We start from the raw sequence: 57,671 nt of genomic DNA, 5'->3' as shown, positions 1-57,671 counted from the left end.
CCCCTCTCGGGAGACGTGACCTACGACGACCTTCACTGTACTATCGACCACATCGGCTATGCCAACCTGTGGCCCCATATAAACTGGCGAATATTCACGGTTGAGACGGCAATACCCCGACGAAGCTCGCGAAGACGGCAACATCCCGACCACGACATGGTCGTTCTGTCACTCTCCGGCCCTTGTGCCGAATCGCCCTGATACCCTCCCTCAGGAATTCATGAGCGAGGTACAGATAAACACGGGCACCCGTTTATAATTTTTCTCCTCAATGGACACAACGTCGTTGATGAAACGGAACTTCCGATCAATATGAAGGGTAAGTCCCTTATCTTCTACGGGAATGTAGGCATCAAGATAAGACAGAGGAGGACCCTGAACCAGGACCGACGGTCTCTCACATCAGGTCCCCTTATAGGTTCCCCACCTCAGATAGAGATCTCCCTTTTTTTGAGCTTCAAGCAAGCTTTTTCGTACTTCCGGCGACATGTCAAAGGTCAAAGCCAGTGCCGCCTGAGCCAAAAGAACACTTCCCAAAACAGCCACGAGTCCAAGAACCGTTTTTCTCATCAAGAACACCCCTTATCAGATCAATAACGACAGAGCGGTTGCCGATCATCGCCAAATCGGCCAGATCGACACACATATTCTCTTCTGAACATTTATTTCTCCACTAAACACGAGTCATAGTAATACAAATAGGCAGAAGCGACAACTCAAACAGTTCACTCGTAGCCTTCGATCAGATGTGAGAATCGAGTTCGTCTGTACATGACCTCGAAGACAGTTTACAATAAAGAGAAATTGGGAACATGCGAGGTGACGACCATGACGCTGACTCCTTTGCTGGCAAATGGTATAGCTATCCCAGCGCAACCGCCTTTTTTTGACCGAACGAGAGCATTCCGCCGCGACTATCGCCCAAGTAGTTTGAAAAACGGGACCGTTCGAGGCGAGCAGAGCAGCGTAAAATTGAAACAATCAGAGGAGACCATCCGCTCTATGGAACGGATGCTTCGAGCCCGAGGAGGTCGATACGTCTCGTCAGTCTCATATCAATACGTGATCGGTCCCGACGGAAAACGCTACATCGTCGGCGCAGATGTATCGATCTCGGCCCCCGAGGATATTATGAAGGATCTGGGGCTCTACGCCGGATCGGTCCCAAGCCGTCTGATGGTTAAGAAGGCCGAGCGATCCTACGAAGACCTTCAGGAGATTTACAAGGGGGCGCATTCTCGAAAAAACGCCCGGGATCAGGTTATAGATCGTCTGGATGCTCGTGATCGAGAGGTCAAAACCCACGAAGCAGCTCACCAACGAGCAGGAGCTCCCTTCACCGGGATAGTCACATACGACTACGTCAAGGGCCCTAACGGTCAGCAGTACGCCGTAGCCGGTCGGCTACCTATCTCTGTCCCAAATGGCTCAACACCTGAGGAAACCATCCGCCTCATGCAGCGGGTACAATCTGCAGCCCTGGCGCCTCATTCGCCTTCGGGCAAGGATCTCGCCGTAGCGGCAGAGGCAAACAGTAAGGCCGTTCAGGCCAGACAAGAGTTGGCTCAGCGCCAAGCGACAAAAGCCTATTCGAGCATACCATCTTTTCGAGAGGAAACCCTCTCCTTGGCAGCTTAGGGGGAACTTATGATTTTTGTCCGATGGGTTGCCCCAGTCATTCTCACGCTGTGTGGCCTGTTCATGATTCGTATGGGCATTCAGTGGCACAGGAGTGGCCGAGCCTTCAAGGCTCTGCTCGATATCGTGGCGGGAATTAGTTTTTTGATCATGGCTTGGATCATCCCCTCTATGGGAGGCAACTAGAAAAAAGTTTGATTTTGCCCTGGACCCCACCCTTGTTATGGTGTACTATAAATGGAGATGCGCTTGATATAGCGCTTTCTCCATTTTTTATCGACATACCCTCTGTAAAGGACGTGACGTAATGGTCAGGCACATTCGAAAACGAGACGGCAGGGAGGTCCCTTTTGAAGCTGATCGGATCACCAAGGCGGTCATGAAAGCCGCAGCTGCTGTTGATATCCATGACCATCAGATTGGAGAGGCCGTGACCCGTCAGGCCGAGTCATACTTGGGAATCTTCTTCAGCCGGGATGGTTCTCCCTCGGTCGAACAAGTCCAGGATCTGGTGGAAAAAATCCTTATCGAAAAGGGCTACGCCGACATCGCCAAAGCCTATATTCTCTATCGTCAACAACACGCCAGGCTTCGGGACACCCGACAGCTTCTGGGCGGTGCCGTGGAGATGGTCGGCCAATACCTGAACAAACTGGACTGGAAGGTCAATGAGAACAGTAACATGAGCTACTCCCTTCAGGGACTGAACAACTACATCGCATCGGAAATCACGGCCCAATACTGGTTAAGCGAGATATATCCCCCGTCCATCCGGGAACACCATATGTCCGGTGACTTCCACATTCACGACCTGAGTAACCTGTCGGTATACTGCTGCGGATGGGATCTCCAGGACCTTCTTCTCAGTGGATTCACCGGAGTTAGTACCAAGATCGGGAGTCGTCCGCCCAAACACTTTCGCAGTGCCCTGGGGCAGATCGTCAACTTCTTCTATACCCTCCAGGGCGAGGCAGCAGGAGCTCAGGCCTTTTCCAACTTCGACACCTACCTGGCTCCCTTTGTCCACTTTGACAGCCTGTCCTACCCAGAGGTTCGGCAAGCCATCCAGGAATTCGTGTTCAACTTAAATGTTCCGACTCGGGTGGGCTTTCAAACACCCTTTACCAACATCACCATGGATTTAACGCCACCTCACTCCTTCCGGGGCTGGCCTGCTGTGATTGGTGGCCAATTCATAGATAAGACCTTCGGTGAATTTCAGACTGAGATGGACATGATCAACAGGGCCTTCGCCGAGGTCATGATCGAGGGCGACGCTCGAGGGAAGGTCTTTACTTTTCCCATCCCGACCTACAACGTGACCAGCGATTTCGACTGGGAAAACACCACCCTGGAACCTCTTTGGGAGATGACGGCCAAATACGGCATACCCTACTTCTCCAACTTCATCAACTCGGACATGGATCCCGACGATGCCCGCTCCATGTGCTGCCGGCTTCGGCTGGACAACAGAGAACTCCGAAAGAGGGGCGGTGCTCTTTTCGGTTCCAACCCCATGACGGGCTCCATCGGAGTGGTGACCCTGAACATGGCCCGAATCGGTTTTCTGGCTAAAGACGAAGACGAGTTTGTCCAGCGGACCTTCGACCTCATGGACTCGGCCCAAGAAAGCCTGAGCATCAAGAGAAAAATCCTGGAAAAACTCACCGACGCCAATCTCTACCCGTATTCCAAGTTCTATCTCAGAGCTGTAAAGGACGATTCGGGGAGATACTGGAACAACCATTTCAACACCATCGGTCTCAACGGGATGAATGAGGCCATGCTCAACTTTTTGGGAGAAGACCTGACGTCCTCACGAGCCATCGCCTTTTCCCAAAAGGTAATGGAAGCCATGAAAAACCGGATGGCCGACTATCAGGAGGAAAGCGGTTCTCTCTACAACTTAGAGGCTACACCCGCAGAGGGAGTTACCTACCGTTTCGCCAAAGCCGACAAGGACCTCTTTGGCGACCGAATTATGTGCGCAAATCAGGATTCAGTCTCCCAAGGGGCCGATCCCTACTACACCAACTCTTCTCAGCTTCCGGTAACGGCTACCGATGACATCTTCGACGCTCTGGATCTTCAGGAGGGTCTCCAGACGGTGTATACTGGTGGAACGGTTTTTCACGGCTTCTTAGGTGAGCGTCTTCCCAACGGAGCCAGCACGAAAAAGCTCGTCCGCCGAATTGCCGAGAACTATCGGATACCCTATTTCACCATCACGCCGACCTTCAGTATCTGTCCTATTCATGGCTATCTGTCGGGAGAACACCACTATTGCCCCATCTGCGCAGCCGAGTCCCAAGCCGACGATGAGGTCAAGGTCTCTGCGACTCCCCAGGAGGAAGTGGCTCTCTCGTGATCCTGGGAGGGCTCCGAAAGACCACCCTGATCGACTATCCAGGGCAAATCGCTTCAATGGTCTTCACCAGGGGGTGCACATTTGCCTGCCCCTGGTGTCATAACGGCGGCCTTCTCGACCAAGGAGAACCTCTGGATCAGGAGATGGTCTTGAGCTTTCTCAAAAAAAGGCGCAAAGTCATCGATGGCGTCGTGGTCTCAGGAGGAGAACCAACCATGCACAAAGACCTTCCTCAGTTTCTGGCTCTCATCAGGGATATGGGGCTTCTCATCAAGTTGGACACCAACGGAAGCTTTCCTGATCGGCTTGAGGCTATCTTCGACAGATCTTTGGTAGACTACGTGGCTATGGACGTGAAAGCTCCCCTGAATGAACTCCCATCCGTAGCGGGCGTCTCAGGATACGAGGAGCAGGTGAAACAGAGCATCCACCTTATCATGAACAGAGCCCCCGAATACGAATTTCGAACCACCTTCGTCCCGGGACTTCACGATGTTCAATCAGCCGAGGGGATCGGGCGGTTGGTCTCCGGAGCTAAGATACACTATCTTCAGTACTTCCGACCGGTAGGGACCGTCCTGGATCCCTCGTATCAGAAAACCCGCCGATGCACAAAGGAAGAACTGGAGACCTACGCCGCTGCTATCCGTCCCTACGTTGGACAGGTGATATGCAGGATATAGAGACACACGAAAGGATGTGACGGACATGGGAACGAAATGTGAGGTATACTCTCGAGTGGTCGGTTTTCTCTCGCCGGTATCCCAGTGGAACAAGGGAAAAAAAGAGGAGTTCAAAGACAGAACAACATTTGACAAAGTTCTTCGGCACAACGATAAGAACGTTTAGTTGAAAGCAGGGGAGTTCGCTTCAGCGAGCTCCCCTGCTTTACAGATATCGGTTAGATCAACGATGACTCATCAGAGCCGGTTGCGTAACCTCTCGAATTCGAAGACACCATTTCCAGGTTCTCCACGCCCGAATCAGACTAATCACCGAGTACGACTCATCGAGGGAGCTATTACATGCATCAGCAACCAACGCTCGTGCATAAGCATCCTTGGAAATCTTAAAAACCATCTCCCCGTCGTGAAGCACTGTACGCCCATTCCCCCGACACCTAAAGGCTACAGAGTCTTCAGCACCTTCATAGACAGTCACCACGTAGCTCAACTCGCCTATCTGGGATGCCGGAATATCGAAACGCCGCTTTCTGCTGTAGCCCTCTCCCTTCAGAACGTTGTCCGAATCGTAATGTTCTTTATAATCCATGTCCCGAACATACGGCCAATGACGAACCAGAGAGACCAGCGAGTAGGCCAAACAGGCTGCCTGGGTTTTAGCTTGCCCCTCTAAGTCATCAGCTTTCCGAACGAGACGCCCTTCGGTAACACCTCCCCAAAGGGCGTCGGAAAAATCGATACCGTCCTTGCCCGCCAGAGAAAAACCCAGTATAGAGCCAATTGCAGCCACTTGAAAGGGCATATACCAGCGAACCGGCACCATCGACACGAGTCGTGAGACAATACCAGTACGCCGGATATCCCGAAAATCGCCCCCTTTGGGAAGATCGATATACCGCTCGTTGCCGTTTCTGAGAAAAAGCTCCTGCTCCTCGTCAGAGATCGAAAAACAGGGCAAAAAGGCTCCCATCTCCTTGCCAGCGGAGATGTCGGTAAGCCACAGAGAACGTCGTTTTGTCTCGGGCAACAAGGCAAAATCCTTTTTATTCATGATAACCTTCGGATCGATCGCCAGATCCTGAAGTAAGACCGTGGCCCTAAGACAGAGGGTACGAAACTGCAGCTCACGAGAAAGTTGAGCGACCAGATCCCTAACGGCATCGTCAATGACGTCCATGCGATACTCAGCTGACTGCCCTCGACCATTCTGCATCTTAAGAATTCTGGATGAATCCTCAAGCCAGGAAAAACGGATGGGCTTCAGTTTCTCTTTCGCCTTGTTGAAAATACCAAGACGAGGAGCACCGCTCCCGCGCCAAACCTGAAGAGTCACTAAATCATCCAAATCCTGAGAACAGAGGATCGCCCCACCATCCCGTCTGTTCATTCACCGATACCTCCTTGTTGTCGTTGCTATCATGTCCTAAAAAAAACATCCCTGGACGCAAAGGCCGTTTCCCGACAGACGCCTCCAGAGGGGTGTTACTCATGTATAGCACATATCATTATACATGGAATGTACAAAAAAACGGTCGATCCATGTAAGGCTCGGAGACTAACAACGACAATCAAACATAATAATTCATGAACAGAACACAACAACCTTGACGATATCACCTTTCATGCATAGGTATAGATCATGTTTGAAGCACTCCACAACTATTCATACCCTCACTTCGTAATTTGTATAAATCGAAGAGCTCCTCTCCGAGAATCCGATCTATGCTGTACGAACATGTGCCAAAGGCGAGGAGTTTGCCGTAAACAGCAGTGGGGCATCTTGTCTGCCTTTGACTTTAACTGATTCTTTGGCCCAACAACTTTCTAGGCCCACTATAACGCACTGAATTTTATGGACTCCGATTTCATGTAGGACAGGGAGAGAGATCACTCGAAGAGAGGCCTATTCTCCAGCATCGACGCACTCTGCATACCCCATTAGGGTTCGACCAAAGCCACGGCCCGGACCGGAGCACCATCAGCATCTGCAATTTTGAGGGGAAGGCACCACAGAATCACCGATCTCGGAAGCCTTTCCAGGTTGGTGAGGTTTTCCACGATTACCATTTTGGCGTTCAGGATGGTCTTGTGGTTCGGCAAATCCAGAGACTCCACAGGGTCCACTGAGATAGCATCAAGAGCGACGCCCTTGAGTCCCAGGGACGCTACCCAAACACATGCTTGGGGCGAGAGCACAGGGAAACCTTGGGTGTAGCCCTGTTGTCCCCAAAAAGAAGCCCATCCCGTGTGACACACAAGATACTCGCTTTGGCGCAGCCGCTCCTCATAGGGTTTCAGATCTTTCAGTTCAACTACCGGACCTACTCTCCGAAGATCGACCACCACGGCCGAACCCATAAATTGATCCACTGGCAAGGCATCCAAGGTGGCTCCATCGGGAAGGATATGAGCCGGAGCATCCATATGGGTCCCGGTGTGACTCGTAAAAGCCAACTTTTTCTCCGAGAATCCGTCTCTCTCCAACGTGGCAACATTTCGAAATATGGGAGGCTCGGTTCCGGGATAGACGGGCATTCCCTCCGCCATCTCATGGGTGAGATCGATTATCCTCGTGATATTTCCTCCGTTCTGCGTCTTTTCAATATCCCAACACATACCAACGTTTTAAAAAATTGAAGTCCAAATATAATCTCGAAACAAGGCGATTACAAATGTACGATACCATAAATGACGACGGGGAGACACAAAACAGCTTCCATAAAATCATAAGGATCAAAGAACAGGAGATCCATTCCCATCTGGATTTTAGTTAGTAAAGGAAGCCGTCAAGGAGACACTACACTCCTTTCTGGATTCTGAAACAGACGCAATCTGCTAGACAGGACGTTACCAACGTATTCTTGATCGTATGGACACCTCACATACTGGCTCTTACAACAGGAAGCTTCAGATCAAAGCCAGTAAGGTCTACCTTGAAGATACCCAATCTGCCATTTGATACGACTATCATAGAACGGTATCGCCTCCGTGTAAGTTCGCGGGAAGATTCCCTGTTGGGGAAAGCCTCAGTCCGTAGAGCTGAGGATATCACCAAAGAACTATTGGGAACCTGTATAAGCTCTTTCATCGTAAGCCATCTGAACAGAAAGAAGACTCTGCGCGGTCAACAGCCTCATAATATAAAAACAGAGGAGTCCCCTATCCATAAAGTATCGAGGACTCCCCATAAAAACGACAGATCTAGCCCTATATTCCCTGATGTAACAACCAATACAGCAAATAAACAAAAATCGTAAACAAGCTGACTCTGGGAGCCACCTATATCCCAACAAACATTGCCTACGGCCCCAAGACAGCGAGGGCCCCAACAAAACAAACACCAGAATAGACCAAACGTAGCGCAGGGTACCTTATTCTTCCTTCTCGTATTCCTTTAGCATGGCCGCATACTCGACCTCGCAGCCCTTACGGATGTGGTACACATAATCGTCGTTCGGAAACTTCCCCGACCTCACGTCTTCTGCATACGCCTTGAAGGCGTTTGTGATCACCTCTGCCACATTTGCATACTTCTTTACAAACTTCGGTGTAAATGCCTGGAACTGCCCCAGCATGTCCCCGCAGATGATCAGTTGTCCATCACATGGCCATCCTGCTCCTATCGAGTATACTGGAATTGAAAGCCGATGAGTGATGAATTCAGTTAGTTCTGGAGGGATACCCTCCACTAACAGTGCATACGCACCCGCCCGCTCAACCGCAAGAGCATCCTCAATCACGTAACTGCAGAATCTGGTGTTACGCCCTGTGCCTTAAATCCGCCCATCGGCCCAGAACTCTGCGGCGTCAATCCGATATGTCCGCAAACTAACACACCACTGTCAGCGAGAGCTTTGATTCGACTTTCCACACGCACACCGCCTTCAAGCTTCACCGCGTCTACGTCAGATTCCTTAAAAAAACGTACCGCGTTCTCTACGGCGGCTTCATCCGAGACTTGATAGGAGCCGAACGGCATATCCCCCATCACAAAGGTATTCGGTGCACCCCGACGAACGGCCTTACAGTGACTGATACAGTAGTCGTCCATCGTCACGGGAATCGTGCCTTGATATCCTAGAACAACCATACCTAGTGAGTCACCTACTAAGATCATGTCTAACCCCGCAGCCTCCGCAAACATAGCCGTTGGGAAGTCATATGCGGTGATCCACGTTACCTTCTCCCCTTTCTTCTTCATTTCCAAAAAATCCAGGCGCTCTTTTTTCCTTGGCATTTTCAAATCACATCCTTCACGAATTTTATAAAAAAACTACAAGGGATTTATCATCAAAACTCAGCGACAAAGTTCGGGACAACAATACCTCTATGCACTAAAAGCCTCATCATTCCATAGAACCCAAAAAGGCTACCAATTTATTGATATCCGATTTATTGTTGTAATAATGGACCGCAAGCCTAATACTGGTAGGACTTGCAACATGTGCCCTTATCCCATTTTCTCTCAAAATCCTATCGTCGAGCATCCATTCTTTCGGAAACGTAATATACGTGATACCCGAACGATTTTTTTTAGGGAAGGGACCAACTAAGCTCACATCCCGAAACTCTTCTATTTTTTCATAGAGGTAATCTGTCAATCCCAAAATGTACTCTTCTACATCCTCCTTATTCAGTTCAAGATACAATTTCATAGACTCAAGCAAGCCTTGGAGCCCTATCCAATTTAAGCTCCCCGTTTCAAAACGGTTTGCCCCATCAGCTAGATCTAACTTATATCTACTATGATTATGTCTGTCTTTATTGCCGGTCCAGCCAACAAACTTAGGCCGAACCTGATCAATAATTCTCTTCGATACATACGCAAACGATATACCGAAAGCTCCACTGAGCCACTTGTAGCTGGTTGCAACTAAGAAGTCAACATGAGTCTTCTTGACATCAATTTTCATCGCTCCAACACACTGGGTAATATCAAGAACTAAATATATTCCCCGTGCCTTACAAAACTCTCCTATTTCTTGAATGTCATGATAAAAACCAGAGGTGTTTTCCACCAAGCATAGAGCGATAACAGCTGTTTTTTCATCTACGAGCTCTAGTAATTTTTCGCTAGGCAGTTGTCCATTCTCCGAAATGGCAATCCTCACATTATCTCTTCCTATGCGATTAAACCAATTATACGGTGTAGAGGGGAATGACAAATCCGACGTGACAATATTGGCGCCCTTTTTAAGCTCAATGCCCTGAGAGAACACATTCAACATATCCGACCCAGACCCAGAAAAAAATATTTCGTCACTGTCTGAATTTATAACTTTCGCAGCAATATCCCTGACATTCTCCACGCTCTTCCAATGGTTCAAAAAAGTCTCAATATCCATTCCATCGGAATACCTTTGCTCTATAAAATTGATCATGGCCTTCGTACTTCTTGTTGAAAACATCCCTGTCGTAGCTGTATCCAAATAGGCGCAACTGCTTGTCAATGGGAATTGCTTTCTTCTGACCTCTTCAAATTTTTCAATACTCACTTATATCCCCCCCCTGTCATTTTCCTACACATAACAAGACCTAGTCTCTTTCGCCTAGCTCTTTCCATAAGCCTGGCTCTGTACCCTTTATCCCCAGTGCCTCTGGGTCAAATGTAAATTTGGCGACACCTTCCTCTTTTTGCCTCTCATAATCTTTTAATGTAATCAAAGAATACTTGCCAAGAATTAAAACAACAGGAACATTGATAAATGCCATCAAACCTAAGGACAAATCCCCAATAGCCCAAGCAAAATCAGAGTAACTAAGCCCTCCTACAAAAATCGCAATCACGGATACAACTCTCGCAAATAAAGCTGCTGCATTGGGCTTGCTGCTGAATATTTTAACTATATTAACTTCTCCGTAATAATGCATAGCAACTATTGAGGTGAAACAGAAGAACCACACACAAACCGTCAACAAAAAACCGCCTACGCTGCCGACATTATTTGTAAAAGCAGTTTGCATGTACAATACACCGGATTCAATTTCAGGGATATTCGCCACTACCATATTACCGGCTCCGTCTATTACGTTGAAACTGTTCGTAGCCAAAACCGTGACCGATCCAATAAGACAAATCAACAAAGTATCAAAGTACACTGCTAGAGCTTGAGTGAGGCCTTCTTGAGCAGGATGGGCAACATCAGAAGAACCGGCTGCACAAGTAGCACTCCCGAGCCCAGCTTCGTTTGAGTATAATCCACGTTTTACACCCCAAGTTATTGCACTACCCAACATACCCCCTAAAAATGATTTTGGATTGAGCGCAGAACTCAAGATCAAATTTATCGCCCCTGGGACTTTTGATATATTCATTATTAAAATAATAAAGCATAAAACTATATACAGACCAGCCATAAAGGGGACGGCTTTATCAGAAAAAATACCTATTCTTTTAACACCACCAAAAACTATCAAAGCAAATATAATAGCTGTAAAAACAGTTGGTATAATTGGATTCATTCCAAAAGCCATTTTTGCAGACGATACTATTGATGCCATATTGGGTAGATGGAAACCAAACCCCTGTGCAAAATAAGCAAACACACTAAAAATTATAGCCAACCAAGGAAGCCCAAGCCCCTTATCAATGTAGAACGTTGTGCCACCACGAAACTCGCCATCTCCAAAACGGACCTTGTATATCTGAGCCAACGTACTCTCAATAAAAGAAGTAGCCGCTCCTACAATCGCAGCTAGACACATCCAAAAAACCGCTCCCGGACCACCGAAACAAATCGCACCTGCCACTCCTGCCACATTGCCTGTCCCCACACGTCCAGCGACAGAAATCATAAAAGACTGAATCCCAGGGATACCTTCTCTCGTCTTTGCACTATTACGGAATAAAAGCAGAAACATTTCTTTTATTCTTCTTATTTGCACAAATCTTGTCCGTATAGTGAAATATATAGCTACGGCTACTATTACTGTAGGTGTTAGCGGACTCCACACCAAACCCAACAAAAAATCAACAAGATCCATGACTAATCCTCCAATCTAAAAGATATAAAATTAAAAAATGCCACACTCTCACCCCTGACACTATATTATTTTTTACCAACATAGTCTTTTTAGAGTAAAGCCAGCCAAAGGCTAAAACGTGAGATCACATACTTCGCGAGAATTGAGTATTCCTTTAACAGGATACAGAAAATATGATAACATGTCAATCTGGGCATATGATACCATCTCACTCAGAGTGTGGATTTCTCAAATATTCGTTACATCCTGAGTCCGAGAGAGAAGTAGCCCTTGCTTGAAAACGCCCTTGGAGAAGTCCACTCATATATCAAGGGGGAAAGAAGCGTCCTGTGCCTGTCGGAGGTGAAAAAGGGAAATACACCACACACCTCCTCCAGATCACCACTGGAGGAAAGACTACAACAAAGATCTCAAGCAGGAGTTTGCTGGAAAGAGGATGGGAAATGATCTTTATGGAGGCTTAGCGTAACAAAATAATACAGGATAGGGACGACGGTTTCCCTGTCTCTTGACAGGTTCTAATGATGAGGCCGACGGGGATACCCGTCGGCCTCATCATTAGAATTTAGTCATTATCTCTTCTTCTTTCTCCTTCATGACCGCGTCTACTTTACCGATATGGTCATCAGTGATCTTCTGGATTTTATCCAGAAAGTCGTGGTACTGATCCTCACTTATGTCTCCTGCCCCCTGCTGTTTTTTGTAGAAATCGTTGCAGTCTCGGCGAAGGTTACGGACGGCTACTCGGGCCTCTTCCGAGAGCTTATGGACCATCTTGGAAAGCTCTTTCCGGCGCTCCCCGGTAAGCTCGGGCAGGTTCAAGCGGATTACCTGTCCATCGTTCTGGGGTGTCACTCCCAGGTCTGAGGCCAGGATAGCCTTTTCAACGTCCTTCATAGCCGTCTTGTCAAAGGGCGTCACCACCAAGGTTCGCCCTTCAGGGACGCTGATAGTAGCCATCTGTTTAAGCGGGGTCGACGACCCATAGTAGTCCACCTTGATGTCGCTGATCAGGCCGGGATGGGCCCGCCCGGTTCGTATACCGACGAACTCGCCTTTCAGGTGTTCGACCGCTTTCTCCATCTTTTTCTCAAGATTGAACGTGGTGATATCGCTCATGGGAAAGACCCTCCTTATTCGGTACGTATCTGATATGTCACTCTCCTGAGACAATGGTACCAATCTTCTTCCCCCGAATCAAGAAATCACCCAGTCGCCCCTCCTCTAGGACGTTCATGACGACGATGGGAATTCGATTTTCCATGCACAGGGAGAAGGCCGCAGCGTCCATGACCTCAATCCTCTGTCGCAGGGCCTCCATGTAGGTGAGGGACGAGTAGAGAACGGCGTCGGGATTCTTCATGGGATCCGAGTCGTAGATCCCGTTCACCTTTGTGGCCTTCACCAGGCAGCTGGCCCCGATCTCGGCGGCACGAAGAGCGGCAGCCGTATCGGTGGAAAAGTAGGGCGAACCGGTTCCGGCGGAGAAGATGAGCACTCGCCCTTTGTCCATGTGTCTCAACGCTCGACGACGAATGTAGGGCTCGGCAATCTCCTGCATCTGGATAGCTGTCTGAACCCTGGTAGGGATGCCCTGCTTCTCCAAAACATCCTGAAGAGCTAGAGAGTTGATCACCGTGCCCAACATCCCCATGTAGTCAGCTTGAGAGCGTTCGATCCCTTCGTCGACGGCCTGCTTTCCCCGAAAAAAGTTGCCACCGCCAACGACGAGACCGATCTCGATCCCCGAATGAGAGACCTCGGCTATCTGGACTCCGATGTTCCTTATGGCGTCAAAATCCAGTCCAAAGCCCTCCTGCCCCGCTAAGACCTCTCCGGAAAGTTTCAAAAGAACCCGCTTATACGCCAGTGCCATCCTGTACCTCCTTCTTCAATATCGCCCTTAAATATTGTAAAAAAAAAGAGGCCGGGGGAATCCCCGTGCCTCTCTATATGTGTCGTTATTCCCCGATTGTGAATCGGGCAAAGCGACGGACGACCATGTTTTCGCCAATCTTGGCGATGGTCTCGATAAGCAGATCTTTGATCTTCTTGTCTCCGTCCCGAATCCAGGGCTGTTCCATGAGACACACGGTCTCGTAGAATTTTCGAACCCGCCCCTCGGCGATTTTCTCCAGAATATTCTCTGGTTTACCCTCCTGAAGAGCCTGCTGGCGATAGACCTCTTTCTCCCGATCAAGCTCCTCTACGGGGACATCCTCAGGAAGAAGATACTGAGGAGCAGCGGCAGCGATGTGCATGGCGATCTCGTGCCCCAGACTCTGGAACTCGTCGGTCTTGGCAACGAAGTCGGTCTCGCAGTCGAGCTCAAGCAAAACGCCAATCTTGCCGTTGGTGTGGATGTAGGAGAACACCCGCCCCTCCTTGGCGGCACGGTCGGCCTTCCTGGCAGCCTTGGCCAGGCCCTTTTCACGAAGAAAATCGACAGCCTTCTCCATGTCACCGCCGCATTCCTCCAGTGCCTTTTTACAGTCCAGCATCCCGCAGCTGGTTCGCTCTCTGAGCACCTTCACGTCAGAAGCGCTGATTGCCATGATATATGATCCTCCTTACTCTTGCCCCTCGGCGGTCTCTTCGCCGTAGGCCTCGATCAGTTTTTCCTTGACTTCAATGATATTATGTCCGTCTTCGTTACCATCGTCATCCCCATCGGATTCAGCATCAACTCCCTGACGTCCCTCAATAACCGCGTTGGCCATGAGGCTGGTAATGAGTCTGATGGCTCGAATGGCATCATCGTTGCCGGGGATAGGGAAATCGATCATCTCAGGATCGCAGTTGGTATCCACGATCGATATTACCGGAATACCGATCTTCTTGGCTTCTTTGACAGCGATCTCCTCTCGACGAGGGTCGATGATGAACAAGGCATCGGGCAGAGCCTTCATGTTCTTGATACCCAGAAGGTACTTCTCCAGCTTCGCCTTCTGCTTCTTGAGAAGGACGACCTCCTTCTTGATCAGTTTATCCCATGATCCGTCGGATTCCATCCGTTCCAGTTCCTGCATGCGGAGAACTCTCTTCCTGATCGTCTGGAAGTTGGTGAGCAATCCACCAAGCCACCTCTGGTTGATGTAATGCTGACCGCACCGAATCGCCTCTTCTCTGATGGTATCCTGAGCCTGGTGCTTAGTCCCGACAAAGAGGACACTCCCACCCTCTTTGGAAACCTCTCTCAGAAAGGAATAGGCCTTTTCGAGCCCTTTCACGGTTTTTTGGAGATCAATGATATAGACCCCGTTTCTCTCCGTGAAGATGAAGGGTTTCATCTTGGGGTTCCAGCGACGAGTCTGATGACCAAAATGAACGCCGCACTCCAGAAGCTGTTTCATGCTGACAACGGACATAGAGTTTCCTCCTCAAAATATGTGGTTGTGTCCTCCACCGGGAGATACGACCGGAACCTCCGAAGAGGCACCACCCCGAACGCCAACCCGATGTGTGATCTATGGACCAACGGAGAGTATAACATAGCACCTCTTGACCATCAAGACCGTTCATATTACCATAACTCGAAAGATTTTTTCGTGCTGTGGATATATGATTTTCGTATGTTCCGTCGCACTAGGGGGAAGAGCTATGCCACAACCAAAAATGAAACTGGACCATCTCAGCCCAGAGCGAAAGGCCATGATAAACCGCCTTCGTCGAGTTGAAGGACAGCTGCGGGGCATACAGAGAATGATCGTTGAGGAAAAGGATTGTTGCGACATACTGCTCCAGATGTCCGCTGCCAGAAAAGCCCTTCAGAACACCTGCGTGGAGATCCTCAAAAACGACATATCTACATGCATGAACAGCAGCATTCACCATAACGACAGTGAAGCTCCCGACCTTGTCCACCTGCATAAGCTGATTGAAGCATTGGTCGACATAGCCCCTATGAAATAACGAAGGCCCTTCTTGGGAGGCCCAGGGCTCCGTGGCACCCAAAAGACACCGTTTACCGCTGCTTCCTCTCGGACCTGACGGGGTTCACGGGCTTTCGCCGCACGGGACTGGGCCCCCCAAGAAGGGCCTTCAAACAACGCATATTGTATCAGAGCCACCCCATACACACAACCAAAAGGCTCCCTCTTAGTTCAAGGCAGATTGGATCGAACCAAGCCAACGCACCTCTAACCACAGACACTCCCCTTATGTCAATCGGCGAACGACAATCTGGGCCAGCAACCCCGTACAGGCTCCGGCAAGAATTCCGGAGATGACGAGGACAGGCAGATAGGCCAAGAGGCCTGGGGTTCGGGTGATGATCACGGCAACACCCAGCTGTCCTACATTGTGAGCCACGGCAGACAAGGCACTTGCAATCCAGATCCTATGATTACTCAGAAGGGGTCGAAAACACAGCAGGACTCCCAAGCTCACAAGTCCGCCAGCCATAGAGAAAACCACGGCCATAACCTGTCCCGACAGAAAGCCTCCCAGAAGGACTCGAAGAACGACCACGGCAAACGCATCTCCGAAACCCAGAACAAAGACAGCAAAGACAGTCACCACGTTCGCAAGCCCCAGTTTAACTCCGGGAACCGGCACCACCACAGGAAACTGAAGCTCCACGATAAACAGGAGCAAAGCTAGGACAGTAAGGAGAGAGATCCTGGTCAGACAGTGCCCCTTTCGGAGAGGTTGGACGCTCGCTCGATATTTATTGAGAGACATTATCGACGGACACAGTGGTGGCTCCCTCCACAGAGATCACCAACCTGTGAGGAAGACAGATCAACGGGAGCCCTCCGGGAGAGAGCCATCCTTGGCGGACACAGAGCTTTGTCGGACAATCAGCACTGGATATCCGTATACGACCTGGCTCCACGGAGACGGTATTGCTGCCCTCACCGGATACCGTAAATGAGTATGCTTTCGTAACCTGATCAAGGTTTATAGTCCGAAGACAGCGTCCATCCAGAAATACCGTGGCCACAACTCCAGTTTTTCGAACAGCGAACTGATTCCAAGACACGACCGCGCTTCCTCCCAGGAATAAGGCCACGACGACAATCCAAAAGTTCACTCTTCTCATCGGATCTTATCCACGGATACCCCACCGGCTTCGTCGAGGACGTGATACCGCCTTGCATATGTTCTCGAAGGGGTGAATCTGGAGGCCAGACTGGCTGTGACGTACAGGTTGCCTTCCTGGGTAACGAGTATCACGTCAATCCCACCGTGTTTTCGCCAATAGGTGACCGTCCTATCAAGCCCCATGACAAAAAACGCCGTGGAGAGAGCATCGCAGTGAGCGCCCCCTTTCCCAACGACTGTGACGGAGGTTAAGCCGCTTTCGGCTGGCATTCCCGTGGCGGAATCAAGTATATGCCACCGCCGATGCCCCTGAGAATCAACAAAGTATCTCCTGTACCCCCCAGAGGTTACGACAGCCTCATCCGCCGCCGCCACAACTCCAACGTACCCGTCCCCGAAGGGGTTCTGAACAGCTACCCTCCAAGGGCCACCGTCGGGCTTTCGTCCCAGGCACTGGACATTTCCTCCCAGGTTGAGCAGAGCGGACGTAGCCCCGTTGCTCCTCAGAAGCTGTATCAAAAGATCGCCGGCGTATCCTTTGGCGATTCCACCAAGATCCAAGGCCATGTCCTTGGATAAAAGGACACGTTCCCCGTCACATTGGATGTTTTTGTAAGAGACCTTTTCGAGTGATGAACAAAGAAGCATCTCATCGGGAACCGTTTGATCGTCGGAGGTAAAGCCCCACAACCGAACGACGGGGTATATGGATATATCTAAAGCACCGTCGGTGAGTTCTCCATATTCACATCCCAGACGTATGACTTCAGCCGTATCGCCTGAGACAGCGCCTTTTCCATCTCGGTTCAATGCCGTGATCTCTCCGGCCGGATTCGTGACAGACCACCGCCAATCCAGATCGGTGATGACTTCGACACATCTATTTATCACGGCTTCGGGCACTCCATAGGCCTGTATTGTCATGACGGTATCCATAGCAAAGAACGTGCTCTTTGTTTCGCTTCTCCGAGGAGAGAGAGGACCAAACAAACGAAAAAGCAGCGAGAGCAGAATCAGAACAAAACACCCCAGCAGGAAACGCCGTATGAACCCCACCCTTTTCCCCCTCTTGAAAAAGACCGTACTGTATCAAATTGTACACCGTCAGCACCCAAATAACAAAAAGCCCCTTCCCGAAGTTGTCCGAGAGGGGATCAATTGTACAGACATTCACCCCCTGAGAACACCATAGAGGCTAAAACCATTGTTTTTCGATTCGTAGCGATCTGTCACGACGACAGTTTTTCTGAAACAGGTTACCCGACACCAGCTCCCCCGAAACCATAGTATACACGGTCTTTCCGTATTCTACGGCATCCAGGTCGTGGGAGACCAAAAGAAGGGTAACGCCATCCTCGTTCAATTCGGAAAAGACATCCATGATTCGCTTGGTGGACTCCACATCAAGATCCGACGTTGGTTCATCAGCAATCAGGATCTTTGGAGAATTAATCAAGGATCGGGCGATAAGCACCCGACGCAGCTCCCCGCCAGAAAGCTCCTGAGGATAGGAGTTGATCAAGGGTTCAATTCCAAGTTTTTTCAGAATGAAGTGAGCAATCTCCTCTCCTTCTCCTTCCCGAGGGTACAGATAGAACGGGAGAAGAATGTTCTCTAGAACAGTAAGGTTAGGAAGCGTAGCCATTCCCTGGGGGATAAACCCTATCAGGTCGTTCCTCAAAAAGGAGATTTGATTGTCATCCTTTCCCTTGAGGCTCTGACCGTCAAGCTCAACATCGCCTGACGTGGGGGTGAGCATACCAGCAGCCATGTTCAGCAAGGTAGATTTCCCGCTTCCTGATCGACCAACGATGTTTACGTAATCTCCTGCTTCAACCTCAAGGTTCACGTCCTTCACGGCCTGGAAGGTGACGCCTCCCCGGGCATATTTTTTACACAGATCACTCAGCCGTAGAATCATGTCTATTAGCCCCTCACGTTATCATAGATATCGGCATAACCAGCCTTAATTGCCGAACCAGCTGCCGAGAGAATGCTCGTGATTACAGCAACGAGCACACTGATTCCTCCCAGCGCAAGAAGATCGACAATGCTCGGGAGCAAAAAGGGTATGCTTAACAGGGCCACCACCATGGGGCCGGTGACAGCAACGGTGGCTCCCGCCAAGAGGACGCCTAGCACCGATCCGTAAAGACTGATCAGGAGGACCTCGGCCAAAGCGAGGCGAACAAGCTTGCCTTTAGTAGCTCCCATGACTCGTAGGATACCCATTTCTTTTTTCCGTTCACCCAAGGTCATTGCAAAGAGCAGTGCAATAACTACAACAGCCAAAATCCAGACGATGACGATGATAATTTTGATCAGCCCAGAGACTACCGTCAGATTTGACGATATTTCGTTGACAAATTTTTTACTGAACAGAGCATAAATCCCCTGATCGTTCAATTTTTTGTTGATCTCCTTCGCAACCTTGACCGAGTTGTACCCCGGAGCAAGCTTGATCATAACGGTGGATATAAGGCTTCCGTCCTCAGCGAGAGGATGTTGGATGATGCGCTCGGCAGCAACGGCCAGATCCGCAATGGTCTCACGGGTCATAAAGACAGTGGCGTCAAAACCCATCCCCGTCTGTTCCAGTCGCCCAGCCACGTCATGGTGGTTTTTGAAGAACATGATGTCGTCACCCAAAGCTCCCGCTACATGATATCCCAGGATGACCTCGCCACGCTTCAACTTTCTGTGTATCGTTTTATCCAACCACGGTTTGATAAGAAAATCCGTATCGTAGTCGATGCCGACGAGCTGAACCGGATAGGAGCAACACGAGGCGTTCAACGTGGCGAGGAAAGTTTGAGGGGTCATCTTGTCGATGCCCTCAACGCCGATTTCTCGAATCCGATCCAATACATCTGCGGGAAGATAGAAAGTTGACGGCTTTCCCGAGAGAAGAATGCTGTCGATGTGAGGATCATACCCTTCCGGAACGACGATGATATCAGCCCCCAGACGGTCCGACATACTGGAAACACCGTTGGACAGGCTGATGGAGAGAACGGCACCGGCAAACAGGGAAAAAGCAAAGAGCATGATCATGAGGACAAGACAAAAGCTCCTCTGTGGTTTTCTTCGAATGTTTTTTTTGGCGATCCTGAAGGTGGTCAACCTTGAGGCCATGTCAACGCTCCTCAGCAACAAATCGATAGATCAAAGCAGCGATGTTCACCAAAACGATCACGATAATAAGCTTCGTCAGCGCCGGCATGGTTACAGCAAAACAACTGTGGTGCGCGTTAGCGCACAGTCCGCATTCCCATCCGTTGACCGATTTGTTCCCGATGGGGATGATCCTGTGAGGAACCATGTAGCACACGAGAGCGATGACAGCCGTCAAAATATACGACCAGGATCGAAGCCAGCCTTTTTTTTGCGCCATAAAAACAAGGAGCGCGATAGCCACGACAAGACACCCCATGATCACGGTAAAAATACCGGTGTAGTAGCATTTCATGGGATTGCCGTCGGGAGCCATCTTAGTGCAGACGGGGAATAGTACAAAGGGAAGTAGGGCGAGAACGACTCCTAAAACCACATTCAAAAGAACAAAAAAGTTTTTGCGATTTATTTTCATAATTTACTTAGCCTCCTTAAGGGCTCTACGCACTGCCGCCTGGAATTCCTTGAACGTCACGGTGGCTCCAGAGACGGCGTCCATCGTATCAACATCCTGCATCTTTAAAAGCATCTCTGGATATTGTTGCATACCCTCTACAGCAAGTTGAGCTCGTCGATAGTTTTCCGCGCCACTGTTTTTTCCGTAGTTCTCGTCCTTGACATGCCCTTCGGCATCAAGAGCTGTCATCTGACAATCAACGATCTTTCCACCTCTCATCTTGAGAGTCACCCTGGTGCTGCTCCCCTTCTCCTCGTTATGGAATTCTCCTTGATACACGCCATCCTTTCGGGACTGAGGAGTGGATGCTTTGCGAAACACGACAATCCCAACAACAGCGACAGCAACCAAAGCCACAAGAGCTATTCCCAAACGATTTTTCACGACTTCCGCCGCCCTTCTACAGTTTGGTCTATATCCTGAACGATCTTTCCATACTCCAGGACAATCTTTCGTTCTGCCACGTCACCCACTGCAGGATCGTGGGTCACGACGACGATGGTTGCCCCTTCTTTATGGAGATTTTTCAGGATATCGATGACCATACCCTCGTTTTCCTCGTCCAGGTTCCCCGTTGGCTCGTCAGCCAACAGAATATCCGGCGAGTTGATCAGCGCTCTGGCGATACAGACTCGTTGCTGCTCTCCTCCCGAAAGCTGCCTCGGAAGATGACGGGCCCTCTCCTTCAGCCCGACCTTTTCCAGAGCTTCCATCGCCTCCGCCGCGTCTGGCATGCTGTGATAGTACTGGGCAACCATCACATTCTCGAGAGCGTTCAAATAGCCGATAAGATGAAACTGCTGAAAGATAAGCCCAATTTTATCCCGACGGATCTTCGTCAAATTTTTGGCGTTCTCCCGACTGATGTCCTGCCCATCCAGGATGACACTGCCTACCGATGGACGGTCCATACAGCCGATGATATTGATCATCGTGGTTTTGCCCGACCCGGAGGGGCCCATTATCGCCAGCCAATTGCCAGCATCCACGGCCAGGTCGATTTCCGACAATGCGTGCAGTGCACCATAGATCTTCGATACTTTCGACAGTTCCAATATCCTGCTCAATTTATTCACCCCTCAGCACTATGGCCGGATGGATGTCCATCACCCTGCGAACGGGCAGAATGGAAGCTACGATGGTAATGACGATGAACACCGTAATAGTTATAGGAACAAGGGACCACTGAAAATTGATGGCCCGACCGAAGACGCTGAGACTGACCCTCTGGGCGAACTCAAATCCCAAAGCGACGCCGATAAGCCCTCCGATACAGCCAAGAAAAACGCCCTCTCCTAAAAATTCGCGTATGATAAGGCAATTATCGGCCCCCAAAGCTTTTTTCAGACCGATCTCCTTCTTCCGCTCGGCAACCATCGCCATCATCGTCGTGGACACTGAAACCATCGTGATGATCAACACCACGATGGTGACGAGATAGACCAGAGCCTGCAGCTTGCCGAGAACGATATCCTGTGACTGGGTAAGACGACGGACTGCCCGAGGCTGAATTCCAGGGAGCTCCGCTGCCACCTGTTTCGTAATGGATTTGAGCTTGGCAGCATCGGCCACCACACTGCACTCAACCACGTCACTTTTAAAGCTGTCGCCGACGAGAGTGTCCAACATGCCTATGTCCACAAAGATAAACCCTTCCTCGGCTCCTCCCGTGGTGACGATGCCCTTCACAAACAGCTTTTTGCTGAAATACTGGGCTCCAATGTCCTTCTGTATATTTTCCTCAGCACTGAACGTTTGCTTGGAGGCTACCGCCTGTTCTCCGTATTTCACGCCTTTGACGACGAAGGGATCTCCCAGGGTGAGGTTTAACGTTCGGGCGATCTCCCTGCCCACCATAACCTGATCAGGGGTGGCCTTCGTTCCCCATTCTCCTTCCACAAACCAGAAGGGACTGTTCTCTTTTGCCTGAGCGAGATCGGTTCCGGCCATGATGTACGGCTGTTCGTTGATCTTGACCGTCTGATACCGGTAAGGAGCCATCCCGACGATTTGCCCCTCACCGATAATCTTCTTGACCTTCTCAATGTCAGCCCGGGATATTTTCCTGTCTCCCTCGGGCAAAAGGATCAAATTTGCCCCATAGGAGCGAAACTCCCGTCCAAGCTGTCTGGGAATGTCGTAATAGATGGTCACCAACCCCGAAAGGATGGTCGCCCCTATAGCGATGGCCAGGATAGCCACCATGAGACGGGAACTCCGCCTGATCAGGGAGCTCAACACCATCTTCAGATACATTTTTTTTCTGCTTCCGACTCTATTTCCCATGAAGGACCTCCGTGGGTTTCAGGTTCAACAGATATCGGATAGCCGGGATGCTTCCCAAGAGGACAACAAAGAAGAGGATGACTGAAATGATTGGTATCACCATACGGGAGAGTTCAATATAGGAGCCAAAGACGGTCAACCCTATGATCTGAGCAAACCCAATGCCAACGAAATACCCCAACAGACCTCCGACAAAACCGATGATCATGACCTCAGCCAGAACGAGAAGGATAATTTGCGAGTTCAACGCTCCCAGAGCCTTCAGGAGCCCCAACTCCTGGCTCCGCTCGATGACACCGGCGGTGATAAGGTTGGAGATTGCAAGGGCCGACCCTATGGAACTCAGAATCGTGATCAACGTCATGAGAAAGGTCGTTTTGTTCAAAATAGTTCCCTCCGACTCTGCCACCTGTCGCACCGGCTTGGCCACCCCATCACGGACGACTTCCTGAATCTGGTGACAAATAGCGCTGACGTAGGCCGTGCAGTACCATGTCTCGTAATCGGTAGGACTCAAGCTCTGAGGATCCTGCGCAGCGCGCCGGGCCAGGTCATTATCCGGCGTAGTGATAGCCGACACCTCAATCCGGGAGACTTTCCCCTGAAAGCCCACAAGCTCCTGAACCATCTTGAGGCTTCCTACAACATGCTCATCTCCGGCACCACCATCGATGTAGATGCCCTTGACCGTCACCTGTCGGGAGGCATCACCGTGCCTGAGAGTGATCACATCCCCCACGGAGATACCATTGCGCCCGGCGAGAAGACTCCCCAACATGACATAATCGTCGTCATCCTGACACAGCCACTGGCCTACAAGATCTATGTGCCACCAGGTTCTGAGGTTTTGCAACCCCGTATCCAACGACTCCCCGGTAGGGAGATCCGCACGTTTTTGAACCCACGTCCCAAGAATCGGGACCTCTCCCTTTATTCCGTCGATCGTCGCTCTGGCTGCAAGGAGAGGCGCAAAGTCAATGATGTTGAAACCCCAGAAGATAGTCTTGAGCTTCAACATATCCTCCTCCAACAGGAACTTATCCGTCACGCCGCGTCCCTCATCCAAACCGTAGAGGTCATTCATGAGAGCTGCGTCCTTGTGACGAACGACGATGTTAGCTCCATATACCTTCAGTTCCCGGTTCACCTTATCCCCAATACCCAGCATGACATTCATCATGGCCGTAGAGAGAGAGACCCCCAAGGTTACGGTGAAAGCGATCATAAACATCTTGCTTTTCTGGCGAGCGACAGTCCGCCCAATCATTCTCCAAAACACTGGGCCCTCCTACTTGAAACGCTTTTCATGACGTTCAAGTTCCCTCACATCGATGTATATTTTTGAGTCCTTGACCTCGTAGGCAAAGGGAATCGGGTTGCAGCCGCCCTTAAAACCTATGGTGTTCTTGTTCATGACCACGTCGCAACGTCGACAAACGACATCTTCCTCTCCTCGCTCAAAATAACCGGCAATACCGCAGATTTCACAGGCATCCAACCCCACTCCATAGGCTGTCCCCACGGGTTTCTTCACCACCAGGAACCTCACATCGTACCCAGCAGGCGTGACATAAGAAAACTTATGAAGATGACCATCAGCAACCTGATCGAGATTGATGGTAATGATCCCCTCTTGTATTTCGTACCCTTCCGGCTGAATCTCAGCAGGCGGTTTTGTATCAAAGTAATGAAGGACAACGACGATAACGACCGTGATAACTGACCATGTCAAAAGGCTATACGACCACCGACGAAAGCCCCGAAGGCGCGCTTTTTCCTTACGTCGTCGAGCCTTATTCGGGAACTCACCTTGAACAGACCAATGAGTCACCACGACATAGGAGAGCAGAATGCCCCCTAAAAGAAGCTGTGCAAAGAGAAACACGTTGGAAAAATTATCCCCAAAAATCATGATCTCAAAAACGAAGTCCGACAGGCCGATGATTTTCAGTCTCTGAAGGGCCGCAACAGCTTTAACACTGTATTCCAAAAAGAAGAAAAGAAGCGAACAGTTCAGAACCAGAAGACTGCCCCTATACCCAAGAGCCTGAGAAACGCGAAGAACGCTCAAGGACAAGAACGAACAAACGATCAATCCGAGACAAAAACCAATGCCCCTCAAGAGAGCCATCGTACTGACCCCGATCTCGCCGAAATACACAAATTCTTGCGTGTACTGGAAGACCTGGGGCATGAGATACATCAGGGACAGGACAAGCAGGCCCGTCAAAGAGAGGACATACCCACAAATCCAACAACGGCCTTGACGACGAAGAAGGGCACACCCTCCCCTCCAGATGAGAGCAATCAGGGCCACAGTCGCAACGGCCACTACAGCCCAACGATTGAACTTCATGAGAGGCACGTTCATTCCCTTTGGGTCAAATAGCCGGACAGCAAAAACAACGGCCCCCAGCAAGACACCTATGACCGTTCCAATCGAAATTATGAACCTCTCTATCCTTTCCCCGGCACGAACGACAAAGTTCAGAACCAGACCGATCATGAAGAACAAAGATGCAAGATGATCAGTGACAGCTACAAGAAATTTGAGAATTGCGCAACCTCTCCTACCATTAAAATGGTGCAGGGCACCGCATCATCTCGGCGAAAAAACCGACCAGTGATGAGCAGGCGCCCTGCGACTATTTGTACGTTATTGCTATCTTACACGGTCGCCTCTACTTGTTCTGCAGTTGCTCAGCCGTGTAGTTCCAGTCGAACTCAGTGGTATAGGTTTTGAAGTAGTCTTTGGCACCCTCTTTGGCGGGGACGCCGGTCTCGGGGTCAGTGTGAAGAAGGTAATCCGTCGGAGGCTCGATGATGAGCTTCAGCTTATAGCGTCCAACCGTCATACCTTTCTTGATGTTTGCCCCGTAGTGAGGACCATCGTCGGCATTCATGGGCATGAAGCTACCCTCTTTGACGACCTTGCCGCTCTTGATATCCCGAACTTCGTACTTAACCGTCAGATATGCTGGCCAGATATTCTCACCAGAGCCGAAGCCATACAGCACAGCGTAGGAAGGCTGAAGATGGATATCCGCCTCAAGGTGCATGTCAGACTCTTCCTTAGAGGGATTCTTCCCCGGAGGATACATATCCACTGCCTGGAAATACACAGCAGCCACGTTGTAAGGGCCAACCTGGACTTCTTCACCAATAGGAATCTCGACAAACCCGCTTTCACCAGGTTTTTCTGCCTGGACCCCTGCCATAGCCACAGAAACCATGGCTAAGAGGGCTACCACAAAAAGAACTGTTACCGCACATTTCTTAAACATAAACTACCTCCTGAGTAAAAGATTTTGTATAAAAAGCCCACCAGGGACCTCTTATCAAAATATGTAAAGGACCTACTGTTTTGCCTTCTTTGAATTTCCCAAGGAATGAGAAAGAATGATCCACACCGCAGCGATGATGAGCATAACCTGAGGGATCAGAGTCTCAGCCCTATCGTATATATTCAGGAACTCGATGGAAAATCCGTGCATAGACGGGATAACAGTACTCCCCATAATAACGTCGGCTTCGGTAAGCTCAACAACCCCCTTACCCATGAATGATACACAGAGAACAAAGAGTAAAATACTGGTAAACAGGAAGAAGGGTTTAAGAGGGAGTTTAACGCTGAAGTATCGGAAAGCCACGTAGACCGCAATCAAGACGATCACACCAGCTAAAATCCCGTATACGATGTGAGGGGTACTGCTCATACCACCCGAGAAGGCAGCCTTATAGAACAGGATTAACTCAGCCCCCTCCCTCATCACGGCGATGAAGGCCGCAAAAACGAGAGTCATCTGGCTTCGCCGATCAATGGATTGTTGAACTTTATCGCTAATATACTCGGTCCAAGCCTCGGTCTCGGACTTGGAGAGCATCCAATTACTGACGTAGAAGAGGACGGCCACAGCCAAAAACATGGTCCAACCCTCCAGAAGCTCCCGAGCCACACCGCTTGCCTCACCCATGAAGAACTCCAAAACGACAGCCAACACTACGCTTGCACCAATGGCCGCAATGGAACCATAATAGACACTTCGCACCATTCGTCCGTTGCCCGTCTTGATCAGGTAGGCGACTATAGCCACGATAACGAGGATAGCCTCAAGCCCCTCGCGAACCAAAAGGCCAAAAGCTGTCAAAAAGGAAAACCATCCCCTACCTGGAGCCACACCTGAGGGAGAACGGGGCTTTTCTTCTGAAGCGCTTTCAGCCTGAGGCTCGGACGTATAGGCTTCCGCCTCTTTCTTAGATGAAGCACCCGCCAAAGCAGGTTTGCCCACATCTCCATATACAGCCTCGCCGAGGCTATCGGGATCATCCGCATTGACCACACCGTCTAAAACCATCGCATCCTTGTACACCTTCACCCTGAGAGCCTCCAGAGAGTTCAGGATGGTAGCCTTGGGCATCTCCGTGTTGCCTAACAACGCATGTTTTATGCTGGCAAACAAAGCCTCAATATGCCCCACACGAGCAGAGGAGATTACAACCATGACGTTTTTTTCAAACCCTTGAACCTCGTAAAAGCCAAAGTAGGCTTTGTTCATGTGTTTGTAGGCATCCCGGTACTTGTCATTCTCGATATCGTGTCTGGCAGCGTTAAATTCCAGAGACATATCGGCGGCAACCTCTCGCCAGGTGTCGTACTTCTTCTTGGCCGCCAATGCATCTCTGACGGAGAGGGCGACAAAAATCAAGGCCATCATACTAATAAAACCAAGGTAGAGTCTCGATTTTGCAGATAGAGTCATATCCTCTTCTCTCCTGAATAGTTAGATTGAAAAAACAAGAAGGCTTGGAATATTGTAGCTATATCCCACTACATTTGTCAAGATAGATGTCATTGCTCAGTGATACTGTCACCCCTCCTCCAGGAGATACCCAGTCTGTATACGAACAAGTATCACGACTTCTTTTCGTTCTCCCAAAGTTTTGTCTTCGGTACAGGTAAGGTCTTCGTCCTCTCTTCTGAAGCCAAGGGATGTGTTGAACGTTTGTGGAAAACTCTGCAAGGCAAACTGTCTGGAGAGCTGAGGCTCCCTGGTGTTTCTGATATTGAGGATGCCAACAAAGTCCTGCCCAGACTGCTGTCGAAATCAGGGATACTCTCCGGGAAGATATGGACTGCGCACAAGAAGCGGAGAATCGAGATGAGGGAAGTCGATAAGCAGGAGCGCGCTTCTCAAAACAAAGTACCGGCAAAAAAAGGCGAACCTGTGATCCTTCACAGGCCCACCCCAAACTACCCCTGAGATGTACTTTCAAACAACCCTGCGACAACACTTAGAGCATGGAGACTCTACTGGGACTTTTTCTCTGAACACTTAGGGGTAACTCTTCCTCTGGATATTGAACGAAAAATCGCATGACAGATAGAACTACTCAAAATAAGTACTCTGATACGATAAAAGAAGACGACGTGGAGAACTCTCGCGTCACCTTCAAATCACAAACTCAAACATGGCAAGATTCTGTTAAATTGAATAATAATTAAAAATCATAAGAAAAGGAATAAGCCTCCGAGATTCTTCTCCTGCAGGGGACTACGAAGGGGGCTTTTAACAGCAACCCCTTTTTAAAGAGAATGCCCATGATGTTCTATAGTCAGACAAATGTCTCGTTGAGTTGCAATTTGTTTTTTTCGTAGAGAGAAGCTATCGTGGCATCGATCCCGATTTATCAGGAAGAGGAGCGACAAAGCTGCCCCTGACCAAAGGCAACCACATTGGACTAAGCAGAGAATCAACGATGTGAAAGAGATACGAATTTCAGGCTCTGCAAGATCAAGCCCCTCGTCGAGGGACCCCAAGGGTTCGAACGACCTTACCCAGAATTTGAAACAACCCTTCTTCGATATCCTCATCGGAAAAGAACCTTGGTGGATATTTCAAAGAGGATGACCGGATCTCCACTCCTCCCGTTCGACACCAATACACCCATTTAACAGCCCAGTCTCCGTTCCGCCCAAAACTCACCAGAGCGGGATCACCATCGTAAACTTCCTCCCCGGGGTTAACCACCACCTGAGAGCCATCCAGTATTCCCGCTTCCTCCATGCTGTCTCCTTCGACGGTCACGATGAAGGGATATCGGTCGGGCTCCCGAGAGACGGTTCGAAAGAACTCTCCCGGAAGACGTAAAAACTCATCGGCGTCAGCGTAGACCTCGGCCATTCCCCCAGCACCGTATCCTGCACAGGCAATCATGGACTTTCCTAAAACCGGAACATCAACCCACCGACCAGAGGCAAAGGAGCTGCTTGCTCCCGAAAGCATTCCCTCGGGGGGCTCCCCCTCTCCGCTGATCAAGAAACCCGCAGAGCATCCCAACGCCGACGCAAGGCTCTCCCACGTATCGATGGACAACCCTATTCGGTCATTTTCGGCCTGACTGATGGTATTCTGACGCACTCCAGAGAGCTGCGCCAGTTCAGTTTGTGTCAGATTCTGTCCTTTTCTCGCTCGACGAAGCCTTTCTCCCCGAGTCATGGACGATCACCTCCATATATCACTCCTAGTATCCACTAAAAAGATATTTTTTGCAAGTATCACGAAAAAATCTATTGAAATGATACACTATTCGGCATAATATCTGTATATATAATATATCGGAGGTGTTCTCGATGGATACAAAAACGATGCAGATGATCGTGAGAAACGGGCATTTCGCAGGATACGACATTCGCCATAAAAAGCAGGTTCATCGCACGATCCTGCTCGCCCAAACAATGGCAGACAAGCTGTCGCAGAAGCGATCCCAACCCATCAAGCTGGGCTGCCCCGCCCCTAAAAACCTTACACCAACGCCAAGTATGTGAATATCAATGAGGAGGTCGAAGAACGTGGGTGCCGGGGACCACTCGTTTTTCTCGAGAGATGCCCAAGAGGCACAACGAGGAGATGAGTTGGTCCCCACAGGCGAAGGCTTGGGCCAAAACAGACCCATCGGGTGAAACGATCAGACTCTCCCCTTCATTCACCGGTCGGGCTGTCGCCACAAAGACCCTGTTCTCAGCCACCCGGCTTTGGGTGACGATATCAGCCTTGGGATGCCCCCCGAGCCAAAAAATCATGGAAGCCCCCTGTTCGGCAAGCCCTCTGGTTCTCTCGTGCTTCACTCCCTCCTCAGCGACTATGACGCCCAGACGACCGATACCAGCGATATTCTGCACATCGGGAACAAGAGGAAGCTCTCTGTGGCTTCGCAAAAGCTTAAAAGCGGAAAGCCCTCCCTGAGCACCACCTTCATGTCCCAAAACAAAAACGGTGTTTGGGACTCTGTGGGAAAGTGTAAAGAGACGCTCTTTGACGATCTCAACCTCTCGTCAAAATGCCAAAGAAATCGCTTACCTTCCTCAAGAAGCACCGATCCATCAGGACGGCCCCGCTGAGCCAATCCCCCCCTCGAAAAAGAGGGAGCCCAAGAGCGATATAGACACCACAGATCCTCGCCTTCTCCTGAAAAAGGGCGAGAACTTGTTTTGCCTCATCGGGAGAAGCAGAATCCCTGGCCCACCGATCCAACACATACCCAGGATAGACGGCTTCCGGCAAAACAACGATCTCACCGCCAGAGGAAGACGCTCTCTGGACAGCCTCAAGGGCCTCTTTCAAACTTCGTTCCCTATCATTCACGTCACGAGCAAAAAGCTGGACACAGCAAACTCGAACACGAGGCATAGACTTACCTCCTTATTGTGATAAATATTTCAAAAACTACGAAAGATGATCAATATCACGTCCATGAGCTCTCGTTATCCGAATGAATTTATACCCTTTCAATACTCTATACAAAAAAACACTCTCCAAAAGGCTTTGCTCTTTAATATTTAACCCCTCGGACCCCCAGAGGAGTATATCTGGCTTTTAAAAATCGCTGTAACAACCCATACGGCAGATTAAACTCCTCTTTTTACTCTTGCATCTGTTCTCTAAGATTCTCCATGTTTATCAGACTCGTTCTCCCCCACTGGTAGATGCTACATTCCTAACTCTGGGTAACCCTCTGTCACGATCTTAAGAGATTTTTTACGTTTCACATGTCTTTGATTTTTCAACCACGGTTTTTGCAGGCTGTTTTGACCTCTCCACGGCTATGGATCACGTTAAACATCAGACGTATGGGAACTGCTCTATAGGAGCTTCATGAAGCTATCCTGAAATATTTTGGAGAATTTTTTGTTGCTCTGAAACTTTTTTGACGTAGCGCAATTTTTTTCTTTATCCCTGGAGGTACAATAATTGTTAAGTAAATCAAACTCAACCTCTCCCGCATGTTGCGTCAAAAGAGGCAAAGGAGGATCTTCATATGAGAAAGTCTCTCTCCGTTTTGTTGTTTATTGCGCTTCTGACCGTGGCTTTGGCTTGTACCGATGTGTCATCGGCCAACTCTGTTACTCTGAAAGTGGGAGTACCTAAAGCTCCCCCGGCTCTTCCTTTTTTGTACATGATCGAGAACGATTCCCTGGATGGTCACGCCAAGATAGAGCTGGAGCTCTGGGACAGTGCCGAAATGCTCATCGCTATGGTGCAAGACCGCCATCACCATTTATTTGCTTTCCCCATGACCGTTATATCCAAGTTGTACAACAAGGGACTGGATATCCAATTGTTGAACGTCAACACCTGGGGGGTCTCCTACCTTCTCACCTCCGATCCTGACCTCAAAAACTGGACAGACCTTAAGGGGCAAACGATCTACGTAAACCTACAGTCCTCTCCTCCAGACGCTCTTACCCAGTATTTTCTCGACGCTGCGAGCATGAAGCCTGGAAAAGATGTGATTTTAATTTATGCTTCTATTCCTGAGGTGGGCGCCATGGCAGCTTCGGGAAAAGCTCGATACGCTGTGCTCCTAGAGCCTATGGCAACCAAGGCGTTGATGAACAACCCCAAGCTTCGGGTGGCTTTCGATTTCGAGAAAGAATGGCAGAAAGTGAACGGAGGAAATGACCGGACCCCTACTGCCGGTATCGGCGCCACAGGAGTTTTCCTGACTGATCATCCCGAACTGATCGAGCCCTTTCAAGAGGCTTACAGGGAAGGAGTAGAGTGGACTCGTTCTCATCCCCAGGAGATAGGAGCACTGGCAGAAAAATATCTGGGGCTGAATGCTGAGCTCGTTTCCCGAGCGATTCCTACCATGGGGCTCCAATTTAAAACTGCTCTGGAGGCTCGGGACGAGGTTAACGCATTTTATAAACTGCTCATGGAGTTCAATCCCAAAATGATCGGAGGTACGATTCCTGACAAAGGAATGTTCTACCATGCTCGGTAGGAGCGGGGCGGAGCGCCTGATCGACGGTGCCGCTACAGCTACGATTGTTTTTGGGAGTTGGTTCCTTTTGAACCTTTTTTTCTCCCCCCTTGTGGTTCCAACCATGGGAAGTGTCTGGAGCGAACTGTGTCGAATTGCCACGACCCCCGATTTGTATGGCATGATCGTCGTGACAGCCATTCGGCTCGGTATCGGTCTTGTCATAGGATTGATTATCGGCGTAATCCTGGGAATCGCAATGGGATTCTCCCGGCACCTCGGTGGAATACTGTCTCCCATCGTAGGGCTGTTTCAGACGGTTCCGCCAGTGGCATGGGTGGTTTTAGCTCTAGTATGGTTCGGGTTCAACGGTAAACCAGCCATCTTTATTGTGCTGACCGCTACGGTTCCGGTAATATCCATCAATGTTCGTCAGGGCATCGATCAGATAGACCACGGTCTTTTGGAGATGGCCCAACTCTACGCTTTTTCCAGGAGGAAGATCCTTCGCCACGTGGTCTTACCATCGGTAGCTCCGTACTTCTCCTCGGGGTTTCGAATCGCTTTAGGAACCGGCTGGAAGATTGCTGTAATGGGAGAAGTACTGACCACCAACGACGGCATCGGTGGGATGATCAAGAACGCCCGATTAAACGTGGAGCCTGAGGCCATCGTAGCCTGGTCTGTGGTTGTCGTCGGACTGTATTACCTATCCGATTGGAGTAGCCATTTTATCCTTCCTCGGAGGCCTCATGCTCCGCATTTGTGATGTCTCAGTCTCCCTAGGCAATCTGTCGGTGCTGGACCGGGTATCTTTTCACGTGAACGAGAGAGAAATCGTGGTTCTCATTGGTCCCTCGGGATGTGGGAAGTCCACCATCCTTCGGGCTATCTCAGGCCTCGTGCCAATGGAGTCTGGACAAATCAATCGTAATGAAGGCAGGCTGGCCTTTGTTTTTCAGGATAACCGGTTGCTTCCCTGGAGGACAGTATACGATAATGTGAGATTGGTGAATGAAGAAGAGGCCCCTGGAGAGATCGACGAACTCCTGGCAGCTGTAGGTCTTCGAGGATTCGAGGGCTACTACCCGTCCCAGCTTTCCGGAGGAATGCTCAAGCGATGCGGCATTGCCAGGGCTTTTTTTCGCCACGGGCAGCTCCTCCTTATGGACGAACCATTTCAGGGGCTTGACTATCCCTTGCGGCGGGAGATGTTGTCGATGCTCCTCCAGGTTTGGCGCTCTCGACCTCAAGGAGTTGTGTTTGTCACTCATGAGATTGATGAAGCCCTATCAGTAGCCAGCCGTATTCTAGTGATGTCCAAGCGACCGACCAGAGTAATCCGAGAGTTTCTCCTCCCGGGGAGTGAGGGAAGGGATCCCACCCGGGAGGATCTCTCTAGCATCCGACGGGAGATAATCGAAGTCATTACAAAATGAAAAATTATATTTAAAAATTAAGATCTCACCCAATCGATGGGCCTAGAAACTTGATGAATCTTATGGAGAGACATACGGGGCAGGTTATGAGGGCAGCTCATTCTGAGACAGAAGGATTGTGAATGACTATCTCTCCTTCCTCAGCAGAGAGATGGTGCATGCACCGGCTTTTTCGGGGAGAGGAACGCGTTCAACCAAATGAGGTAGACGATTCTCCGACTGGAGGGGGATGTGTTGATGGTTCCAGCCGAGGTGCTTCACGAGATTGAAGCCTTCAGCTAAGGAAATACGACATTACGGATCGACTTATCAAAAACGTGGAAAAAGGGAAGCTTCTATCAGTTTACCCAATTTTGTGGGGTACAGCCCTGGCAAGGAGACCAGTCTGACGATGGTGCGGAGATCCGGGATGAACATCACTGTTCTAGCTCTGGACAGAGGAGAGGTCCCGGGAAACCATTCGGTTCAGGAAGATACATTGGACTGCCTCCTGGAGAACGAGACCCACATCCCCCTCGGTGATGATACGGTGATCGTCAAAGACAATCAGACTGTGCTTATGCCTGGCGGAAAGCCCGATTCTCTGAAAGCCGAGAGGAGTTTCGAGAACTAACGGAGCGGCTCGCATAAGACGACTCTCGCAAAGGGACACATTCCCTGGTTCTTATAAAAAAGAGCCTTGAAGGGAAGACAGCTTCACCTTCAAGGCTTTCTGTAAGGCACACTGTGCTTCGGTTCGCACAGAATTTGTCTGGCTCCCCGGGCAGGACTCGAACCTGCGAATGGAGCGGAAGACGGGATTTGAACCCGCGACCCCAACCTTGGCAAGGTTGTGCTCTACCCCTGAGCTACTTCCGCAATAAAAGTGGTGGCGAGACCCAGAATCGAACTGGGGACACGCGGATTTTCAGTCCGCTGCTCTACCAACTGAGCTATCTCGCCAACATGGCGGGGCCGACGAGACTTGAACTCGCGACCTCCGGCGTGACAGGCCGGCACTCTAACCAGCTGAGCTACGACCCCGCTCTGCGACGATGCTTGGTGGGCGGTACAGGGTTCGAACCTGTGACCCTCTGCGTGTAAGGCAGATGCTCTCCCGCTGAGCTAACCGCCCGGCGGCTCCAGCGCACCAACGCAAAAGGTAGTATATAGTGGGAAGCAGGCCTTGTCAACGCCCATTGAGACAACTCGATCCAGCGACCTTATCCGCCATTCTTCGATACAGGCCAGCGACTCAAAATTATCAGCGACCAAAATATTTTTAACAAAAAGCGTCAACCTTCCGAAACCCCGAGCTTTCGGTACTCGTCGGCTACGCTCTCTCCAAAAGCCACCAGGTACACGGTTTCCAGAGAATTGTCGTCTCTGAGAAAGTCTCCGATGGTCTCCAGCGCTATAGAACAAGCTTTATGGACGGGATAACCGTAGACACCGCAGCTGATGGCCGGAAAAGCCACCGTGCGGCACCCGTGATCTCGAGCCAGGATGAGACTTCGCCTGTAGCACGAGGCAAGAAGCTCAGGCTCCCCTGAGTGTCCTCCGTGCCATACGGGGCCCGGCGTGTGAATAACGTAGCGAGCGGGGAGATCGAACCCCTGAGTGATCTTGGCATCGCCGGTGACACATCCGCCCAGGGCTCGACAGGAAACCAGAAGTTGGGGACCGGCAGCTCGATGGATAGCACCATCGACACCGCCACCGCCTAACAGAGTAGTGTTGGCCGCGTTGACGATAGCGTCAACGGCCATAGCCGTTATATCCCCCCGGGTCAAAATAATTCGGCTATCGACGCTCATGGAACCCCTCCTCTACAAGAGCACGGAGTGCCCGGGCAGAAGCCCGGACGTCATCTTGAGCCACCACAGCTGAGACCACCGCCACTCCGGATACTCCGACGTTCATGATCTCAGGCACACCAGATATCCCAATGCCACCGATGGCCACCACCGGAACAGTGGCAACCTCTAAAACTCTCTGTAGCCCATCCAACCCTATCACCAAGGTATCGTCCTTCGTCCCCGTGGGGAAGACAGCCCCCACTCCCAGATAGTCAGCACCGCACTTTTGAGCCTCTCTGGCCTGATCAACCGTTCTGGCGGAACGACCGATCAGAAAAGGACTGGGAGCAATCCGTCGGGCAGCCTCAAGGGGCAGATCGGATTGACCGAGATGGCAGCCATCCGCTCCAACTGCAAGAGCTACGTCCAGCCGGTCGTTGATAAACAACAACGCCTCGTGATCCTGACAGAGTTTTTGAAGGGCCGTAGCTACCTCGACCAGTTCCCTGCCGGACAGCTCCTTATCTCGAAGCTGTATGGCCGTGGCACCTCCATGAAGCGCTTCCGAAGCTTGCTCCATGATGGATCGTGGTGCCCCCAAACGCTGATCCGGAATGACATACAGTCGAAGAAACGACGCATCCATGGTTCAGACAATTCTGTCCTGAAGGGAGAGACGCTCTTCAATCGACCCCAGACCGGTTTGAGCTAAGCCGTACAGCTGATCCAACAAGGAGGCTCTGAAGGTTCCTGGTCCGGCTCCCACCGCCATCTCCGATGCCTGTCCCATGGCTATCAAGCCAGCCAGGACGGAGGCCAAAGAGTCGCCACTCGCTCCAAGAATTGCGGCGATTAACGACCCGACACCGCAGCCTCCGGCGGTGATACGTCCGATCATCGCGTTTCCCCCACGGATCTCAAAGACCCGTTTGCCGTCGCTCACGTAGTCCGCCTCTCCGGTAACTGCCACGACCGTCTCATACTTCCGGGCCAGCCAGAAGGCTGCATCGTTTGATCGACCGACACTTTCGGAAGCATCAACCCCACGGGGGGGCTCAGTTCGGTCGGCCATAAAGGCTATCTCAGCAGCGTTGCCTTTGATCACCGCAACGGGATAGAGACGAAGGAGTTCGTCCACCAAAGCCACCCGTTTGGCCGTAGCACCGTACCCCACGGGATCCAAGAGAATCGGCGTTCCGAACTGCGTTGCCGAGCGCATGGCAGCATGGATCGTATCTATGGACGAATCTGTAGGGGTACCTATGTTCACCAAAACAGCATCTGCAACTTTGGCCAACTCGGCAGCCTCGTCAGCAGCAGGAGACATGATAGGAGAACCTCCCACAGCCAAAGTCAGATCAGCCTGAAACTGCGCCGCCACACTGTTTGTCACATGATAGACCAGAGGACGGCGCTCTCCCACATTGTGCCAGCATTCGCTCAATTTTTCCGGGACGTTCACGATCTAGTCTCCTCTCTGGATCCATTCAGGAGAGACGAGATGGCCGACCGGACCATGCCCGCCTCCCGGCCTAAATCCGTGCTTCAGAGCCAATTGAAGATAGGAGTGCCCCCGCTTCACAGCCTCCTGAAGTTCGCACCCAGCCGCCAATTCAGCGGCAATGGCTGCACTCAGGGTACACCCCGTCCCATGGGTATTGCCCGTGTCGATTTTGGGCGAATCAAACCGAACAGCCTTGCCAGAAATCCACAGGACATCGGTCACAACATTGCCTTCCAGATGCCCTCCCTTGACGAGAACGGCTTGGGGCCCCATCCCGGCGATAGTCGATGCTGCAGCGGTCATGGAATCAACGTCGGTGACGGACAGCCCACTGAGACGTTCCGCTTCTGGAACGTTGGGGGTTACCAAAGACGCCAGTGGGAGAAGCTCCTCTTTGATGGCCATAACAGCCTGATCGGCGATGAGAGGATCCCCGCTTTGAGCCACCATGACAGGATCGACAACCAAGGAATGGACTGAGAGTTCCCGAATTCCCTCGCACACGGACGTCACGATTTGGGCTCCGCTGAGCATACCGGTCTTGACGGCCCCGACGGAAAAATCGGAGAGTACCGAACGCATCTGCTCCAAAACCATCCCCGGTGGGATATTGTGAATAGCCTGAACTCCCAGGCTGTTCTGAGCGGTAACCGCCGCCACGGCGGATGTCCCGAAGACCCGAAGGGCCGCAAAAGTCTTGAGATCGGCCTGAATGCCAGCACCTCCGCCCGAGTCGCTGCCGGCGACGGTCATGGCAATTCCTCTGTATTTCACGAACATACACCTCCTGAGAGTTTCACTAACCATAACGATACCCCTTTGAGGCCTTTTTTTCCAGGTCTGATATCATATGTAGTGACATAGAACCAAATCGAAAAAGCGGAGGTCTTAAAATACAATGCCCCTTCACTGCGAACTTCTGTCACGAGAACTTGGACTCCCCCAGTTCAAAGTCGCCGCCACAGCCACCCTTTTGGACGAAGGATGTACGGTCCCCTTCATCGCCCGATACCGCAAGGAAGTCACGGGCAGCCTGGACGAGGTGGCCATCGTCGCCATTCGGGACGGGCTGGAGCAACTTGCGGAAACCGACAAGCGCCGTGAAGCTATTTTGATATCTCTGAAGGAACGGGAGCTTCTCACCGACGAGCTGGCCGCCGCACTGCAGAAAGCCCGCAGCATGACGGCCCTGGAGGACATCTATCTTCCCTACCGCCCCAAGAGACGAACCAAGGCCACCGTCGCCAGAGAAAAGGGGCTGGAACCTCTGGCACGGACCCTCATGGCGCAGGAAGGCGTAAACCCCGACGAGGCTGCCAGGCAATTTATCTGCTCGAAAAAAGGCGTGGAGACAACCGACGCCGCTCTGGAAGGGGCACAGCACATTCTTGCCGAGGAGGTCAGCGAGTCTCCCCGGGCTCGAGCAACGATGCGCGCTCTTTTTGTCCGATACGGCCGCCTGAAATCCAAAGCGAGATCGGGAGCGAAGAAAGACGATCCCCGATTCACCGACTGGCTTGACTGGGACGAGCCTATGTCCAGAGCACCGTCTCACCGGATTCTGGCGCTGTTCCGCGGCGAAGCCGAGGGTGCTCTCTCCGTCTCAATCCGCCCGCCTCAGGAACTCGTCCTGTCTGAGCTCATGCCATTGTTCGTCACGGGTTCAGGACGGGACTCGGAACTCGTTCGGGAAGCCGTAGAGGACGGATATCGACGATTGCTGGAGCCGGCGATGGAGACGGAGGCCAGAAACGCTCTCAAGCTGAAGGCCGACCGTGACGCCATCGGGGTTTTCGTCAAAAACGTCAGAGAAGTCCTTATGGCTTCGCCTCTCGGGCAAAAGCGCGTGATGGCTCTCGACCCCGGACTTCGCACCGGCTGTAAGCTGGTCTGCCTCGACGAGACCGGAGAACTCCTCCATCACGAGACGATCTTTCCCCACACGTCCCAGGCACAGCGGGATGAGGCCGCCAGAAGGACAGGCGAGCTCTTTCAACAATACAAAATCGAGACAGTGGCCGTCGGCAACGGTACGGCGGGACGGGAGACCGAGGCGTTTTTAAGAGACTGCCTTCCCTCTGAAACTCATATCTACGCAGTCAACGAAAGCGGCGCATCCATCTACTCAGCCTCCCCCCTTGCCCGAGAGGAATTCCCCAAACTGGACGTATCGTATCGGGGGGCCGTCTCGATTGGCCGTCGACTCATGGATCCCCTGGCGGAACTGGTGAAAATCGACCCCAAGTCCATCGGCGTCGGCCAATATCAACACGACGTGGATCAGAAGGAGCTTAAAAAGGCTTTGAACGACGTAGTATCCTCCTGCGTTAACGCCGTGGGAGTTGAGGTCAACACAGCAAGCCCTCAGCTGCTCTCATTTGTCTCAGGACTCAGCATCAAACTGGCGAAATCGGTGGTGTCCCGGCGACGAACTGACGGCCCTTTTCGAACAAGAAAGGATCTGCTCTCCGTACCGGGGCTCGGGCCAAAGACGTTTCAACAGGCAGCCGGGTTCCTCCGAATTCAAGGGGGAGAAAACCCCCTTGACACAAGCGCCGTCCACCCGGAGCTTTATGATCTTGTTCAGACCATGGCGACCGACCTGGGATGCTCCGTGCGTGATTTGCTCGACGACGAGAACAAAAGAAAGGCCATCAATCCAAAGCAATACGTGAACGATCAGGTGGGACTGCCAACCGTGACGGATATTCTGTCGGAGCTGGCGAAACCCGGCAGAGACCCTCGAGGCCCCCTCAAGGCCTTTTCCTTCGACCCAACGGTGAATCAACTCTCCGATCTGGAACCGGGGATGACCTTGCCAGGACTGGTCACAAACGTCACCGATTTCGGAGCGTTCGTGGACGTCGGCGTCCATCAGGACGGCCTCGTCCACATCAGTCAACTCGCCGACCGATTTGTGAAAGACCCCCATGGGATCGTCTCACCGGGACAGGCCGTCACAGTAACGGTTCTATCCGTCGACCTCAAACGAAAACGTCTGTCCCTCTCGATGAAAAAAAATCCGACACATCCATGCTGAGAACAAAAAAAGAGCGGGGCTGTATGCCCCGCTCTTTTTTTGAAGATGATACGGACAGCGCTACCTCGCACAGTATGGCTTAAGCGACTCCCGATAGATCGTCTCAATAACCTTGGAGTTCGACGGGATGGGGGCGATAGACAACAGACCATCCAGCGAAGGCGTCGTCTGAGCCAGATTCACCAGCTTGTCTACGTCGGCCTCGGTGTATCCCTCGTCGGCCAGCTTCGACGTGATACCGATGTCGAACAGCCACCGCTCCACGCCACGGGCCACCGCGTCCGCCTCGGCGGGAACGCCGGTGAGGTTGGGAACGATCGGCGAATAGAGATCCGCCAAAACTTCGGGCTGAGCCACGTAGATCTGACGAACAACGGCGGGCAAAATCATCGCAAGCCCCAGCCCGTGTGCCAGATCCGGTTTGACACCGCTCAGAGGATGCTCCAACGCATGGGTGAAGTGAAGCAGACCGTTGTCAAAACAGATCCCGGCGATAAGGGAAGCGTACAGAAGATAGTACCGGGCCGTCAGGTCGTCAGGACACTGAAGCGCCTGGGGCAGATACTTAGCCACCAGACGGACAACCTCCTTGGCCAACATAACCGTGTACGGCGTCGCCACCTTTGTGATCGCAGCCTCGGTTACGTGGTTTACGGCGTCCACAGCGGTGAAGCGGGTCTGATCCGGCGACAGGCCGGTCATAAGAGCAGGGTCATCGATAGCCCACAGGGGATAGATGCAGTCGTAGGCGATGGCAGGTTTATATTCCTTCTCCGGAATGGTGACCACGGCGAAACGGTCGGCCTCGGTTCCCGTACCGTGAGTGAGGTTGATAGCCACGATCGGCGCAGCCTTGGTCGGCGTAAACTTAAACTCGTAGAGAGACCGAGCGTTTTCGTCAGGATATTCCATGAGGATAGCGGCGCTTTTACCAGCGTCGATGGGGCTTCCCCCGCCGATGGCGACCACAGCTGTGGCACCGAAATCACGGGCCATTGCCGTTGCGGCGTCGACGTCATCGGCCTCGGGGTTGGGACGAATTTTGTCGTAGAGAACGTGCTTCACCCCATGCTTGTCGAAAGCCGCTGTAACGTGATCCCACGCACCGGTCTTTTTGTAAGAGCCCCGACCGGTCACACACAGAACCTTCTCGATCCCCCGGGCCTTCAGGTCGGCAACGATGTCGTCGATCTTGACGATGGCCCCCACTCCCAGATAGACCGTTGTCTTAGCGCGAATCTCCCGTATCTCATGAATCGGCATTTTTGAATCCCACATACCATATTCCCCCTCAACATAAGAATTTTGTGGCTCTATTCCTTGTGATAAACATATCATATTTATTAATATATATCAACTATCATTGATATAGAAAAATTTTTACAAAAATATTCACCCTAAAGTGATATGATCCTGAGCAAGACACAAACCTGGAAGGAGACAATCCATGACCGGTACGAAATACGACGTGGTTATTCTCGGCGGCGGCCCTGCGGGCATGATGGCCGCAGGCTCCGCAGCAGCACAGGGGGCATCGGTGGCCTTGCTGGAGAAAAATGACCGACTGGGGGTTAAGTTAGGGATCACAGGAAAGGGACGATGCAACTACACCCACATGGAGGAAGACCCGATGAAACTCGCCGAAGTCTTCGGGGCTAACGGACGCTTTCTTCTGTCATCCCTTAGTCGTTTTGGACTGAGGGAGACTCTGGAATTTTTTCACGAACGGGGCGTTGCTCCCCTGGTGGAACGAGGGCATCGTGTTTTCCCCGATAATGGCGGCACAGCTTCTGACGTTCTGGCAGCACTTGCAGCCTTCATGGCTGAGGGGAACGTATGGATATTCACGGACACCGAGGTCACGTCCCTGAAGCCGAAGCACAAAGGTGGCTTTTGTCTGAAGAGCAACAGAGGGGATTTTGAGGCTGAGACAGTAGTTATCGCTACGGGAGGATTGTCGTACCCACAAACAGGCTCCACTGGAGACGGGTACGGATGGGCCAGAGAGACGGGACACAAAATCATCGCTCCTGAACCTGCTATATCTCCAGTTCGGGCTCAGGAATCCTGGTGTACGGAGCTGAAAGGCCTGACGCTGAAAAACGTATCTCTGAGTCTCTGGCACAACGGAGCGCAACGATCCAGCCGCTTCGGGGAGATGCTCTTCACCCATTTCGGGGTGAGCGGCCCCATCGTCATGGACATGGCTAAGGAAATCGGCCGGGCCCTTAAGGCCGGACAACCCATATTGTTCATCGATCTGAAACCGGCACTCTCCAAGGCCAAACTGGATGCCCGAATCCTTCGAGACCTGAAGAATCATCCCAGAGAACTCTTAAAAAATGGTCTCCGGGATCTGTTGCCACGACAACTCATCCCCGTAGTGCTTCACGTGGCAGGCATACCAGCAGATACCAGGGTCGACACGGTTACGAAGACACAGAGGGCCAATCTACTTGAAGCTGTGACGGCTCTCCCTGTAACTCCTACCGGCCTGCTTGGCTACCGATGGGCCGTGATCACAGCTGGAGGTGTCTCGCTGAAGGACGTGAACCCCAAGACCATGGAATCAAAAAAATATTCAGGTCTCTTCTTCGCCGGAGAGATTCTGGACCTCGACGGCCCGACCGGTGGCTATAATCTTCAAGCCTGTTGGTCAACCGGCTATACAGCCGGGCTGGCTGCTTTTCAACGCTCCACTGAAAGCCGTTCGAGGTCCTCCTGATCCATAAGGCACAGGCACATATCGACCACGTCTGAGACCTCAACACACCGTTACATCGGCTCTCTGTACATCGTCGCCTCTCAACGCCAGAGCAAAATCCATCGTATTTATACGTCCCGACAGGGCAAAAAAAAACAAACCGTTGGTATAATGAAAGTCACGCGATTCGATTTACGGAAGACTTTGAGGTGATAAACAATGACCGAACACGACGATACTCTCCTTCCCCAAACAGCGCTCTTTCGGGAAAGTGAGGACGGAAAGATGCTGAACGATGCCCTAAACAACCTAGGACATGCAGCTACACTTTTCCAACAGAGAATCTACGAAGAGCTGGAGGACAGGGAAAAAGAGATCCGAGAGCTCCAATATACCCTGAATACCCAAGATCGCCAGATGGCCGATCTCACGAATCAACTAAAACTGCTCCAAAACGACCACAGCTCTCTGGAGGCCATTCGAGAGGACTGCGAAAGCGCACGGCGGCGATCAGAGGGGGCGTGTCAGGACCTGCAGAACGAACTGACTCGAGCCCAGGCTGGCTTGAAAAGATTGGAGGAGCTCCAAAAAGAGAATGAAAGCCTCAAGGAGCAGCGTTACTCCCTCCTCCAAGAACTCGAGGGCCTTCGAAGCGAGATCAAAAAACTGGAGGGGCTCCACTTAGGACGGATAGAGGAACTTCAAAAACATTTTGCCCAGGAGAAGACCCGATTCAGAGATGTCCAGACCTCCCTGGAGAATCGGATTCACCAGTTGACGGAACAAAACTCGGAAGAGGTGAACCTTCGGGAACGGCTCGGGAGGGAAAAACGCTCCCTTACCGAGGAGATGGATAGGATAAACGCAGAGAAAAAGGGACTTCGGGAGCAGATAGCCCGAGAATCCATGGCCCTTCAGGAGCAACTCAAAGCGTCCGAACGACGCTCTCAGGAACACATGCGAGCACTGGAACAAAAAGCGAGAAAAGAGCTTGTCGCGCTGGAGCGCCAGAAGAGTGATCGGATCGCCTCCTTAGAGAAGGAACTGGCGCAGGGAGTTCGAGAGCTTTCCCTAAGAGACCATAAAATATCTCAGATGGAGGCCGAATTCAAGCGTCAGCTTCAGATTGAGAAAAAAGAGGTTGAAAATAAAATGGCCCAAGAACTGGATAACGCCAAAAGACGCTATTATCTGGATCTGGAGAAATGCAAGGCTAACAAGCACGGAACCAAGGCTCTCGAAAATTCATGATCGACATGGGTAACCTGAGGCTCACCCTGGGCGGGCGGAAGCTCTATGATGGTCTTTCCTGGCGTATACCCGACGGAAGTAAGGTCGGGTTAGTGGGAGCAAACGGCTCGGGTAAGACCACCCTGCTCCGAGTGCTTCTCGGCATGGTTGAGGTTGACGAGGGGACAGCCTCTCTGCCCTCGTCCGCACGAGTGGGCTACCTGCCCCAGGATCTCCACGAGCTTCCAGACATCTCAGTGTTGGCCTACATCAGGCAGGAGGCCGGGATTGACGATCTGGAGTCAACCCTTCGCCGAGCCGAGGCAGATCTGAGCGAGGCCCAATCAGACAGTCGAGATCAAAATCAAGCCATGGAACGATACGAACGGGCCATGGCCGCCTACGAGATGGCCGGAGGTCATTCTTTCGACGCCATGGCACAGAAAGCTATGAAGGGCCTGGGCTTCAAGTCTGAGGACAGCGACCGTCCCATCTCTCATTTCTCGGGAGGATGGAAGATGCGCATCGCCCTAGCCGGCGCACTTCTCAGCCGTCCTGACGTACTCCTTCTGGACGAGCCCACCAATCACCTGGATACCGAGAGCATGGAATGGCTTGAAGGCTGGCTGGGCGGTTTTTCGGGAACGGTCGTAGCGATCTCCCATGATCGACGATTCATGGACAAAATCATGACGTCCATCGCTGAACTCGCCGACGGCTCCATCACCGTCTACCGAGGCAATTTTTCTCGCTACCTGGAGGAGAGCGCCGCCCTTGAGGAACGGAGGGAGCGGGCACGTTCACGACAACAGGCCGAGATTGAAAGGACAAGGGACTTCATCGACCGGTTTCGCTCCAAGGCATCCAAGGCATCCCTCGTCCAGAGCCGGGTTAAAAAACTGGAACGGATGGAAGCCGTTGCTCTGAGAGGACCGAACAAATCCGTCTCCATCGCCTTTCCTTCCTGCCCCCGCAGCGGACATACCGTGGTGAGTGCTGTGGGGCTCTCAAAATCCTACGGCAACCTCTCCGTCTTTCAGGATCTGGACCTCCAGATCACTCGAGGCGAGAAAATTGCCCTGGTGGGAGTCAACGGCGCAGGTAAATCTACGCTCTCCCGGCTCATCGCCGCTCAGGAAACTCCCGACCGAGGGATCGTTGAGCTAGGCTACCACGTATCCATGGGGTTCTTCTCCCAAGAAAGCAGCTTGAACTTGGACTACGGTAACACTGTCTGGCAGGAGGTAGACAGGACATTGGATCGACTTTCGCCCGAGGGGAAACGCTCTCTGCTCGGGGCCTTTCTTTTCCCCGGCGACGACATTCACAAACCCATCTCAATCCTCTCGGGGGGAGAAAAATCACGGGTGGCTCTCGTGAAGCTTCTTCTTCAGGAGACAAATTTCCTCATCCTGGACGAGCCCACTAACCACTTGGACATGACCACAAAAGAGCTGTTTCAGCGAGCTCTCCTGAAGTACGATGGAACCATGCTTATCGTATCTCACGACCGTTTTTTTCTGGATAACCTGGTGAGTCGGGTCCTGGAGATCCGAAAAGGGCACCTTCATGACTATCAGGGCAACTATAGCGCCTTCGTCGCAAGGCGGGAGCAAATCCTGGCAAATGAACAGGCCAACCAACCCTCCTCCGGGGTAACCAAAAAGGGAAGCTCCAAACGCACTGCAGCCGAGCGACGAAACCGCCTCTATCGTGAGAAAAAGCCCTTTCTCGACGAGCTTGAGCGAGTGGAGACCGACATCTCACAGCTGGAAGAAGACAAGGGTCTCCTTCACCAGAAACTCTGCGATCCCCAAACCCTGGGACGGTCGAGCCTCGTCCAAGAACTCATGACAGACCTGGCGTCCGTGGAGGATCGTCTGGCACGGATCATGGTCCGATGGGAAGAACTCATGGAGACCATCCAGACCATCGAGACAAGGGATTGAAGATGCTAAAACGACAGGAGGAGTCGCTTCGCGCTTCGGGGCGGCTCCTCCTTCTGTCATCTGTTCATGTGTTCTATTCAAAAAACACGTAGTGGGTATGACACACAATAAGCGGTATAGCGGTTGTAAAATTCAAACAAGGGCACCTCTAAAAGCCTACATCTGAGTCTCCCAGCCTCGGCTCGTTCCGCCAGAGCTCTGTCTCACCCAAACGTGTACGTACAGCTCCAAAGCCGAGGCGGGAGGGCAACTGTCTGAAAAACCCTCCCTTGTCATGAGGAGGGCTTTTTTGTATAATTCATCGTGTTTTTAGGGGAGGCAAGGATCATGAAAAAAACCGTTCTTTACACGACAACATCGGAACAGGTCTACGACGAACTTCGACGTCAGATTCTCACGAAAAAGCTCAAGGCAGGGCAGCGACTCCCAGAGACTACCATCGCTAAACAGTTGGACGTCAGCCGGACCCCCGTCCGCGAGGCCCTTCGGAGGTTGGCGACCGAGGGGATCGTTCAACTGATCCCTGGCGGCGGTGCCAGACTCACAGCTCCTACAAGGGAGGAAATCGAGAACACCTACGAGGTTCGCGAATATCTGGAGTGTCTCGCCGTTGAAAAGGCAGCCCACCGGATCACGCCCTTGCAAATCTGTCGTTTGGAAGAACAGATCGAATTAGAAGAACAGAGCTTTCGGGATCGGGATCTGGAAGCGTACCTGGAGGTCAACAACGCTTTTCATAGGATCATCGCGGAGGCATCGGGGAATATGGTTCTGGCCGATTACGTGGATAACGTCCTCTCCAGAACATACGTGTATATGGTCTTTTACGAGCAATTTTTTAACTTCAGCTCAAACCCAAGCCTCGACGAACACCGAGCTCTCTTGGGCGCTCTTTCCGACCACGACAACGACAAGGCAGTCCGATTGATGAAGGACCACCTCGCCGTCTCATGCGAGGGCCTGACGCCCGAAGTGAACCTCGCTTAAAACGAGGCTATACAACGTCTCAGAGAGTTGAGGAGGAGTCTCCGCTCGTCGTCCTTGAGCCCCAACGTAAGTTTCGTAACCAGGCTCTCCTGGCGGCGAACATGCTCCTGAAAATACCGTTCCCCCTTGGGAGAGAGGACGATCTTGTAGGACCTTCGGTCACTCTCGTTCCGACACCGCTCCACAAAACCCATATCCTGAAGACGATCCACCATGACAGTCACGGTGCCGGTGGTCAGCTCCATCTTTTCGGCAATGTCCTTCATTCGAAGGTTCTTATTTCTCCCGATAACGCCCACGGTTCTCATCTGAGCCGGAGATAAAGGTCCAAGCTTAGCAACTGCACTCTCCCAACAAGCAAAACGCTCACAAAACTCCGCAAACACGCTCGTCATAGGATCATTCATACCGCCTTTGTCCGTACCCATTCAGGCACCTCCATGTCGTAACCATACGTTTAACGGCAGAGGTTATACCACATCGCCTCCTCAAAATCAAATGACTTGAGAATCACTGTAAGCCAAATACCCAGGCTGAGACAGTTCACAATGGGCAGTCAATTGCGAATAAGAACCGACTGTACCGTTCGACGAGACAGAGCCTTCCCGATCATGCCCCAGAGCCTTCCTTGTGACAACAAAAGCACTCCATGTCCTTATTCCGTAGTAGAAAACCCCTTTTATAAAAGAGTGCGTATGGGAGGAGCGATGCTCCGCGCCTAAACAGGACCACACAGGACGATCATATTGTACAGATTCAGTTCAACGGCGAACTCTTGAAGATACGGTTGTCACCTCTACCGTCTCACATGTCAGAGCCCGAGAGATGATCCCAGCGCCCCTTCTGGTATTTTCCTCGAAAGAACAAAAGAGAATCATTCGCCTTATGCGCTTCCTACCCTTCGATATCCCATTTTACCAAATCAATACCTTTCAAGTTATTAAATTCGTCTCCATCTGACGGACGACATTACCCCAAAAATTCATCTATAACACACTTTCATTGACAGCAACCCTCATAAACTCTCTTGCCGCTTTTGACATATGTCGACTTTTCTTGTGCGCCATTAATATATTTCTTTGAGATGTTTTGTTATTAAGTTTATACAAAAATACATTGTCACTTTTTACATGAATCATTTTAACAATAGTATCTGATATGAAGGTAATACCTATCCCCTCATTGGACATATAGTAACAAGACATAAGCTGATTGAGATACATATATACATTGGGATAAAAACCGTATTGCGCACACACATCCATACCTCTTTTATGCACGTCATGCCCCTTATGCAACATAATAAACAGCTCTTCTTTAAAATAGCTCAGTGGCACCGGATCCTTACCCTTGACAATCTCATAATCATTCTGTAAATCATAGATTGAAAATCTATATTTTAATAGCTTATTATTTATTTTATTATCTTTAGGCACCATCAAAAGAATCCTTTCTTCTATAATAGGATAAGACAAGAAGAACTTTCCGTCAAAATCGCATGTGTCTATTACAATATCAACATCATTATTCAATAACTTTTTCTGAAGAGTCATCGTATCTGCCTCGTCAAGTGTAATTTTCACCCCTGGATATTTTTTTGAGAAGGCACGAATAAAAACAGGCATAAACAAAGAAGAAAAAGTATGCGGTGCACCTAAGGCAAGAGTTCCTGTTTTTAGTTCTGTATAGTCTTTGACATAGGACTCCATATTGTCTTGAATTGCAATTATTTGCCCTGCCATCTCCATATAGACTTGACCTGCTTCTGTAAGCTGAATCGGCATAGAACTCCTGTCAAAAAGAGTGACCCCCAAATTTCTTTCAAGTTTTTTGATGGTTATGCTTAGGGACGGTTGAGATATAAAAAGTTTTTTTGCTGCCTTCGAAAAACTCTTTTCCTTTGATATCTCGTACGCATATTTCATAGCTCGAAACATAGAGTCCCTCCATATAAACATAAATATATATATCTCATTGTACTATTGGTATTTGAATATATCAATCACGCGTAGTACAGTTCTAATTAGAAAATTCAATCATCCTACTCCAGAAAGGGCGTGTAAAAATGTTCTGGGTAAAAATGCCTCTTCATAAGAAAATATTCTTAATGATAATTCTTGGTGCTGGTATAGGCTATTTTATGGGACCTGACGCTGTAAAGCTCAAACCCATAGGGGACGCTTTTATCAGGCTCTTAAAAATGCTTATCGTACCTCTGGTTTTCTTCACCATATCCTCTGGAATAACAAAAATGGAAACTCCAAGAAATCTTCGTAAAATTGGAGGGTTCGTTGTTACTTTTTATGCACTGACTTCTCTGCTCGCGGCCTTTATAGGAACTGTCGTTGCCCTAACTATACGACCTGGGCAAGGTATCGAAGGTATCCTTGGATCTGCAAAAGAAATATCTGTCGCAAAGTATTCTTTTGTAGACACCATTTTGAACTGGATTCCTACAAATCCTGTTGCAGCTATGGCAAATATGAGCATGATCCAGATAATCTTCTTTGCAATCCTTTTTGGCCTAGCAATTCTTCTGCTAGGAGAAAAAGCAAAACTTATGGCTAATTTTGTTACCAATGGTGCTGATGTGATGATAAAAATCACAGATTTTGTAATGTCAATATCCCCCTATGGTATAGGAGCTCTTGTTGCCGTTTTAGTTGGAACTATAAGCGATAAAATGGTGCTCGCTGTAATTAAATTTATAGTGACTGATTATTTATCAATTTTCATTGTATTTATATCGGCCTATCCATTGATCTTGAGATGGGCTAAAGTTCCAGTTTTCAACTTCTTTAAGACAATATCTCCTGCAATGCTTGTTGCTGCAACCACTACTTCTAGTGCAGCCACCTTACCAATCTCTTTGGATATAGCCGAACACAAAATGGGAATCCATCCTTCTATTTTCGGATTTGCTCTCCCCTTAGGCAGCACCGTAAATATGAACGGTATGGCCGTCGCACTAGGAGTTATATCAGTATTTTCATTTGATATTTATGGATTTGAAATAACACCACTATTGCTTACAAAAGTAGTTTTCTTAGGCCTTGTTTTGGCAGTTGGAGCAGCAGGAGTAAAAGGTGCTGGAATTGTTATGTCCGCTGTCCTTTTTGAATCTTTAAACATGCCTTTAGAGCTCGTTCCTATCCTCGCTGCAATATGGCCCGTAATTGACATTGCGCACACGACAGCAAATATTACAGGAGATTTGGTGGTAACAAGAGCTTGTTCTGCGAGGCTAGGAAACAAGATGGAAAAACAAAAAAACTGATAATATCTAAAGAAATTTTATCTTGTAACTTAAGTAAAAAACATTATTTTCAGCGTGAAGTAAAACCATTCATTGGCGTTAATATACAAAACCAGAAAAAAGTGAAGATTCATAAGATAAATTTATTTATAATATTTTTTAACTAAAGTTACGATTAATAAATGCAGCTCCATGGTATGTAAAATAAAAGAACAGGAGTTTGATCGGGGTTATTTTAAGAAGTATGATAGCGAACCTGCTAACTCAAGAGACACAACAGAACTCTCTAAACTCACTTGGGGATAGATACTTCTACGTTACACAAAACAAGCAGGGATACAATCCATTTTGAGACGGGATATGAGTCCCTTGCTTTAGATCAGATCTTCAAGTTCCAGAACAACAGTAGAGAGGAACTGCTTGAGGGGTTGAATTATGGCATCTAACAAATAATCCCTACCTTCCTAAAACTTCAGACCCACCATGGAATTTAGTGCAAATATGTAGAAAGGAGCTTATTTAATGATAGACATAAAAGAGCATCCAATGGGAAAATTTTTCGAAAATCCTCTTCAAGAAAAGATCGAGGAAAAGTTTCTTTTTTTGCGGAAACACCCTTTAAACGGTAAAAAACGCTTATTCTTTGACAATGCAGGAGGTGCACTGAGACTTAAAGAATCTAACGACGTTTTTTCCTCCATGAATGCCATTCCTGACTGTCCTGAAAGGGACTACGATGTGGCAGAATACATGTCTCAAATCTCTAAAAAATGTAAAAAAGACATAGAGACAATGCTGAATGTAGAAAATGGGTTTCTCCTTACGGATTTAACCGCATCACAGATTAACTTTAAAATGATAAGGACTGTTATTGAAAATGTCCCTGGAGATAATATAGTCACTACTATTCTTGAGCATCCTTCTTCCTTTGATGTATGCGAGATATGTGCAGAAAAAGTCGGGAAAGAACTTCGAATCGCTCGGTCTAATCCAGTCTCAGGGAACATAGATGTAGACAATGTCATTAAACTCGTAGATAAAAACACCTGTCTTCTCAACATTATTTACGCATCAAACATATCCGGAGCTGTTCTTGACATAAAATCAATAATAAATCAGGCAAAATTAATAAAACCTGATCTTTACATCACTATTGATGCAGTGCAACATATCCAACATGGATCAGTTGACCTTAAAAATTTAAATATTGATGGAATTTCCCTCGCTCCCTACAAGTTTTTTAGCTGTCGAGGTATTGGATTTGGTTATATCTCTGAAAGACTGGCCTTGCTTCCACACGACAAACTGAAGGCAAAAAACAAGACTGTATGGGCATTGGGAAGTCCTGCAACAGCACACTTTGCAGCATTTTCCGAGGTAATAAATTACGTAAAATGGATAGGCGCTCAATATGTTAAAAAAGACAGCTCTAGAGATCTTTTTACGGAGGGCATGAACAGAATTACCCTTCAGGAAAGAGCTTTGATGAACGCCTTGATCAATGGCACGGACAAGGCTGAAGGATTAAGTAAAATAAAAAAAATTCAAGTCCATTTTCAAACAGGCGATTACGACAACAAAGACCTACTTGTAGCTATTTCCATCATTGGGAAGGACATCACCCCTTTTATTAAAGCTCTTAGGGAAAAAGGCATCTTAATATGCGAGCGGACAGCTAAAAGTCTTTACTCTAAAAGAATGTTAGACTCCCTTGGCATAGATAGCATAGCCAGGATAACTCCTCTTCACTGTAACTCGGAAGAAGATATTACAGATTTTTTGAAGATCACCAAGAAAATAGTTGAAAATATGTAAGAAATAATGTCAGGAGGGGTCTTGTGTGTCAAAATTAGACGATAAGTTTGCAAAAATTGGCATTGAGAATGCACCAGGTCAGGAGAAACGGCAAAGAACAGGTAAACTTGACATCAGAGGAGAGAGGCTCCTGGGAACACCTGTTGATTTTTCACATGGAGATGTAAATGCCCATGAACCTACACCAGGCTCATTCGATGCATTTCAGAAGGGTTTTGAAAAAGGGGGCTCGCAAGCATATACAGAATATCGGGGAGCAAGGTCTATCCGTGAAGATGTGGCCACAAAAATTGCCTATTTTACAGGTGCGTCGGTTGATTCTGATTCCGAGATAATAATCACTCCTGGGACACAATGTGCCCTTTTCCTCGCCATGGGGGCACTTGTCGGAGAGGGCGATAAGGTCGCTATAGTTGAGCCTGATTACTTCGCTAACCGTAAACTGGTAGAGTTTTTCGGAGGACAGCTCGCCCCAATTCAGATGGACTTTTTAGGAACGGATAAACGATCTGGTATTGATTTGGTGTGCCTTGAGGAAGCTTTTAAATCTGGCACAAGACTGTTTCTCTTCTCCAATCCGAATAACCCCACAGGCGTGATCTACTCTGAGGATGAGATCAGGAAAATCGCATCTCTGGCTAAGAAATATGATGTTGCTCTCATAGTTGACGAACTCTACTCAAGACAGATATTTGACAATCGCCCCTATTTTCATCTCAGGGCAGAGAAAGAAAAGCCGGACACCCTCATAACGATCCTCGGCCCATCTAAAACAGAATCCCTTAGCGGCTTCAGGCTTGGTGTTGCATTCGGATCTCCCGCTATTATAGACAGAATGGAACGGCTATTGGCCATCGTATCACTCCGGGCAAGTGGATACAACCAGTCTGTTCTGGCAACGTGGTTCAGCGAGCCGAAAGGCTGGATAGACCATCGAATCGCAGCACATCAGGCTATCCGTGACGAGATCCTGGAAAAACTTAGAAAAGTAGAGGGTATAAAAGTCCGAACAACCGAAGGCGGAAGCTACCTTTTCGCAGAGCTTCCTCCAATGGAGGTACCTCTAAAAGACTTTGTGAAAATAGTCCGTCATCTTGCAGACGTTATAATAACCCCAGGGACGGAGTTTGGACCTCAATTTGAGAATAGTTTTCGAATAAACTTCTCGCAAAACCACGAGGCTGCCATATCAGGTATTGAAAGGCTCCTCACTATTTTCGAAAGATATCGTAAATAATGATTAATAACGAAGATCCTATCCCTCAGGGCAGATACATACCCGCAAACCGCTACGGTTCGCTCGTATATACAGCAGGCATGACACCGAGGGAAAAAGGCACTTTAATTTTGGTGGGCAAGGTTACCGCCTCTAAACCTTTAGACTACTATCGAGATGCGGTAAGGAAAGCGGCTGAAAATGCGCTAACTGCTGCAAAAAAAGCAGTTAGCGAGGGAGAAACACTAACAAAGATCATAACTATGACGGTCTTTATCAACGCAGAAGAAAAGTACACAGCCCACTCAAAGCTAGCAGACTTTGCCTCTGAATATCTTTGTGAAGAGCTCGGCAAAGACGGTGTTGTGAGCAGGGTCGCCGTAGGGGTCGCCTCTCTTCCAGGGAATGCCCCTGTTGAAATCCAACTAGTAGCAGCTCTATCCTGCTAATCCTCAAGCAAAAAAAGCTTTTCAGCATATTTCAGCTTTAACTTCTGACACAGTAGGCTCTCTTGTCCCATCAGATGGATGCGAGGGCCGATTTTTTGTCGGGCAAGTACCTGCAAGCTCCGACGGATCTTACAATTGATCGAAATGCTCTAAAACGTTCTTGCTCCTGAGCCTTCCTCTGTAGCTTGTAGAGAGCAAAAATCCTTATATACAGCCTTGCTGCCTGCCACGATATCGTTAATACATCAAGCTTATTCCTGTGTCGTTCCCTTGGGAACCACGCTATAGCTGTCATAGCACACATAGCCCCTGCACCGTTGCCAGCAAGGTGCCGTTTCAAGAGAGTTATAGCTTTGTGAATCTTCCACCATTGGGGATAGATTCATGCTGTGTATCCTACCTGACAAACTTCATTTATCTCAGTATCCAGCAACAAGCTTAAGAGAGCCTAACTCCTCCTTCACCCATAAAGAGATACAATACCCATAAAGAGATACAATAAGGAAGGATGTGGCATCTCCTGTTGAGGGGAGATATGCCACATCCCAAAATTCCACCCTTACTTCTGGAGCCTTTACACGATTAGGGAGCTGAAGACCTTATGCGTCTATAACAGAGTTCCCGATGAACGATCAATTGTGGTATGTTCCCAACTGCTGCTTAAGCCCCCTACAACTTTTCTAGGGTTCTAGTGCGGCAATCCATTTCTGGAGAGCTTTTGCATAATCCAATGGGCTTGAATCCACATAGGCGGGGAGTGCGTAAACAGCCATATTTCGAATCGCTTTTACCTGGGCGAGCTTAGGATGTTTAAGAAGGTACATCCTCAACGCCTTCTGCACGGCAAAAACATCTCCTGTAGCAATAATCACGTCAGGATCTTCTTGGAGTAAAGGAGAGAGGTCTAATCCTTTTTTAGTCTTCTTGACCTGAAAATGCCCTTTCCGTGGTTTTTTACCGCTCGGATTGAAAACCTCCCCTACATTTCTATACCCCAACTTACTCAGGAAAAACGTATCCGCATAGAAGCCCGGGGCCTCTACCCGCAAACCAACCTTCCCTGAAGAGCGATGGAAGGTACCGTGAAACACCACGGCCTTCTTGCCACTCTTCTTGACCTCTTTGGGCAGCATTTTCTGAATGGCAACAGTCTGCTTGTCCCATTTTTCTAAAAGGGCTTGCACCTTTTGATCCTTACAACCGAGAAGAGCCGCTGTTTGCTTGATAGCCGAAGCCATTCCTTTAGTCATATCGACATACTCTATGGCAACATCCACTCCGGCAAGGAGAGGCACGACCTTGAGAGGAGAGGCTCCTGGCATATAAAGACAGAAAGGCTCTGACTTCTCTATGATAATACGCCTAATTCCGAACTTCTTACACGCATCGGGCACCGTTGAGGGATTTTTAACAATATAGTTAGGACATCCCAAAATCTGACTGCATTTTTTCAATCCCTTTGCCTTGTCCCACACGGATCCCCGAATGGACATAGCCTTAGGCATCACTCCCAGTCTATAGGCTATATCAAGCACCCGATCCCCTATAATAATGGTATCTTCCAGGATTTCAGGGGGGGCAGCTCTTTTGTTCCCCCATGCCACTCCAGAGGGGAGGGCCATGAAACTCACCATCAAGAAGAGCCCCAAAATAACGATTCCCCGAACCTCCTTCATTTTAAGACCTGAAGCACCTGTTCTTCGTCTCATGAAGATCGACCTCCTATACACCGATATCTCTCCAAAAATTTCAACACTGCACAACATACACCCTGCTTTCATACGACATATATCAGGGCATTCTGCCTCCATATCAGATTGCTACAAAAAGGAAGGAAATATCAACCCCCTTTAACTATCTCAATAAAAAGCGGATAAGTCCCCTGACATATGGAGAGCTGGATTTCTCCATCATCCATTGTTCGGCCACCATCTTGTTGATCACACACACGGCGGGAAAAGTATGCTGGGTCATCATCACGCTGACCATACCCTTCCGCTGCTGAATGACAGTGGCCCATTCCTGGATGAGATCGCTGGCCCCCTCGCCCACCACAGTAGCCCCATATATCCTTCCCAGCTTGCCGAGCACGACCTTGATAAAGCCCTTAGGATGGCCGTCGGCTACCATCCTGCCGTAACTCTTGAACTCTTTTCGGACCACAGACAGGCCTTTGGCTTTTCCCTCCGCTTCGGTCAGGCCAACCTGCGCAACCTCAGGTTCGGTGAAGACAGCCCAAGGCACTACATAACGATCCCTGCGAAGCCTGGAGAGACGAAAAGGACTGAGAGAGTCCATAAGAGCCAACATTCCCTGATGCATAGCAGCATGAGAGAAAAGGCTTTGTCCGTTGCAATCCCCAACGGCATAGATGTTTTTAGTCGTAGTCCTCATATGCTGATCGACCACAACGCCCTGCTTTGTATACTCCACACCAGCCGTCTCCAGGCCAAGCTCAGCGACAACTGGTGCTCGACCGGCAGCAACAAGAAGCCGCTCCGACTTAAAGACCTCGTCACCAGCCGTAACTACTACTGTACCGTTTTTATACTCCACCTGCTTGATGGCTACAGAGTTACGGACAGTCACTCCCTCGTCCACTAAAACCTTTTCAATGAGATCAGCTGCATCCCGATCCGCCGCCGGTATCAGGTGCGGATCCATATGAACCACGTTGACCTTGGCACCGAGACGACAAAAAGCCTGAGCCATCTCGGTCCCGATAGCTCCTCCTCCTATGATCGTCAGCGATTGGGGGATCTTCTCCATCTCAAACATATCGGTATTCGTCAAAACGTTCGGGATCTCGCAGAGACCAGGGATTGGGGGAAGAAAGGGTTCGGTGCCTGTGGCAATGAAAATTCGCCGACCTTGATAGGTCCGATTGTTCACTCGGACACTATCAGGACTGTCGAGACGAGCCTCACCGTCGATCACCGTGGCTTTCTCGAAAACCTTCATCAGTTTTTTCCCGTTGATAGTGGCAATTTTTTCTCGAACCATCAAAAGAGGATCCATTCCCTGAAGGGTCGATTGAACATCAAGACCATATGATCCTAAGCGACCAAGATCGTGATACGCCTGAGCGGCCTTAAGAAGAGCCTTACTGGGGATACAACCACAGTTGAGGCACTCGCCCCCAACCTTGTTCTTTTCAATAGCCAAAACTCGAAGCCCAAGAGCCGCCCCCATGGCAGTGACGGCCATACCGGCAGGCCCCAAACCGATCACAATCACATCGTAATATGTCATCTCTCTTTCTCCTTGTTTTTAACGTGATATTATTATTGTACCTCATCGAGAGCTCTCATCGAAGTCCTTTCGCAGGAAGTTATCCCGCGCTTTTTCCCATGGGGACAAATACACATCCACGAATAGGCGGTCCCAGAGTATCCTTCCCTATAAGGGGACCTCTAAAAACTTAGAAACTCGCCTCAGGTCATTTCGACAGAGCTCATTTGCTGCTGCTTATCTTTCAAGATACGTATAACGCCTTTGGTCTTGACATTTTTCTTTGGTCTTCCAGAAAATACTATAATACTAGATTAACAAAACAACTCGAATATGTTCTGTATGACGTCCACGATGAATCTTCTTCTGTTGCTGAGAGAGTCAATTGAGTGCACTTGTGAATGTTCGTTTCGGGTCGCTCCTTTCCAGGCTTTTTCACCTCCAATCGTACTCGACTGATAAATAGCTCTGTTGTTGTCTACAAATAAAAAAAGAGGGAATCTCCTGTTCAGGAAGCTCCTCCTTTCACGTTATTCTTCAAGAAACTTAGGTCCATTCACATAAATCAAGCCCGTCCTTCTTAGCTGAAGAGAAGAACGGGATCTCGTCATCAATCTGAAAACCCGCTACAAGGCGGGTTTTATAGGGTTCTATGGCATTCAGTGTTTTGTTTAATGGTGCAGGAGGGGAGACTCAAATAAAGCTTGGTAACGACTGCAATCAGATATCCAACGAAGTCAGGCACAATCTTCATGTACGGTTTTATGTACGGTCAAGACTATCGCTTGAAACTTGATCAGCGAAGGTCAGCGTTCCTCTCCCACTGCTGTCTTTTTTTTATCATACAAAAAAACGCCCCCCAGCCAATAAAGAGCTGAGGGGCATCGTCCATCTACTTCCGTTTTCTCTTCCACCACTTCTTCTTCACAACAACACAGGAATATATAAATCCGCCGATCAAAGCGATGGCCGCAAGAGCCTTCCCGACCTGCGCATATCGCGAACCCTCTAAAATCATGATCACTCTGCCTCCTTTCTGTACATCCTATCCAGCTCAGCAAGCCGGGCGTCGATTTCCTCTTGTGAACGAGGCCCTTCCCGTTGCCCGGGTACAGGTTGCGGCTCGCTCGGTACTTCCCGCAGAGCTTCCGGCGACTCTGCCCGCATTACCTG

Annotated in this window: 53 protein-coding genes, 4 tRNA genes, 1 other RNA gene and 1 pseudogene (1 of these 59 running past the window's edge); 20 read left to right on the top strand and 39 right to left on the bottom strand. The window is 49.9% G+C overall.

The window, feature by feature from the left end; translation table 11 throughout:
* The 4 genes from CSA35_09210 to CSA35_09195 form a co-directional block, all read left to right on the top strand.
* On the top strand, positions 1–201 hold the 3' end of the coding sequence (locus CSA35_09210) for an endonuclease (GenBank protein ID PIE53875.1). Its footprint begins 645 nt before the window's first position; the window shows 201 of its 846 coding nt (coding positions 646–846); the start codon falls outside the window, past its left edge; the stop codon is at positions 199–201.
* A gap of 570 nt (positions 202–771) precedes the next feature.
* Entirely contained in the window at positions 772–1,638 is an 867-nt protein-coding gene (locus CSA35_09205) for a hypothetical protein (GenBank protein ID PIE53874.1), read from the top strand.
* A 307-nt stretch (positions 1,639–1,945) separates the two neighbouring features.
* Positions 1,946–4,006, top strand: a complete 2,061-nt coding sequence (locus tag CSA35_09200; GenBank protein ID PIE53873.1) for a ribonucleoside triphosphate reductase — start codon at positions 1,946–1,948, stop codon at positions 4,004–4,006.
* Positions 4,003–4,689 (top strand): anaerobic ribonucleoside-triphosphate reductase activating protein, encoded by a 687-nt coding sequence (locus CSA35_09195; protein ID PIE53872.1) that lies wholly within the window; start codon positions 4,003–4,005, stop codon positions 4,687–4,689. Before CSA35_09200 ends, CSA35_09195 begins: the two co-directional genes overlap by 4 nt.
* A gap of 223 nt (positions 4,690–4,912) precedes the next feature.
* Here the strand turns inward: CSA35_09195 and CSA35_09190 are convergent, their stop codons facing one another.
* The 9 genes and pseudogenes from CSA35_09190 to rpsB all read right to left on the bottom strand — a co-directional run bounded on the left by CSA35_09190 (position 4,913) and on the right by rpsB (position 15,041).
* On the bottom strand, positions 4,913–6,076 hold the full coding sequence (locus CSA35_09190) for a hypothetical protein (protein PIE53871.1): 1,164 nt from the start codon (positions 6,074–6,076) through the stop codon (positions 4,913–4,915).
* 551 nt (positions 6,077–6,627) lie between these two features.
* Positions 6,628–7,305, bottom strand: a complete 678-nt coding sequence (locus tag CSA35_09185) for a hydrolase (GenBank protein ID PIE53870.1) — start codon at positions 7,303–7,305, stop codon at positions 6,628–6,630.
* Between the two features lie 755 nt (positions 7,306–8,060).
* A pseudogene (gene panB / locus CSA35_09180) lies at positions 8,061–8,926 on the bottom strand (3-methyl-2-oxobutanoate hydroxymethyltransferase).
* A 109-nt stretch (positions 8,927–9,035) separates the two neighbouring features.
* Complete coding sequence (locus CSA35_09175) at positions 9,036–10,184, bottom strand: hypothetical protein (protein PIE53869.1); 1,149 nt, start codon at positions 10,182–10,184, stop codon at positions 9,036–9,038.
* A gap of 40 nt (positions 10,185–10,224) precedes the next feature.
* Positions 10,225–11,673, bottom strand: coding sequence for a sodium:alanine symporter (locus CSA35_09170; GenBank protein PIE53868.1), 1,449 nt, complete (start codon positions 11,671–11,673; stop codon positions 10,225–10,227).
* Positions 11,674–12,231: 558 nt separating this feature from the next.
* Positions 12,232–12,792: a ribosome recycling factor gene (locus CSA35_09165; protein PIE53867.1), complete on the bottom strand. Its 561-nt coding sequence runs from the start codon at positions 12,790–12,792 to the stop codon at positions 12,232–12,234.
* Between the two features lie 37 nt (positions 12,793–12,829).
* A complete protein-coding gene (locus CSA35_09160; GenBank protein ID PIE53866.1) occupies positions 12,830–13,549 on the bottom strand; it encodes a UMP kinase in 720 nt (239 codons plus the stop codon).
* A gap of 85 nt (positions 13,550–13,634) precedes the next feature.
* Complete coding sequence (gene tsf / locus CSA35_09155; protein ID PIE53865.1) at positions 13,635–14,228, bottom strand: translation elongation factor Ts; 594 nt, start codon at positions 14,226–14,228, stop codon at positions 13,635–13,637.
* Between the two features lie 15 nt (positions 14,229–14,243).
* A complete protein-coding gene (gene rpsB / locus CSA35_09150; GenBank protein PIE53864.1) occupies positions 14,244–15,041 on the bottom strand; it encodes a 30S ribosomal protein S2 in 798 nt (265 codons plus the stop codon).
* 193 nt (positions 15,042–15,234) lie between these two features.
* Between rpsB and CSA35_09145 the strand changes: the two genes are divergently transcribed.
* Positions 15,235–15,585 carry a hypothetical protein gene (locus CSA35_09145; GenBank protein ID PIE53887.1) on the top strand — a complete coding sequence of 117 codons (351 nt, stop codon included), beginning with the start codon at positions 15,235–15,237 and terminating at the stop codon, positions 15,583–15,585.
* Positions 15,586–15,600: 15 nt separating this feature from the next.
* On the opposite strand, the gene ffs is transcribed toward CSA35_09145, so the two are convergent.
* The 14 genes from ffs to CSA35_09075 form a co-directional block, all read right to left on the bottom strand.
* An RNA gene (gene ffs / locus CSA35_09140) (signal recognition particle sRNA small type) lies at positions 15,601–15,699 on the bottom strand.
* Positions 15,700–15,831: 132 nt separating this feature from the next.
* Complete coding sequence (locus tag CSA35_09135) at positions 15,832–16,302, bottom strand: heptaprenyl diphosphate synthase (GenBank protein PIE53886.1); 471 nt, start codon at positions 16,300–16,302, stop codon at positions 15,832–15,834.
* Positions 16,303–16,342: 40 nt separating this feature from the next.
* Entirely contained in the window at positions 16,343–16,717 is a 375-nt protein-coding gene (locus CSA35_09130) for a hypothetical protein (protein ID PIE53863.1), read from the bottom strand.
* On the bottom strand, positions 16,714–17,775 hold the full coding sequence (locus tag CSA35_09125; GenBank protein PIE53862.1) for an ApbE family lipoprotein: 1,062 nt from the start codon (positions 17,773–17,775) through the stop codon (positions 16,714–16,716). The genes CSA35_09130 and CSA35_09125 overlap by 4 nt, the downstream gene beginning before the upstream one ends.
* A 139-nt stretch (positions 17,776–17,914) precedes the next feature.
* Positions 17,915–18,646: an ABC transporter ATP-binding protein gene (locus tag CSA35_09120; GenBank protein ID PIE53861.1), complete on the bottom strand. Its 732-nt coding sequence runs from the start codon at positions 18,644–18,646 to the stop codon at positions 17,915–17,917.
* A complete protein-coding gene (locus CSA35_09115) occupies positions 18,646–19,854 on the bottom strand; it encodes an ABC transporter permease (GenBank protein PIE53860.1) in 1,209 nt (402 codons plus the stop codon). Before CSA35_09115 ends, CSA35_09120 begins: the two co-directional genes overlap by 1 nt.
* 1 nt (position 19,855) lies before the next feature.
* Positions 19,856–20,308: a hypothetical protein gene (locus CSA35_09110; GenBank protein PIE53859.1), complete on the bottom strand. Its 453-nt coding sequence runs from the start codon at positions 20,306–20,308 to the stop codon at positions 19,856–19,858.
* 3 nt (positions 20,309–20,311) lie between these two features.
* Complete coding sequence (locus CSA35_09105; protein ID PIE53858.1) at positions 20,312–20,734, bottom strand: FMN-binding protein; 423 nt, start codon at positions 20,732–20,734, stop codon at positions 20,312–20,314.
* On the bottom strand, positions 20,731–21,417 hold the full coding sequence (locus CSA35_09100; GenBank protein PIE53857.1) for a GTPase: 687 nt from the start codon (positions 21,415–21,417) through the stop codon (positions 20,731–20,733). The genes CSA35_09105 and CSA35_09100 overlap by 4 nt, the downstream gene beginning before the upstream one ends.
* A 1-nt stretch (position 21,418) precedes the next feature.
* Entirely contained in the window at positions 21,419–22,636 is a 1,218-nt protein-coding gene (locus CSA35_09095; protein PIE53856.1) for an ABC transporter permease, read from the bottom strand.
* Positions 22,626–23,915 carry an ABC transporter permease gene (locus CSA35_09090; protein ID PIE53855.1) on the bottom strand — a complete coding sequence of 430 codons (1,290 nt, stop codon included), beginning with the start codon at positions 23,913–23,915 and terminating at the stop codon, positions 22,626–22,628. Before CSA35_09090 ends, CSA35_09095 begins: the two co-directional genes overlap by 11 nt.
* Positions 23,916–23,924: 9 nt before the next feature.
* Positions 23,925–25,142, bottom strand: coding sequence for a hypothetical protein (locus CSA35_09085; protein ID PIE53854.1), 1,218 nt, complete (start codon positions 25,140–25,142; stop codon positions 23,925–23,927).
* Positions 25,143–25,317: 175 nt separating this feature from the next.
* Positions 25,318–25,920, bottom strand: a complete 603-nt coding sequence (locus tag CSA35_09080; protein PIE53853.1) for a hypothetical protein — start codon at positions 25,918–25,920, stop codon at positions 25,318–25,320.
* Between the two features lie 72 nt (positions 25,921–25,992).
* Positions 25,993–27,396, bottom strand: coding sequence for an iron permease (locus tag CSA35_09075; GenBank protein PIE53852.1), 1,404 nt, complete (start codon positions 27,394–27,396; stop codon positions 25,993–25,995).
* Between the two features lie 99 nt (positions 27,397–27,495).
* On the opposite strand from CSA35_09075, the gene CSA35_09070 reads away from it, so the two are divergent.
* Positions 27,496–27,897 (top strand): hypothetical protein, encoded by a 402-nt coding sequence (locus CSA35_09070; protein ID PIE53851.1) that lies wholly within the window; start codon positions 27,496–27,498, stop codon positions 27,895–27,897.
* A 531-nt stretch (positions 27,898–28,428) separates the two neighbouring features.
* Here CSA35_09070 and CSA35_09065 read toward each other — a convergent pair.
* Positions 28,429–29,133, bottom strand: a complete 705-nt coding sequence (locus CSA35_09065; protein PIE53850.1) for a hypothetical protein — start codon at positions 29,131–29,133, stop codon at positions 28,429–28,431.
* A 134-nt stretch (positions 29,134–29,267) separates the two neighbouring features.
* Between CSA35_09065 and CSA35_09060 the strand changes: the two genes are divergently transcribed.
* Complete coding sequence (locus CSA35_09060; protein ID PIE53849.1) at positions 29,268–29,462, top strand: hypothetical protein; 195 nt, start codon at positions 29,268–29,270, stop codon at positions 29,460–29,462.
* A gap of 3 nt (positions 29,463–29,465) precedes the next feature.
* Here CSA35_09060 and CSA35_09055 read toward each other — a convergent pair whose 3' ends face one another.
* Positions 29,466–29,852 (bottom strand): hypothetical protein, encoded by a 387-nt coding sequence (locus CSA35_09055; GenBank protein PIE53848.1) that lies wholly within the window; start codon positions 29,850–29,852, stop codon positions 29,466–29,468.
* A gap of 106 nt (positions 29,853–29,958) precedes the next feature.
* Positions 29,959–30,324 (bottom strand): hypothetical protein, encoded by a 366-nt coding sequence (locus CSA35_09050; protein ID PIE53847.1) that lies wholly within the window; start codon positions 30,322–30,324, stop codon positions 29,959–29,961.
* Positions 30,325–30,952: 628 nt separating this feature from the next.
* Between CSA35_09050 and CSA35_09045 the strand changes: the two genes are divergently transcribed.
* The 4 genes from CSA35_09045 to CSA35_09030 all read left to right on the top strand — a co-directional run bounded on the left by CSA35_09045 (position 30,953) and on the right by CSA35_09030 (position 33,952).
* Positions 30,953–31,921, top strand: a complete 969-nt coding sequence (locus tag CSA35_09045) for a hypothetical protein (protein PIE53846.1) — start codon at positions 30,953–30,955, stop codon at positions 31,919–31,921.
* Entirely contained in the window at positions 31,911–32,669 is a 759-nt protein-coding gene (locus tag CSA35_09040) for an ABC transporter permease (protein ID PIE53845.1), read from the top strand. Before CSA35_09045 ends, CSA35_09040 begins: the two co-directional genes overlap by 11 nt.
* Complete coding sequence (locus tag CSA35_09035) at positions 32,653–33,339, top strand: ABC transporter ATP-binding protein (protein ID PIE53844.1); 687 nt, start codon at positions 32,653–32,655, stop codon at positions 33,337–33,339. The genes CSA35_09040 and CSA35_09035 overlap by 17 nt, the downstream gene beginning before the upstream one ends.
* Before the next feature lie 391 nt (positions 33,340–33,730).
* Entirely contained in the window at positions 33,731–33,952 is a 222-nt protein-coding gene (locus tag CSA35_09030; GenBank protein ID PIE53843.1) for a hypothetical protein, read from the top strand.
* Positions 33,953–34,122: 170 nt separating this feature from the next.
* Here the strand turns inward: CSA35_09030 and CSA35_09025 are convergent.
* The 8 genes from CSA35_09025 to thiD all read right to left on the bottom strand — a co-directional run bounded on the left by CSA35_09025 (position 34,123) and on the right by thiD (position 37,374).
* A tRNA-Gly gene (locus tag CSA35_09025) sits at positions 34,123–34,197 on the bottom strand.
* Between the two features lie 8 nt (positions 34,198–34,205).
* A tRNA-Phe gene (locus CSA35_09020) sits at positions 34,206–34,281 on the bottom strand.
* A gap of 4 nt (positions 34,282–34,285) precedes the next feature.
* Positions 34,286–34,362: transfer RNA gene (locus CSA35_09015), tRNA-Asp, on the bottom strand.
* Positions 34,363–34,378: 16 nt separating this feature from the next.
* Positions 34,379–34,453: transfer RNA gene (locus CSA35_09010), tRNA-Val, on the bottom strand.
* Between the two features lie 160 nt (positions 34,454–34,613).
* Positions 34,614–35,135 (bottom strand): O-acetyl-ADP-ribose deacetylase, encoded by a 522-nt coding sequence (locus CSA35_09005; GenBank protein ID PIE53842.1) that lies wholly within the window; start codon positions 35,133–35,135, stop codon positions 34,614–34,616.
* Positions 35,122–35,763, bottom strand: a complete 642-nt coding sequence (gene thiE / locus CSA35_09000; GenBank protein ID PIE53841.1) for a thiamine phosphate synthase — start codon at positions 35,761–35,763, stop codon at positions 35,122–35,124. The genes CSA35_09005 and thiE overlap by 14 nt, the downstream gene beginning before the upstream one ends.
* Positions 35,764–35,766: 3 nt before the next feature.
* Positions 35,767–36,582, bottom strand: a complete 816-nt coding sequence (locus CSA35_08995) for a hydroxyethylthiazole kinase (protein PIE53840.1) — start codon at positions 36,580–36,582, stop codon at positions 35,767–35,769.
* Positions 36,583–37,374: a bifunctional hydroxymethylpyrimidine kinase/phosphomethylpyrimidine kinase gene (thiD, locus tag CSA35_08990; protein ID PIE53885.1), complete on the bottom strand. Its 792-nt coding sequence runs from the start codon at positions 37,372–37,374 to the stop codon at positions 36,583–36,585.
* A 145-nt stretch (positions 37,375–37,519) separates the two neighbouring features.
* Between thiD and CSA35_08985 the strand changes: the two genes are divergently transcribed.
* Entirely contained in the window at positions 37,520–39,661 is a 2,142-nt protein-coding gene (locus CSA35_08985; GenBank protein PIE53839.1) for an RNA-binding transcriptional accessory protein, read from the top strand.
* Positions 39,662–39,721: 60 nt separating this feature from the next.
* Here CSA35_08985 and CSA35_08980 read toward each other — a convergent pair whose 3' ends face one another.
* Positions 39,722–40,939, bottom strand: a complete 1,218-nt coding sequence (locus CSA35_08980; GenBank protein PIE53838.1) for an alcohol dehydrogenase — start codon at positions 40,937–40,939, stop codon at positions 39,722–39,724.
* A gap of 169 nt (positions 40,940–41,108) precedes the next feature.
* On the opposite strand from CSA35_08980, the gene CSA35_08975 reads away from it, so the two are divergent.
* The 4 genes from CSA35_08975 (at position 41,109) to CSA35_08960 (ending at position 46,531) form a co-directional block, all read left to right on the top strand.
* A complete protein-coding gene (locus CSA35_08975) occupies positions 41,109–42,386 on the top strand; it encodes an aminoacetone oxidase family FAD-binding enzyme (GenBank protein PIE53837.1) in 1,278 nt (425 codons plus the stop codon).
* A gap of 198 nt (positions 42,387–42,584) precedes the next feature.
* Positions 42,585–43,616, top strand: a complete 1,032-nt coding sequence (locus tag CSA35_08970) for a hypothetical protein (protein PIE53836.1) — start codon at positions 42,585–42,587, stop codon at positions 43,614–43,616.
* Positions 43,613–45,544, top strand: a complete 1,932-nt coding sequence (locus CSA35_08965; protein ID PIE53835.1) for an ABC transporter ATP-binding protein — start codon at positions 43,613–43,615, stop codon at positions 45,542–45,544. Before CSA35_08970 ends, CSA35_08965 begins: the two co-directional genes overlap by 4 nt.
* Before the next feature lie 327 nt (positions 45,545–45,871).
* Complete coding sequence (locus CSA35_08960; GenBank protein PIE53834.1) at positions 45,872–46,531, top strand: GntR family transcriptional regulator; 660 nt, start codon at positions 45,872–45,874, stop codon at positions 46,529–46,531.
* Here the strand turns inward: CSA35_08960 and CSA35_08955 are convergent.
* Both CSA35_08955 and CSA35_08950 read right to left on the bottom strand, forming a co-directional pair.
* Positions 46,528–46,959, bottom strand: a complete 432-nt coding sequence (locus CSA35_08955; protein ID PIE53833.1) for a MarR family transcriptional regulator — start codon at positions 46,957–46,959, stop codon at positions 46,528–46,530. The genes CSA35_08960 and CSA35_08955 overlap by 4 nt on opposite strands.
* A 558-nt stretch (positions 46,960–47,517) precedes the next feature.
* Positions 47,518–48,489: a LysR family transcriptional regulator gene (locus CSA35_08950; protein ID PIE53832.1), complete on the bottom strand. Its 972-nt coding sequence runs from the start codon at positions 48,487–48,489 to the stop codon at positions 47,518–47,520.
* 107 nt (positions 48,490–48,596) lie between these two features.
* On the opposite strand from CSA35_08950, the gene CSA35_08945 reads away from it, so the two are divergent.
* The 4 genes from CSA35_08945 (at position 48,597) to CSA35_08930 (ending at position 53,267) form a co-directional block, all read left to right on the top strand.
* Positions 48,597–49,808, top strand: coding sequence for a dicarboxylate/amino acid:cation symporter (locus tag CSA35_08945; protein ID PIE53831.1), 1,212 nt, complete (start codon positions 48,597–48,599; stop codon positions 49,806–49,808).
* Positions 49,809–50,309: 501 nt separating this feature from the next.
* Positions 50,310–51,602 (top strand): aminotransferase, encoded by a 1,293-nt coding sequence (locus CSA35_08940; protein ID PIE53830.1) that lies wholly within the window; start codon positions 50,310–50,312, stop codon positions 51,600–51,602.
* A 25-nt stretch (positions 51,603–51,627) separates the two neighbouring features.
* Positions 51,628–52,839 carry an aspartate aminotransferase gene (locus CSA35_08935; protein PIE53829.1) on the top strand — a complete coding sequence of 404 codons (1,212 nt, stop codon included), beginning with the start codon at positions 51,628–51,630 and terminating at the stop codon, positions 52,837–52,839.
* Positions 52,839–53,267, top strand: a complete 429-nt coding sequence (locus CSA35_08930) for a hypothetical protein (protein ID PIE53828.1) — start codon at positions 52,839–52,841, stop codon at positions 53,265–53,267. Before CSA35_08935 ends, CSA35_08930 begins: the two co-directional genes overlap by 1 nt.
* A gap of 680 nt (positions 53,268–53,947) precedes the next feature.
* Here CSA35_08930 and CSA35_08925 read toward each other — a convergent pair.
* Both CSA35_08925 and CSA35_08920 read right to left on the bottom strand, forming a co-directional pair.
* Complete coding sequence (locus tag CSA35_08925; protein ID PIE53827.1) at positions 53,948–54,976, bottom strand: hypothetical protein; 1,029 nt, start codon at positions 54,974–54,976, stop codon at positions 53,948–53,950.
* A 145-nt stretch (positions 54,977–55,121) separates the two neighbouring features.
* The gene (locus CSA35_08920) at positions 55,122–56,519 is read right to left on the bottom strand and encodes a pyridine nucleotide-disulfide oxidoreductase (protein ID PIE53826.1); all 1,398 of its coding nucleotides are present in this window, start codon (positions 56,517–56,519) and stop codon (positions 55,122–55,124) included.
* Positions 56,520–57,671 lie beyond the last annotated feature (1,152 nt).

Origin of the sequence: Dethiosulfovibrio peptidovorans, assembly GCA_002748665.1 — a bacterium.
GTDB classification, from domain to species: Bacteria; Synergistota; Synergistia; order Synergistales; family Dethiosulfovibrionaceae; genus Dethiosulfovibrio; species Dethiosulfovibrio peptidovorans_A.
The sequence above is the reverse complement of the archived record's forward strand: the minus strand, read 5'-3'. Positions and strand labels throughout refer to the sequence as shown.

Coding starts and splice junctions, on each gene's coding strand:
- CSA35_09205 (PIE53874.1), top strand. CDS start 772: ATGACCTCGAAGACAGTTTACAATAAAGAGAAATTGGGAACATGCGAG.
- CSA35_09200 (PIE53873.1), top strand. CDS start 1,946: ATGGTCAGGCACATTCGAAAACGAGACGGCAGGGAGGTCCCTTTTGAA.
- CSA35_09190 (PIE53871.1), bottom strand. CDS start 6,076: ATGAACAGACGGGATGGTGGGGCGATCCTCTGTTCTCAGGATTTGGAT.
- CSA35_09185 (PIE53870.1), bottom strand. CDS start 7,305: ATGTGTTGGGATATTGAAAAGACGCAGAACGGAGGAAATATCACGAGG.
- CSA35_09170 (PIE53868.1), bottom strand. CDS start 11,673: ATGGATCTTGTTGATTTTTTGTTGGGTTTGGTGTGGAGTCCGCTAACA.
- CSA35_09165 (PIE53867.1), bottom strand. CDS start 12,792: ATGAGCGATATCACCACGTTCAATCTTGAGAAAAAGATGGAGAAAGCG.
- CSA35_09160 (PIE53866.1), bottom strand. CDS start 13,549: ATGGCACTGGCGTATAAGCGGGTTCTTTTGAAACTTTCCGGAGAGGTC.
- tsf (PIE53865.1), bottom strand. CDS start 14,228: ATGGCAATCAGCGCTTCTGACGTGAAGGTGCTCAGAGAGCGAACCAGC.
- rpsB (PIE53864.1), bottom strand. CDS start 15,041: ATGTCCGTTGTCAGCATGAAACAGCTTCTGGAGTGCGGCGTTCATTTT.
- CSA35_09145 (PIE53887.1), top strand. CDS start 15,235: ATGATTTTCGTATGTTCCGTCGCACTAGGGGGAAGAGCTATGCCACAA.
- CSA35_09130 (PIE53863.1), bottom strand. CDS start 16,717: ATGAGAAGAGTGAACTTTTGGATTGTCGTCGTGGCCTTATTCCTGGGA.
- CSA35_09115 (PIE53860.1), bottom strand. CDS start 19,854: ATGGCCTCAAGGTTGACCACCTTCAGGATCGCCAAAAAAAACATTCGA.
- CSA35_09110 (PIE53859.1), bottom strand. CDS start 20,308: ATGAAAATAAATCGCAAAAACTTTTTTGTTCTTTTGAATGTGGTTTTA.
- CSA35_09095 (PIE53856.1), bottom strand. CDS start 22,636: ATGGGAAATAGAGTCGGAAGCAGAAAAAAAATGTATCTGAAGATGGTG.
- CSA35_09085 (PIE53854.1), bottom strand. CDS start 25,142: ATGATCGGTCTGGTTCTGAACTTTGTCGTTCGTGCCGGGGAAAGGATA.
- CSA35_09080 (PIE53853.1), bottom strand. CDS start 25,920: ATGTTTAAGAAATGTGCGGTAACAGTTCTTTTTGTGGTAGCCCTCTTA.
- CSA35_09075 (PIE53852.1), bottom strand. CDS start 27,396: ATGACTCTATCTGCAAAATCGAGACTCTACCTTGGTTTTATTAGTATG.
- CSA35_09065 (PIE53850.1), bottom strand. CDS start 29,133: ATGACTCGGGGAGAAAGGCTTCGTCGAGCGAGAAAAGGACAGAATCTG.
- CSA35_09060 (PIE53849.1), top strand. CDS start 29,268: ATGGATACAAAAACGATGCAGATGATCGTGAGAAACGGGCATTTCGCA.
- CSA35_09050 (PIE53847.1), bottom strand. CDS start 30,324: ATGCCTCGTGTTCGAGTTTGCTGTGTCCAGCTTTTTGCTCGTGACGTG.
- CSA35_09045 (PIE53846.1), top strand. CDS start 30,953: ATGAGAAAGTCTCTCTCCGTTTTGTTGTTTATTGCGCTTCTGACCGTG.
- CSA35_09040 (PIE53845.1), top strand. CDS start 31,911: ATGCTCGGTAGGAGCGGGGCGGAGCGCCTGATCGACGGTGCCGCTACA.
- CSA35_09035 (PIE53844.1), top strand. CDS start 32,653: ATGCTCCGCATTTGTGATGTCTCAGTCTCCCTAGGCAATCTGTCGGTG.
- CSA35_09030 (PIE53843.1), top strand. CDS start 33,731: ATGGTGCGGAGATCCGGGATGAACATCACTGTTCTAGCTCTGGACAGA.
- CSA35_09005 (PIE53842.1), bottom strand. CDS start 35,135: ATGAGCGTCGATAGCCGAATTATTTTGACCCGGGGGGATATAACGGCT.
- thiE (PIE53841.1), bottom strand. CDS start 35,763: ATGGATGCGTCGTTTCTTCGACTGTATGTCATTCCGGATCAGCGTTTG.
- thiD (PIE53885.1), bottom strand. CDS start 37,374: ATGACCGTCGCCGGCAGCGACTCGGGCGGAGGTGCTGGCATTCAGGCC.
- CSA35_08985 (PIE53839.1), top strand. CDS start 37,520: ATGCCCCTTCACTGCGAACTTCTGTCACGAGAACTTGGACTCCCCCAG.
- CSA35_08980 (PIE53838.1), bottom strand. CDS start 40,939: ATGTGGGATTCAAAAATGCCGATTCATGAGATACGGGAGATTCGCGCT.
- CSA35_08975 (PIE53837.1), top strand. CDS start 41,109: ATGACCGGTACGAAATACGACGTGGTTATTCTCGGCGGCGGCCCTGCG.
- CSA35_08970 (PIE53836.1), top strand. CDS start 42,585: ATGACCGAACACGACGATACTCTCCTTCCCCAAACAGCGCTCTTTCGG.
- CSA35_08965 (PIE53835.1), top strand. CDS start 43,613: ATGATCGACATGGGTAACCTGAGGCTCACCCTGGGCGGGCGGAAGCTC.
- CSA35_08960 (PIE53834.1), top strand. CDS start 45,872: ATGAAAAAAACCGTTCTTTACACGACAACATCGGAACAGGTCTACGAC.
- CSA35_08955 (PIE53833.1), bottom strand. CDS start 46,959: ATGGGTACGGACAAAGGCGGTATGAATGATCCTATGACGAGCGTGTTT.
- CSA35_08950 (PIE53832.1), bottom strand. CDS start 48,489: ATGTTTATATGGAGGGACTCTATGTTTCGAGCTATGAAATATGCGTAC.
- CSA35_08945 (PIE53831.1), top strand. CDS start 48,597: ATGTTCTGGGTAAAAATGCCTCTTCATAAGAAAATATTCTTAATGATA.
- CSA35_08940 (PIE53830.1), top strand. CDS start 50,310: ATGATAGACATAAAAGAGCATCCAATGGGAAAATTTTTCGAAAATCCT.
- CSA35_08930 (PIE53828.1), top strand. CDS start 52,839: ATGATTAATAACGAAGATCCTATCCCTCAGGGCAGATACATACCCGCA.
- CSA35_08925 (PIE53827.1), bottom strand. CDS start 54,976: ATGAGACGAAGAACAGGTGCTTCAGGTCTTAAAATGAAGGAGGTTCGG.
- CSA35_08920 (PIE53826.1), bottom strand. CDS start 56,519: ATGACATATTACGATGTGATTGTGATCGGTTTGGGGCCTGCCGGTATG.